This is a genomic window from Arthrobacter sp. 01N444 (assembly GCF_056399305.1).
Genome location: NZ_JBFTRB010000010.1, coordinates 1 through 56,278 on the forward strand (window position 1 = coordinate 1; position 56,278 = coordinate 56,278).

Here is a 56,278-nt window from a genome sequence, read left to right on the forward strand (position 1 = left end):
CGTCCCGGGTCCTCGGCGGAGAAGCTCGCCGGGCTCAAGACCGTGTTCCGGACCGGGAACGGCACCGTCACGGCCGGGAACGCGTCCCCGCTCTCCGACGGCGCGTCCGCGGCGTGGCTGGGCAGTGAAAAGGCCGCCGGGATCCTGGGCCTGGAGCCGTTGGCCCGGATCGCCGGGCGCGGCGCGCACGCCAACGACCCGCAGTACTTCGGCTACGCCCCGGTCGAGGCCGCGAACAAGGCCCTCGCGAAAGCGGGCATCGGCTGGGACCAGGTCGGCGCCGTCGAACTGAACGAGGCGTTCGCCGCGCAGTCCCTGGCCTGCATCAACGCCTGGGGCATCGATGCGGGAATCGTGAACCGGCACGGCGGCGCGATCGCCATGGGCCACCCGCTCGGCGCCTCCGGCGGGCGGATCCTGGGCACCCTGGCCCGGTCCCTGCAGGCCTCCGGGCAGCGCTGGGGCGTCGCCGCGATCTGCATCGGCGTCGGCCAGGGCCTCGCCGTCGTGCTCGAAAACGTCACCACCGCGCAGGCTTAACCCGTGGCATAACCCGTCGGCACAACCAGTAGCGGGCTGAGGGAATGCAGCACTGGCGGTCGGACACCGGGAGGTCCAAGCTTTAATCATTCGACGCGGGCCAAGTGTGGGCGTCCCGGCCTCCCTGGACTGCACGGCGAGGGTGACGGCACGGCGGGTGCGAGGAGAGTGACGATGGTTGACACGGCAGCGCAGACTCTTCGGGCCGGTGCGCGGAACGACCTTGTGACGCAACTGCTGGGCATCTGGCTCCTCCTGGCTGTGTTCCTCGACGGCTGGGCCCACCTGCACGTTCCCGGGCTTGAAACCTTCTTCACCCCCTGGCACGCGGCACTCTATTCGGGCCTCGTGGCCACCGCCGCGTGGACGGCAAGTGTGATCTGGTGGAACCGCCAGCCCGGGCGGCCATTGACGCGGTCGGTGCCGGCCGGCTACCGGGGCACGGTCATCGGACTGGTCCTGTTCGCCGTCGCGGGTGTCCTGGATCTGGCCTGGCACGAGATCCTGGGCATCGAAGTCTCCCTCGATGCGCTGGTGAGCCCCACCCACTTGCTGCTGGGGTTCAGCCTCTTCCTCATCCTCGGCACTGGTATCCGCAGTGCACGGGCCGCCGGCGGTGCAGAAGCCTTCTCATGGACGCCGGCTGCATTGTTGTCTCTCGCCCTGATGACCGGATTGGGAGCCTTCTTCCTCATTTACTGCTCGGCGTTCGTCCGGACCCCGCCGGCCGTCCCCTATCTGCAGACGCCGATCGGGAGCCCCGGGCACACCCAGGCGGAGCTGCCCCCGGCCCTCGGACTGGCCAGCTATTTGGTGACCACAGCGCTGATTATCGCCCCCTTCCTCTACACCTTCTCCGGAGCCCGAAGGCCGCCTTTCGGTATTGCCACCATCCTGGTCGCCGTGGTGGCGTGGCTGCCGCTGGCCATGTCGGGGCTGCGCCCGGTCGCGGTCGCCGGTGCGGCCGGAGCCACGATCATCGCGGCAGCGGCGGATCTGCTGCTTGCCCGACAGCGGGGCCTGTGGCTAAGGCGCAGGTTGCCGGCGGTCACCGCCGTGCTGGCGGCACTCATCTGGACCGGCCAACTGGCTGGGATCGCCCTGGCGGCATCGATTCAATGGCCAGTGTCGATGTGGCTGGGAGCCGTCGTGCTGAGTGCCGGACTGGCAGCGGCCCTCGCCTTCTTCAGCTCGTTGAACACCAGGAGCGTCCCGGGGCCGGCAGCGCCACAATGACCGTCAAATCCCCACTGTTCCCGGCGCCCGGAGTGGGCTAATTTGGGGATAAGGGGAGTGCCCAGTGCCCGATTCGTTGACGGCGTCCGGCCTCGCCATCGAGTAAGGAACCCACCGTGGCCTACAACGTGGCCCAAAAGCTCATCACATCCCATCTGGTGGCCGGGGAGATGATTCCCGGCCGTGAGATTGGCCTGCGTATCGATCAGACCCTCACCCAGGACGCGACCGGGACGCTGGTCATGCTCGAGCTGGAGGCCATCGGGCTCGATCGGGCACAAACTGAAGTATCCGTGCAGTACGTGGACCACAACTTGTTGCAGGCCGACAGCAGGAACGCTGAAGACCATGATTTTCTCCGCTCGGCCTGCCGCCGGTTTGGTCTGTGGTTCTCGAAGGCCGGAAACGGGGTGTCCCATCCGACCCACATGCAGCGGTTTGGCCGTCCGGGCACGACCATGGTCGGTTCCGACAGTCACACCCCGGCCGCTGGGTCGCTGGGGATGCTGGCAATCGGGGTCGGCGGCACCGAGGTAGCCCTGGCCATCGCGGGCGAGCCGCTCTACCTGAAGATGCCGGAGATCTGGGGCGTGCGGCTTACCGGCAAGCTGCCAGCGTGGACCAGTGCCAAGGACGTCATCCTCGAAATGCTTCGCCGGCACGGCGTGAAGGGCGGCAAGGACCGGATCATCGAGTACTACGGTCCCGGCCTCGCCACACTGAGCGCGATGGACCGGCACGTGATTGCCAATATGGGGGCCGAACTCGGTGCGACGAGCACGGTCTTCCCGGCCGACGACCAGGTGCGGGCCTTCCTGCGCTCCGAACAGCGCGAGGACGATTTCACCGAACTCCTCGCCGATTCCGGTGCCACCTACGACGTGACCGACGAGATCGACCTGGCCACGATCGAGCCGCTCATCGCCCTGCCCAGCTCGCCCGGCAACGTCGTTCCGGTGCGGGAGGTCACTGGCAGGCCGGTGGCGCAGGTCGTGATTGGGTCCTCAGCGAACCCGGGCCTGCGCGACTTCGCAATGGTCGCCGCCATCACGAAGGGACGGCAGTGCCACCCTGGACTGTCTTTCGACGTCAACCCGAGTTCCCGGCAGATCCTGCAAGACCTCACCAGGATGGGGGCCACGTTTGATCTGATCAGCGCCGGAGCCCGACTGCATCAGACCGGATGCATGGGCTGTATCGGGATGGGACAGGCCCCCGCGAACGGAAGCAACAGCCTGCGCACGATGCCCCGCAACTTTCCCGGCCGTTCGGGCACGAAGGAGGACTCGGTCTACCTGTGCTCGCCGGAGACGGCTGCGGCTGCTGCGCTCACCGGAATTATCACCGACCCGCGGGACCTGACGGAGCTTTTCGACCTTGAGTATCCCGAGATCGAACTTCCCGCGGTGTCGAGCGTGAACGTGGCAATGCTGGAGGAGCCGTTGGCGCCGGAGGAAGCCGGCAAAGTAGCGCTGGTCAAGGGCGAAAACATCTCCTCGCTTCCGGTCTTCGGCCCACTCGCCGACCGCATCGAGGCACCAGTGGCCTTGGTGGTGGGCAACGATGTCTCGACGGACGAGATTCTGCCAGCCGGTGCGCGCGTTCTGCCCTACCGCAGCAACATCCCCAAACTCGCCGAATTCACCTTCGACCAGCTCGACCCCACCTACGCCGCCCGCGCCGCCCAAACCCGCGACTCCACCGGGCACATCCTGGTCGGCGGCACGAACTACGGCCAGGGATCCTCACGGGAACACGCAGCTATCACCCCGCGCTTCCTCGGGCTGCGCGCAGTGGTGGCCGTCTCGTTCGCGCGGATCCACTGGCAGAACCTGGCCAATTTCGGCGTCCTCGCAGTCGAGTTCACAAATGCGGCCGATCATGACCGCATCGAACAGGACGATGTGCTCGCGCTGACAGGAATACACGACGCCCTGCTCACAGGCAAGGAGATCCTCGTGGAGAACCGGACCCGAGACGAGGTCTACCCTGTGCGGCACAGTCTCTCCAGCCGTCAGGTGGACATGCTCCTGGCAGGTGGCCTCATCCCTTGGCTGCGCGAACGGAGAGCGCGGGAATGAACTACCGATCACCGCTGAAGAGGATGGGTGTGCCGCGGTGAGCGGATGGCCGCGGCCGGACGAGCCCTCCGGCGAAATCAGCCTCGTACTCGACCAGCGCAGCACCCTGGATCCGAAGGCTGACCTGCGCGACGGGTTGTCCGCGGTCGCCCGGCAGGGTTCCCACCTTTGGGTCGCCAATGACGAGACGACCAGCCTCGAACGGCTCACCCTGGAGGCCGGCGACCAGGCCCGCACCCACCGCAGCTTCGATCTCACCCACCTCCTTGAGCTGCCCGGGGACAGGGGTGAGATGGACATCGAGGGCCTCGATGTCGAGGATGAAACGTTGTGGCTGCTTGGATCGCACAGCTCGGCCCGCAAACAGGTCAAGAACAACGTCACGCCCGCAGAAGCGCAGGATTCCCTGGCGACAGTGGAGGTCAGCCAGCGCCGTCGGGTGTTGGCCCGGCTTTCGACTAAGGACCTCCTCGATCCGGGCGGCGGCCGGACGGGACAGCAGCAGCGCCCCGCCGTGCTGGGCCTCGGCCGGGGCACGGACCTGGTGGATCTGCTGGCCGATGACCCACATCTTGGTAGCTTCATCCAGTCCTCGACGACCGGTCGCCCGATCCCGGGCAAGGACAACGGCATTGACTGCGAGGGCCTCGCCGTAGCGGGCGACCGGGTGTTCATCGGTCTGCGCGGGCCGGTGCTGCGTGGGTGGGCGATGATCATAGAGCTCCAGGTTGGTGGCGGGCCCGGCTTGGAGCCGCAGCCGATCGGTCCCGGGAATCGTCGCTACCGCAAGCACTTCCTTCGCCTGCATGGTTTGGGCGTGCGGGATCTGTGCCGTCACGGAAATGACCTGCTCGTCCTGGCGGGACCCACCATGGAACTCGACGGGCGTGCGGCCGTGTTTCGCTGGCGGGGCGCGCTGACGTCGCAGGCCGAGGCCGTCCTGCCGAAAGACGACTTGCATTGCGAATTTGACGCGCCGTTCGGTGAGGACGAGGACCATGCCGAGGGGATCACCGTTCTCGACGATGACCGGTCGGCCTTGGTGTTGTATGGGACGCCGTCGGGGAAGCGCAAGACCGGACGCCACGCGATCAAAGCCGACGTTTTCCGCCTCAGCACATAGGAACCGGCGCCGCGACAGTCCCGGGGAGATGTTCCTATTGCTGCCGGCCCACTTTTCCCAGCCAGGCCTGCAGGAGAGGAACGACGACGTCGCTGTGCATCGCGCCCAGGTGATCGAGTGCGGGGAGTACTTGGGAATAGCCGTAGTTCACTTCGGAACGCCCTGGCGCCATGGCGGCCCGATGTCCCTGCTCTGGCGCACACCGGCGCAGGGGGCGAGAATGGGGTCGTGCTCGCCCTGATCGAACCCCACGGGAAGGACTTTCATGACGCTGTATCAGCCTGAACCGGTCGAAATCTCAACGAGGATGCGGCCGGGGGAGTGGACCGAGGAAAGCCTGGAGATGCTCGTCGCGTCATATCGCGAGCAGCTGTCGCGCATGGGGGCGGCCGCCTCCGAGATCGACGTCGTGATCGACCGCGACGACGGAGGCGGAGTCAGCGTGGTGGCGTCCTGGCTCAAGCCTGACGTGGCGCAGGAACTGACAGAGGTGAAGGACGACGCCGGGCTCGTGGCGATGGATCCCGACGCCGGGTCAGTGCGGCCGGCGCACGACGATTCCGCGCCCCGATAGAACTTCTGGGCCCGCCATGCCCTCCGGTAGGGTGATGTTTCCCGAAGCAACCCTTCGATCAGAGTGGAGCATTCATGGCACCGCAGATTTCCGGAAAAATCGATAAGAAATTGTTCGGGCTCTACCTCTCGGACCACCTCGCGGGAGCCACAGCGGGGCAGGGCCGCATAGAGCGCATGGCGCGCGACTTCACGGACACCCCCTTCCACGCCGAACTTGCAGCACTTGCCACCCAAATCAGGCAGGAGCGGGAGTACCTGCGCGGACTAGTGGGGGATTTTGGCCTGCCACGGCGAACTCCGCGGCGGGTGGCGGCGTGGGTTGCGGAGCGTGCCGGCCGACTCAAGCTCAACGGGCGGGTGGTGAGCCGCTCGCCGATGACGCTGGTGCTGGAGTCCGAGGTCATGCGGTCGGCGGTGATGGGAAAACTAGGGCTGTGGCAGACGCTGCAGGATCTCTCCGGCGATCTGGGACTGGACGGTTCCAGGTTCGACGGACTGGCCACCAAGGCACGCGACCAGATCGCCACCCTGGACCGGGTCCATGAGTACGCCCGCCGGCGGTCGTTCTACACGAACCAGGGCAGCTGAGCAGACCGGGCATCGTCGGCTCGACCGTTCGCGTCCTGCCCTGCGCCTGGTGTGCACTGGCGCGTGCCGGCAGCGGAGACGAGAATGGGCTCGTGCTCCCTCCTCGCCCTGGCGGGGACGGCGACGCGATGAACGCCGCCGCCCGAAAGATTCAGCGCATCTATTTGACGTTGACGCTGGGCAATACCCTTGCGGCCTCGTTCATCTGGGGGATCAACACCCTTTTCCTGCTCGACGCCGGTCTCAGCAACTTCGAGGCGTTTGCCGCGAATGCCTTCTTCACGGCCGGCATGGTGCTGTTCGAGGTGCCCACCGGGGTGGTTGCCGACGGGTGGGGCCGGCGCGTCTCGTTCCTGCTCGGAACCGTGACCCTCGCCGTCTCGACCTACTTCTACTACCTGCTCTGGCAGTTCTCCGCCCCGTTCTGGTGGTGGGCGGTGGTGTCGGTCCTGCTCGGCCTGGGCTTCACCTTCTTCTCCGGAGCGGTGGAGGCCTGGCTCGTCGATGCACTGCGCTTCTCGGGGTTCGAGGGCGGGATGGAAGCGGTGCTCGGGCGGGGCCAGATGGTCGCCGGAGTCGCGATGCTCGCCGGCTCTGTTGCCGGCGGCGTGATCGCGCAGGCCACCAACCTGGGCGTGCCGTTCCTGATGCGCGTGGGCGTGCTGCTGGCCATGTTCGCGGTGGCCTTTGGGCTCATGCGCGACGTCGGGTTCACCCCCGAACGTTCGACCCATCCCCTCCAGGCGACCCGGGCTGTACTTGCCGCCTCGATCGAGAACGGCTTGAAGAATCCGCCCGTACGTTACGTGATGCTGGCCGCGCCGTTCACTTTCGGCGTCGGGATCTATGTGTTTTACGCCCTGCAGCCATACCTGCTCGAGCTCTATGGGGACCCCCGCGCGTATTCCGTCGCGGGCCTGGCGGCGGCCATCGTGGCCGCGGCGCAGGTGCTCGGCGGCTGGATGGCTCCCCGCATCCGGCACCTTGTCCGTCGGCGCACCACCGTGTTGATCCTGAGCAGCGTCGTGGACACGGTGATCCTGGTGGTGCTCGGGTTCACCCACGTGTTCTGGGTGGCCTTGGTGCTGTTGGCGCTCTGGGCAGTGGTGTCCTCGGCGGGCATACCGGTGCGGCAGGCGTACTTGAATGACATGATCGCCTCGAAGCAGCGCGCCACAGTGCTCAGCTTCGATTCACTGATGGGCTCAAGCGGTGGCGTGGTGGTCCAGCCGCTGCTCGGACGGGCGGCAGATGTGTACGGCTACGCGGCGTCGCTGGCGATCGGCGGCCTGATCGAGTTGATCGCGGTGCCGTTCCTGCTGGCGAGCCGCCGGCAACGCCACCAGGCCGATCAGTCCAGCGCCCCGAACAGCACCAACACCGGAAGCCAGCCGGAATAACACTTCGGCCATGCTCCTTACTTGGCGGGGCCTTCGGGGCCTACAGTGGGCGTGTAGAACCGTCGACAGGAGCGCCCCAGTGATTACCCTGCAGATCGAACACCAGGTCCGGGATTTTGACATGTGGCGGAGGGCTTTCGACAGCGATCCGCTGGACCGCGCTGCGTCGGGCGTGCGGTCATTCCGGATCTCGCGCCCGCTTGACCAGCAGGATTACGTGATGCTGGAGATGGACTTCGATACGCAGGCGGCGGCGGTGGACTTCCTGGGCCGGCTGCAGAACGATACGTGGAAAACGGGTGTGACGGCGCCGGCGCTGGTTGGTGAGCCATCGACCAGAATCATCGAAACGGTCGCCGTCGAGAACGTGGCAGCCGCTGACCGCGACCTTCGGTAGAACGTCTGCGCCGACGCGGGGATCACAAGAAACTCGCGTCATGCGTTTCGCTGTTGCCCCTGCTGTCCCTGGACGGGGTCGTGCGCGCTCCGCGGAGACACCGTGAGGGTGGCGACGCGTTCCAGCCTCGGATGCAGGTGGTCGCCGTCGTCCACCACCCCGGTCTGCCACCACAATTTCAGCCCTTCCGGTACCACCTCCAGATAGGCCACGTTGTTTTGGAACCAGGGCCCCCGGATGCCGGACCAGTGGAATGGCGGGTCCGGCACCTTGGCGGAGCGCGCGACCAAGGCGCCCACCGGGGTGGCCAGGCCGTAGGACATGATGGCCGCGAAGGACCTCATCAGGCGGGGCAACGGGTTGCGGATGGGGGAGCAGACGGCCTGCAGGATCCGGCTGCCCGAGGCACGCTCCACCTCCGCAACGTAGGAGTAGTGGACGTCCCCGGAGAGGAAGGTGATTGTTTCCGGTGCCGGGCCGCGTTTGCCGTCGGCGACTTCGCTGGCCATGGCCGCCAGTTCCCGGAAGCTGTTTTGGAATGCGCCCCAGTGTTCCAGGTCCAGCGCCTGGCGCAGCTTCTCGCCGGCCCAGGCGGCACGGTTACCCCACGCGCCCTCAGAGACGGCCTCATTCCACGACTCGACGTAGTGCAGGCCCATCGGCAACAGGAAAGGCAGGGACGTCGCCACGAGCAGGTGGCGGAAGCCGCCTTGCATCCGGTCGTCCAGCCACGCCATTTCCACCGCATCGACCAGCGCCCGGTCGTCCGGCGTCAGGTCCCGGGCTGCGCGGGAGTCGACCACGATCAGCCGGGTGTCGCCGAAGTCGCGGCAGTAGCTCCACCGGTAGGATTTGGGGTCCCGATCAGCCCGCTCCGCGAAGCTGTCCAGCTCGGCGCCCACATCGAGCTCATCCCCGCCTGTGTGCCCGATGATCCGCTGCCACACGGCATCCTCAGCCCGTTCCTGCGGTGACAGGTTCCCCAGATGCTGGTAGACCCAGTACGAGGCCAGTCCCGCGACGATCCGCCCACGCCACCACGAGGTCGCCTCCATCTTCTTCTTCCAGCTCAGCGACGTATTCCAGTCGTCGCGGATGTCGTGGTCATCGAAGATCATGGCGCTGGGCAGGGTCGACAGCAGCCATCGGTTCGCGGGGTCTGACCAGGCCAGAAAGTACAGGTGGGCGTATTCCTCGTAGTCCTTGAGCTCTTCGCCGGGGGGTGCCTTGATGTCGCGCCGGCCGCGGATGAACTCCTGCATTTGTTCACTGGTCAGGTCGGCGTACACCTGGTCTCCGAGGAAGGCCAGCAGATCCGGCCACGGCAGGTCTCCGCCGGAGGCCATCTTCAGCGCATAGGCGCGCAGTGAGTCGACGCCATGGGACCGGTTGCCGGATGCATCGTGCGGGACGCTGGTCCTGCAGGAGCCGAAGGCCATCCGCAGCGGCTTGCCGGTGGCCAGTGTGGCGATCATGGACGGCGGAAACCCGGATGAGGGGTCGGGCCAGGCCTGCGTTCCGTTGATATCGAGGGCGTACGGCGTCACCGTGCCGGACTCCAGCCCGTCCAATTCCACCAGCGCGTAGTGGTGGCCGTGAACTGCGAATGTGCGGGCCTCCCAGCCCCGGCCGCCGGCACGGATGGAAACCCGGGCAGCGGTTTGGGTCTCCACCCAGACACTCGCCGACGTCTCATCCACGTACCGCACCATAGGGCCGAGCACCAGGGAAGGGGTGGTCATGAATCAGTTGTACCTGCTCCGGCCGGCTGCGGCCATGGCGTCAGGAAAGTCCAAGCGTACGCAGGCAGCGTCAATGCCCCTGAGGCGGTTCCTTGGGTGTCCCTCCGAGGGCCGGGGTACTGCCGGAATCGCCCGGTCCCTGGGCCAGCTGGTCATGGAGCCTGCTGATCTGGGCCACGAGGCGGGCACGTTCTTCGCTGCCGATGCCTTCGTCCGACCGCCTCCGCAGATTGGTTGCTGCCGTCACACTTTCAACTAGCCAGGAGGACACCACCGCCGTGACCATGCTCAGGACTGCAAACCCGCCGACCATCAGCGTGGCCGCAGCCCACCGGCCCGGAACGGTTACGGGGTAGTAGTCGCCATAGCCGATCGTTGTGATGGTGACAATTGCCCACCACAACGAGTCGCCCATCGAGGTGATATTCGCGTTCGGTGCGCCCTTTTCGAAATTGAAGACGCTCAAGGCGACCGTGTAGAGCAGGAGGACCGCGGAGACAATGACGTAGGCCAGGACGCGGGTCCTGATGGCGGTGCCCGGGGCCCGTTCCATGACCCGGCGCAAGGTGAACGGACGCAGGAGCCGCAACGGCCGCGCAACGGGGAGCACCACCATGAGCAGGTCCAAGGGGTGGCGGACGAACCACCGGCCCCGTTGGGGCGCCAGGAGCAACTTCACAATGTAGTCGGCGCCGAAGGCGACCCACGTTGACCCCACGACGATTCCGAGAAGGTCGGCGTAGGGCTGCGGCGGTTCTGCAATGACGAGGATGGAGTAGGCCGCCAGAAAAACAAAAGCCGCACCGACGAGGGGCCACTCGGAATACTTTTGCCAGGTTTCTTGCCTCATGGCTGAATGCTAGGACTTTGTCCCTCGGATGTCCTTACGAAATTGCCACACTGACCCTAAGCGAGCCACCCGCTGGCAGCGAGCCACCCGCGGAGCGCTGACAACTGTCGCCGTCAGCGGTACATTGGCCTTCTGAGGTGGCAGACCGAGGCTGGGCACGGCAGACCACATGGCCAGAACCTGCGGAGGCGGACAGCCATGGCGGCAAATCAGGACAAAGACGGCGCTCGCCGGGACCACGCGCATCACGACGTCATACCCAACATACTTGAAATAGTGGAGCAAAGCGTCCTGCAGCGTATTGAGGACTTTAATGATCCGCGCCAGGAATGGCGGCGCCTGTTCTCGGAGTTATACGGCACGTTCCTGCTCGTGGTCGTCGCGGCCGGCGGCGGCATGATGGGCCAGGCGTTCCCCGGCGTCATCAGCCGCACGGCGGCAGTGGTGGCTCCGGGTCTGATGGTCATGGGCATCATCTTGTTCATGGGCAAGATCTCGGGCGCGCATCTGAACCCTGCGGTCAGCATTGCGTTCGCGCTCCGCGGTGACTTCCCGTGGCGCCGGGTGCCGGCCTACATCGTCGTTCAGCTCCTTGGCGCGACGCTCGCCTGTCTGCTGCTGCAGGGCGTGATCGGCGTGTCCGCCACCTACGGTTCAAACTATCCGGCGGCGGGCTATACGGCCGGCGCCGCGTTCCTGATGGAGGCACTGCTGACGATGGTGTTGGTCAGCGTCATCCTGGGAACCGCCTCCGGGGCCCAGAACGTCGGACTGTTTGGGGCGTTCGGGGTCGGCGCGTACATTGCCTTGGCAGGCCTGTGGGGCAGCCCCATCTCCGGCACTTCGATGAATCCGGCACGAACGTTCGGGCCGGATCTCGCCAGCGGAAACTTCAGCGACTACTGGGTATATGTCGCCGGGCCGCTGGTCGGCGCGGCGGCCGCCGTCGGTATCGCATTCATCCTGCGCGGAGCGGGCGGCGGGAGGTCGGGCTCGGGAGCCGCGCAGGGTGCCCTCTTCACCGAGGCCGCCGAGGAAGATAAGCCGTAGCGGGCCGTGAACGTGACCCGCAGAAGGAGAGCGCCGTGAGAAGGGCCGCACCGTCTCATCCGCTGGATCCGCTGGGCGAGGACGAGTTCCGTGCAGCTGCGTCCTTGCTCGCCAGCGCACAGGGCGTCACGTTTCCGGCGTGGCGGCTTGCCGCAATCGAGCTGATCGAACCGGAAAAGGCTGCCGTCGCCGCCTTCGAAGCCGCTGCCGGCGCGCCGGCTCCGGAACGGATCGTCGGCGTGAACTGCTTCGAACGGTCCTCCAACAAGACCTACCAGGCGCGGTTATCGCTGACCCACGGGGTTGTCCTCTCCTTCACCCATATCCCTGGCGTTCAGGCGAACATGACCGTCGACGAGTGGGAAGAAGCTGACGCAGCGCTGCGCAGCCACCCGCAGGTGATCGCTGCGCTTGCCATGCGCGGCATCACTGATCTGTCCTTGGTCTTCATGGACGTGTGGACCTATGGCCTGTCAATGATCCCGGAGAAGCACCAGGGGCGCCGGATCGGCTGGTCCGACACGTGGGTCCGTGCCGGTGCGGGCGCCAACCCGTATGCGGGGCCGGTCAACGGGTTCCACTGCGTCATTGACCTGGCTTCCATGGAGCTGCTGGACATCGAGGACACTTTTGCGGTGGACCGTCCCGAGATCATGGGCGAATATGTCCCGGCGCTGATCCCGGACCGGCTCCGCGACGCAAGCACCCGCGAACCGCTCAAGCCGCTGGACATTGTCCAGCCCGAAGGCGTTTCCTTTCAGATGGACGGCAACAGGATCAGCTGGCAGAACTGGTCCCTGCGCGTCGGGTTCAACTACCGCGAAGGTCTGACGCTGCACCGGGTCAGCTATCGCGACGGCGGCCGCGAACGGCCGATCGCGAACCGCCTGTCCTTCGCCGAAATGGCCGTTCCCTACCGGGATCCCAGCGATGACCACTACCGGCGCACCGCGTTCGACGTCGGCGAATGGGGTCTGGGATTCATGACGACGTCGCTGGAACTGGGCTGCGACTGCCTCGGGGAAATCCGGTATTTGGATGCGGTCATGCACAATTCTGCGGGGGAGCCCTACACCATCAGGAACGCCATCTGCATCCACGAAGAGGACGGGGCGGTGTTGTGGAAGCACATCGACCACGACGGCGGCATGGAAGTGCGCCGGATACGTCGACTGGTGATTTCTTTCCATGTCACCGTCGCCAACTATGAATACCTGGTGTACTGGCGCTTCTATCAGGACGGGAACATTGAGTGCGAGGTGAGGGCCACCGGCATCATGGTGGTCAGCCATTTCGGCGAGGGCCAGCAGCATCCGAGCGGAACGCTGGTGGACAACCGGACCTACGCACCCTTCCACCAGCATTTCCTTGTGGCCCGGCTCGACCTGGACATCGACGGCACCGCAAATACCGTTTACCGTTCGGAAACCGCGATGGTCCCGATGGGTCCGGACAATCCGTACGGGCTCGCCCTGCATCAGAACAAGACCCCCATCACGACCGAGGGGCACGACGACTACTCCTGGGAGACCCAGCGGGCCTGGACGGTGACGAACGACAACTCGGTCAACGGGCTCGGGACCCCGGTGTCGTACAAGCTGGTGCCCGGCGCAGCTTTCCCGTCGTTCTTTGACCCGGCATCTCCGGTTTTCCAGCGTGCGGAGGTCATTGGGCACACAGTATGGGTGACGCCCAACGATGCCGCGGAGCGCTGGCCGGCCGGCGAGTTCGTGAACCAGGGCACAGGGGGGCTGGGAATGCCCGAATGGGTGCGGCAGGGGCGGTCCGTGGAAAACACCGACGTCGTCCTTTGGTACGTTTTCGGCATTCACCACATCCCACGGCCGGAGGAGTGGCCGGTCATGCCGGTGGACACAGTCGCGTTCTGGCTCAAGCCGGCCGGCTTCTTCGACCGGAACCCGGCGCTGGACGTCTAGGCGGCCCGGGCCAGGGCGTGCCGCCAGAGGCACGTCACTCCAGTAGGCACGTCAGTCCAGTAGATTTGTCGGAGTCGAGGCAGAATTTTGGGACCGAAGAACAGGGGATACGTGTGAGCAGGCTGAGCGGAAGATCGGACGGAACCGATGCGGACTTCGCGGCAACGCCCCTCACGGCGCCGGCGTATCCGCAACTGCGGCTCAACAGCGCTTCCCTCGAGAACAACATCCGGGTCATGGCGGCGTGGTGCCGGGAGCGGGGCGTGGATCTCGCGCCGCACGTCAAGACAACGATGTCGGCACCAATCATCGAGCGGCAGTTGGCGGCCGGCGCCGTCGGTGTCACCGTCGCCACCGTGGATCAAGTCGCCTCGGCACTGCGCTGGGGTCATCAGCGCGTCCTCGTCGCCAACGAGATCGTCGACAGGTCCGGGCTAACGCGTGTCCGTGCCTGGCTGGAGGAAGATCCCGCCCGGGAAATCCGCTGCTTCGTCGATTCGGCAGCAGGGGTGAAGGTGGCTGCCGAGATCTTCGACGGCGCGGCGGCCGACCTGGAGGTGCTGATCGACGTCGGAACTCCCGGCGGGCGCACCGGCATCCGCAGCCTGTCCGAGGGTCTGCGGCTGGCCGGGCTGGTCCGTGCCACGCCGGGACTGAGGCTGGTGGGTGTTGCCGGGTATGAAGGCGTCGTGCCCAACAGCAGGGCCGAGGATAACGTCACAGCGGTTGACCGGCACTGCCGGCTGGTGCGGGACGTCTATCTGGAAGCGGCGGAGTTCTTTGAGACCGCCACTCCCATCTACTCTATGGGTGGGTCGGCCTTCCCGGACCGCGTGGTCGAGTTCCTTCCCGACCGCGGCCAGGTGCCCGGAACGCGAATTCTTCTCCGATCGGGCTGCTACGTCACCCACGACCACGGCACCTATGCCGCCGTCAGCCCCGTTCCGGGACTGATTCCGGCGCTGTCGGTTCGCGCGATCGTCCTGTCCACGCCCGAAGCCGGGTTGGCCGTCGTCGGTGCCGGCAAGCGGGACCTTCCCTACGACGCCGGACTGCCCAGCGTCCTCTCGGTCCGGACCGCGGACGGAGCCCTCAAGCCCGGCGCAACCGCAGCGGTGCGCAATCTCTTCGACCATCACACGGTGCTCTCCGGGGTGTCCGGAGTGGATGTCACCGACACGCTGGATTTCGGGATTTCCCATCCTTGTTCCGCGTTTGACCGCTGGCCCGACTACGTCCTCACCGACGCCGACGGGCAGGACATGGATGTGTGGCAGACCGACTTCCGCCGGTCGTCCCTGGCCCCTGGCTACGCCCCGTCCTGACGATCAGTCCTTGAGCTGCCTGGTCAGCACTTCGAATTCCTCCACGCCCAGGATCTGCATGTGCTGCTCGGCGCTGGTTTCGGTGCGGATTTTGGCTGCGGCCTCCTGGCTGCCGGCGAGGGCCTGCTCGTCCGCCCACAGCGTGATTGACAGTGATTTGCTGTCCTTCCCCAGCAGGTAGTAGATGCCCAGGCATCCCGGCAGCTGGAGCACCCGGTTCACGGTGTCCTCCGACGGTGCCCCGGAGCTGTCCGGGCCGGGCTGATACGTGCTGACGCGAGCGAACATGTCCATCCTCCTAGATCCAGGTTCGACGGTTGGAGCGCCTGCCGCCCCAACCGTTGAACCGGGAGCTGGATCCTTGCGATGTCGCACCCTGGTGGCGGGCGGCCTGGTCTCCTCCCACCAGTAAGGACCCGCGGGCACAGAAGCACAAGGCTCCTGTGCCGGTCTATCCGCCCTAGTCCGCCGGCCGCTACTCAGCCGCCGGCCGCTACTCAGCCGCCGGCCGCTACTCAGCCGCCGGCGCCGATGGCCGCACGGGCGTTCCTCTTGAGCTCGGCGAGTTCCTTGCGCGCCACAAGGGCCTCGTCCAGGCTGATTGCCACGAACCTGGTGGATGTGCCGGGGGCGGCCCGGGCCACCAGATCCATGTCGGCGCTGATGACCGTGCCCACCATGGCGTAACCGCCGCCGGAGACGGCATCGCGGTGCAGGATGATCGGTTGGGTGCCGCCGGGAATCTGGATGGAGCCGACAGCGTATCCGGCATCAACAATGTTGGACGGGTCGGAACCGGCGCCGAATGGCTGCTCCCGCTCCTTCCACTGCACCCCGGGACCTGAGTACCTCAGCCCCATCCGGTCAGCCACCGGGGTCACCTTCCACTCGCTGTGGAGGAGATTGTCCAGTCCTTCGTCGGTGAGCCGGTGGTCGTAAAGGCCCAGGACGATCCGGACGGCCTGTTCCTTGGCGAATAGGGGACGGAATTCCTCCGGAACTGTATCGGCGTCGGGCAGGGCTCCGGCGTTGAGCGGGGCGCCCACCGGAATCTGGTCACCGGCCTCCAGCTTGCGGCCCTGGAACCCGCCGATCGCGCCCAGGCTGTAGGTGGACCGGCTGCCGAGCACCTCAGGAACATCGATGCCGCCCTGGACGGCGATGTAGTAGCGCGTGCCGCCCTGGATGACCCCGAAGCTGAGTTCGTCGCCAGCCTTCAGCTTCAGCCGGGTCCACTGGGGCCGGGCTTCGCCGTTGACCTTGACTTCAACCGGTGCCCCGGTGACGGCGATGAGGGCATCCTGGTCGGTGGACAGTACCGGGCCCAGGTAAGTGCATTCCAGGACCGCTTCCTTGGCGGTGTTGCCCACCAGGGCATTGCCGAGTTCGGCCGAGTATTGGTCCAGGGAACCGCTCTGCGGGATGCCCACGTTGTAGTGGCCGGTGCGTCCCTGGTCCTGGACTGTGGTGGCCAGGCCGGGGTTCTTGATGTCAAACGCCATTGAGGGCCTCCATGAGTTCCTGGTTGTAGCCCGCGGGATTCGCCAGCGCCCTGGACAGATCAAATGTCACGGGCACCTGCCGGTAGCGGAACGTTCCGGCGGAGATCTCAGACTGGATGGTGTTGTATTCGGCCTCGGTGACGGGCCTGAACTTCACGATGTCGCCCGGCTTGAAGAACACCATGAAGTCCTTGAAATCGGCCAGGGACTGGGCAGGATCGAAGATGGGCGCGGCAGCGACCCCGAACATCTGGTAGCCGCCGGCACCGCGCACGGAGTAAATGCAGCCGAAGCAGCCGCCGTGGCCCACGGTCAGTTTGGGGGTGTCGGTGCGCGGACTCAGATACTTGGGTACTTCGAGTTGCTTTTCCTGCTCCACCAGCTGGAAGAGGAACGGGAGGCCTGCGACGAAGCCAACCATGGAGACAAGCCATGGTTGCTCATGGTGACGCTGAATGAATTCGGCGGCGTCCTTGAGGTTGTTGACCTTGGCTGCGTAGTCAATGTCGGTGCCGCCGGGCTCCTGATGGAATCCTTCGCGGAATCGCTCGGCCACTTCCGCCGTGAACGGGTCTTCGTACCAGACCGGGACCTCGACGATCCGGGTTTCCAGCGAATGGTCGTGATGGTGCGCCAGATCCCCTTCAATGGTCCGGACGGTCTCTTCAAGGGTCGACGGCGGCAGGACATCGGGATCGAACCGCACCAGCAGCGAGGCGTTGGCGGGACAGATGTCCACGATGCCGGGCAGCTGCATGGCCGAAAGCTTCGCTGCTATGGACATCACCCTGAAGTTGGCGGCCAAACTCATGGACTCCGCGACCTCAACGAACAGGAATTCGTCTCCGCCCCAGGTGTAGCGGGCCTCCAACACGGCGGGTTCCGGGCTGCTCATTGTGCCTCCATCAGATCGGGGACGGTTTCAAGGAATTTCGAGTGGTGGGTGACGGCCGCAAATTCGGGCCGGCTCAGCAGTTTCTTGTGCACCGGGATGGTGGTTTTGACGCCTTCGATGCGGGTCTCATCCAGGGCCGTCAGCATCGCCTCAATGGCCGCTTCGCGGGTGTCCGCATGCACAATCAGCTTGGCCATCAGGGAGTCGTAGTACGGAGTGACCGTGGAACCGGTCTCCACCCCGGTGTCCACCCTGACGCCTGCGCCGGCGGGCCAGTCCATGGCCGTGATGAGGCCAGGGCTGGGGAAGAAGTGGTGGTCGGGGTCCTCGGCATTTATACGGCATTCGATGGAGTGGCCATTGAATGCGATGTCGTCCTGGCGGAGGGACATCGCCCCGGTGAACGCGATCTGCAGCTGTTCGCGGATCAGATCGACGCCCGTGATTTGCTCGGTGATCGGGTGCTCAACCTGGATACGGGTGTTCATTTCGATGAACGCCGCTTCATGGTTGACCGGGTCATAGAGGAATTCGACCGTTCCGGCGCCGCTGTAGCCGCACTCGCGGGCGAGTTCCACGGAGGAATCCCGGATCCTCTGGCGGACGTGGTCCGGGAGGTCCGGCGCCGGTGCTTCTTCAATGACCTTCTGGGAGCGCCGTTGCATGGAGCAGTCGCGGTCACCGAGATGGATGAAGTTTGTTCCATCGCCGAGGACCTGTACCTCCACGTGACGGGCATGCTGGACAAAGCGTTCCAGGTAAACGGTGGGATCGCCGAAGACAGCAGCCGCTTCGCCGCGTGTCTGCTCAATGGATTCCAGAAGCTTGCCTTCGCTGTGCACAAAGCGGATGCCCCGGCCGCCGCCGCCGGCGGAAGCCTTGATCACGAGCGGGTAGCCGATGCCGCGGGCGATTTCTACGGCGTCGGCCGCAGGATCGAGGGGGCCGTCCGAGCCACGGAGCACGGGGACACCAGCCTTCCGGGCCGATTCCCTCGCCAAGGACTTATTGCCCATCATGGCGATGGCGTCCGCACGCGGCCCCACCCAGATCAGGCCCGCATCAGCGACCTTCCGGGCGAAGTCCGCATTCTCGGAGAGGAACCCGTAGCCCGGGTGGACGGCATCGCAGCCGTTGTCCACGGCCGCGGCGACGATGGCGTCCTGGTTTAGGTAGCTGGCGGTGGCAGGCGCCGGACCCACCACGACGACGTGGTCAGCGGACCGGGCAGCCAAGGATTCGACGTCGGCTTCGCTGGCCACCACGAATGTTTCGATGCCCATTTCACGGGCGGTCCGGGCGATGCGAACGGCAATCTCGCCGCGGTTGGCGATGAGCAGTTTCTTCATGGCTATCCTTCCCGGACGACGACGATTGCGTCGCCTGGGTTGACCATGTCGCCCTCATTGACCTCAAACGACTCCAGGGTGCCGGCCACATCGGACTGGATTTCGGTGAACTGCTTCATGATTTCGATAATGCCGAGGGTCTGTCCGACCTCGATGGCGTCGCCTTCATTGGCGAAAGGCGGCTTGCCAGGGCCGGGCTTGCGGTAAAAGACGCCGGGGAGCGGGGAAACGATGGTTGCCACGGGATGCTCTCTTTCAGATGGTTTGGATAGATCGGTTCAGCCCAGGACCGCACGCACTGCGGTGGCCACTGCGACAGAATTGGGTGCGTCGGAGTGGACGCAGATGCTTTGGAACTGGATGTCCAGTTCGGTGCCGTCAACGGCGAGGACGGGCTTGCCGGCCAGCGCCCTGCTGACACGCTCGGCGGCGGCGTCGGGATCGGTGGGCGCCGGGCGGCGCTGGATCAGCAGCTCACCGGCCGGGCCGTAGTTGAGGTCAACATAGAGTTCGGGCACGAAATCCACCCCCATGGACCGGCACACGCTTTCGTGGGCGGTACCCGCGAGCCCGAAAAACGGAACGCCGAACTGCAAGGCTGTGCCGGCGGCGGCCTGCATCAGTTCCTCGTCGCCGGCCAGCATGCCGTAGAGGGAACCGTGGGGTTTGATGTGGTTCAGTTCCAGCCGGTGCTTTGCGAGGAACGCCGTCAGGGCGCCGGTCTGATACAAGATGATCGATTCGACCTCGGCCGGGGTGAGAACCATTCGGCGGCGTCCGAACCCCACAATGTCCGGCAGGCCGGGGTGCGCTCCGACCGCCACGCCATGCTCAGCAGCCAACGCCACGGTCCGTTCCATGACGTCGGGATCGCCGGCGTGATACCCACAGGCCACGTTGGCGACGTCGATGATGCGCATGAGTTCTTCGTCGTTGCCGAACTCGTGGAGGCCAAGGCCTTCGCCCATATCGGAGTTCAAGAGCACCCTCCGTTGTGCGGGGGGAGCGCTGAAAGGAGAGGCGGGGGGAGCGCTGAAGGGAGAGGCGTGGGCTGAGGTGCCTGAAGAAGTGTCGGGAGTCACATTGGGTTGCATGGGTGCAACGCTACTCAGCAATTCACGTGCCCGATATTGTGCAGGTCGCTGAATCTGCGGGCATCAATTATGGTTATTGCACTGTCCGGTGGGGGACGCCCGCCGTAGTGGGAGGGCCCCGTGCGAATTTCTGATTTAGCAGACAACGCCGATCTCAACATCCGGCTTCGGGTTGCGGGCGGCGAGGGCCGACTGGCCCGGCCCATCACCTGGTGCGCTCCCACCGAACACATGGACCCCACGCCCTTCCTCAGCGTGAACGCCCTGGTGCTGACCAACGGCATGGGCTTGAACGTCAAGGACTTCAGGACCTGGGACGCCTACGTGGAACGGCTGGTTTCCGTCCCCGTCTCAGGGCTGGCGTTCGGCTTGGGCGCGGCGCACAGCGAGCTGCCGGCCGGGCTGCTCCGTGCCTGCGAGGTGCACGGCCTGCCGCTGCTGGAGCTCGCGCCGCAGGTGCCCTTTGTGTTGGTCATGCGGCACGTGGAGCGGGTCATCGCTGCCGAGCGCTATGAGGAGTTGCGGAAGGGCTGGGAACTGGCGGACCAATGCACCCGGTTGGCGGCCGACGGGCATTCCCTGGCGGAGGTCCTGGAGAGGGTGGCGGATGCCATCGATGCGAGGGTGGCCGTGATCGACCAGAACGCCTTCGAGCTTGTTTCCGCGGGAGCGGCTCACGGCGGGACCGCGCGGACCGCGTTGCGCCTTCCCAGCGGCGAGTCCGAGCAGTTTAGGCTTGCCATTGAGGGGATCGGGAGCAACATTGTGCTGCAGCCCATTCTGGGCCCGGTGGCCGCCGTCATCGCTATGCAGCTTAGCTATACCCTCGGGTCCCATTCGCCCTTACATTCCCGGGAAGCCGCACGCTTCATGGAGGCCCTTTATGAGGACCGCGGCGAGCCGTCCACGCCGCTGCGCCGCTACGCCCTCGAGTCCGGCTTCGATCCTGACAGCGACTGGGGTGCGGTGCTGATCGGCAGCTCAGAAGAGGTGGCCCCCGCAAAGCTGCGCGCCATCGCATGGCGCGCCCGGGTGGGTCTACAGGCCGGTTTCGGCACTGTGCGGTTCATGGAAGAGGCCGGACTCACGACTCTCCTGTTGCAGCACCGGCACTCGGCGGCCGACTTACTGGATGCTGCGCGCGGATTCTTTACGGACGCCCCGGAACTGTCCGTCATCGTCTCGGAATCCGCGGGCCTCAGCGAACTGCCGCTGGCGCTTCAGCTTGCCCGCCGTCATGTGGGACGGCCCGGGGTGCACCAGGCGCCGCTGGCAGATCTCGCCGGCATTGTGCAGGGACTGCCCAGTCCGGGTCTGGTTGCGATGTGCCAACGGCTGCTGGCGCCCCTGGCCTCCGACGGCGGCAGCTCGCTGCGGGAGACTTTCGGCGCGTACCTGCGCCACAGCGGGAACTCCGCGAAGATCTGCGATGAACTCTTCATCCACCGGAATACGCTCAGCTACCGGCTGCGGAAAATCGAGGAGCTGCTGAAACTGGACCTGTCCGATGGCGAAGTCCGCGCCACGTGCATGCTCGCCCTCGGCATCGTTGCGGCCGCCCGCTAACGGGACTGGGCAGTTTGCACTAAAAGTCGCTCCAATCTTGGGCGAACCTCCGATAGGACGCTGTGACCCGGGTCACTACTCTCAAGTCATGGGCTCCTCAACTCATGGGCGTGGAGCCTGCACGGTTGGGCTATGGATTGACGGACGGCGCGTGCCCGCATGGCCTCCCGATTCCACTCACTGATTCGACTGACTGGAGGATTCCCGTGCCGTGTCACACCGCGATGCCGAAGCCGCTGCTTTCCCGCACGCACAGGACCGGCTCCAGCCTGACCGATTCGACCTTCCGGCCGTCCAGGACGCCTTTGAGGAGCTGCACCGCAGTCCGCCCGATATCCAGCATGGGCGAGCGGACCGAAGAGAGTGGGATGGGAAGTTCCGCGGCCAGAGAGGTGTCATTGAACCCCACCACGGCCACGTCGCGGCCGACGCCGAGTCCATGGGACCGCAGGGCTCCCATTGCGCCTATGGCCGCGAAGTCGTTGACGGCGAACAGTGCAGTCGGGCGGGGGTTGCAGTGAGCCAGAATGGTCTCGGCCGCTTCCCGTCCGCCGGCGGTATCAAAACGGGACCACACCACGGCATTCCGGGGTATGTTCCCGCCCAGCGCACGCCAGCGGTCCACGAAGCCGGCCGTCCGGTCGACGGCCGTGCTGGCATAGGGCTCGCCGGCGATCACGGCGACGTTACGGTGCCCCGTGCTCCACAGGTGGTCGGCCACAAGCTCGCCGCCAAGGACGTCGTCGCAGGTGGCCGACGGGAAGTCCGGGGCGCGGCGGTTCATGAGCACGAACGGCACCTTCCGGGCGGCCAGCTCCCGCAGCAGGCCGTTGTCCAGGTGTGCGTCGCCGATGATCAGCCCGTCCACGCGTCGGGCCAGCATGGAGTCCGTCTTGCGGCGCTGTTCCTCCGGATCGTCGCGGGAGTTCATGACAAACGTGGAGTAGCCGAGTTCCGCCGCTGCCTCGTCAATGCCCTCGTACATGATCGCCAGAACGAGGTCCGAAAGCCGGGGCACGATCACGCCCATGAGGTGCGTGCGCCGCGTCCGCAGCCCGGCGGCCTGCGGGTCGGGGGAGTAGCCGCGCTTCCGCGCCAGCTCGCGCACGCGTTCGGCGGTAGCTACAGAGGCTGCCCCGCGCGCCACTTCGGAGCCCGAGTGCAGGATCCTGGATACGGTCGAGGGGTGGATTCCGAGCTCGCTCGCGAGATCCTTCAGCGTGATGGTGCGGCCATCGGCCGTGCTCTCTTCCATTCAGTCCCCTGCCTCAGCTCAAAAGGTCGTCATCACCAAGAGTGCCTGATAATGCCCGGATCTCTGGTCCAGGCACTCTTGACGTGTCCCACCTCACATTCTATAGTCAATCAAACGGCGTACCCAATCGATTGGGTAGACGGAATCCCGGGAGCCGGCGGCGAAGTATTTACCCCCCTGAAACTTCCGGGAGCATCTGCAGGAAACATGGCAGGAATAACTTTTAACCACCAACCCAATCGATTGGGTAAGCGTGCGGAAACAGTTACAGAACAAACGGAGTGGACATGACCGTCACAGATTTAGTTGGCCCCCACGTGGTCCTGCTGGCCACGGGAGGAACGATTTCTTCACGTGCGTCCGAGGCCGGCGGAGCCGCGGTGGCGTCCGACACGGGGGAGCAGGTGTTTGCCAGCATGGGCGTGCCAGCGGCCCATCCGGTCCGCGTGTTCGACGTTGTCCGGAAGGGCTCGTACCTGCTGACAGTCGAGGACATGATCGCCATCTGCGCCACGATCCGGGAAGCATTGGCCGATCCGCAGGTTCTGGGCGTCGTGGTCACCCACGGGACGGACACGATGGAGGAAACGGCCTATCTCGTTGACCTCACCCACGATGATCCCCGCCCGGTCGTATTCACCGGAGCGCAGCAGGCTGCCGACGCCGACTCCCCGGACGGTCCTGGCAATCTGTCCCGCGCGATCGCCGTCGCCGGTTCTCCGCGGGCACGCGGAACCGGTGTGTTGTTGGCCTTTGCCGGGACCATCTTCCCTGCGGCCGGAGTGCGCAAGCGCCACACAACCAGCCTCGAGGCCTTCGCCAACCCGGACTTCGGAACCGTCGGATCGGTGTCCGACTCCGGCGAGGTCGAGATCCAGCCGGTACGACCAGGCCTTCCCCCGTTGCCCCTGCCGGGCGCGGACGCCGGTTCGCCGCGCGTGGACCTCATTGCTGCCTACCCCGGAGCCGACGCCACCCTCCTGCGGGCTGCCCTCCAGGCCGGGGCGGCAGGGATCGTGCTTCAGGGGACGGGAACGGGCAACGCTAACCGCGTGCTGTGCCAGGAAGTCGCGCGCGCCACCGCTGCCGGCGTCGTGGTGGTGACGAGCACCCGCGTGGAAGCCGGTGCTGTAGTGCCCCGCTACGGCGACGGCGGCGGCGAGGACCTGCGCGCTGCCGGTGCCATCCCCGCCGGGCTGCTCAAGCCATCCCAATCGCTTGTCCTGCTGAGCCTTCTGCTCAGGCTCGGCACTCCCGCCGCCGGGATCGCTGAGGCCTTCGCCCGGAGGGGCACGCTTCCTGACTAGTTGCCGCCCAACATCCGAGCCTCACCAACAAACCTCAGCCCAAAGACAAACCTCAACAAGAAGCCAAACCTCAACAAAAGCGCAGTGAAAGGTTGATCTCATGACTAAGGACATCCAAGTCGCGTTCGGCGTGGACGTGGACGCAGTTGCCGGAATGCTCGGCTCCTACGGGGGCGAGGACTCGCCCTGCGATATCTCCCGCGGCTTGTTCAGCGGCGAGGTCGGCGGCCCTCGGCTCATCCGGCTTTTCGAGAAGTACAGCCTGCCCGCCACCTGGTTCGTGCCGGGCCACTCGATCGAGACCTTCCCGGACCTGACGCGGATGATCGTCGACGCCGGGCACGAAATCGGCGTGCACGGGTACTCGCATGAAAACCCCATCGCCATGACCCGCGAGCAGGAGACGGCCATCCTGGACCGGTCGATCGAACTCATCGAGAAAGTCTCCGGCCGTCGGCCCACGGGCTACGTTGCTCCCTGGTGGGAATTTTCCCCGGTCACCAACGAGATCCTGCTCGAACGCGGGATCAAATACGACCACTCCCTGATGCACAAGGACTTCGAGCCCTACTACGTCCGGGTCGGCGACAGCTGGAAGAAGATCGACTACACCAAGGCCGCGGAAACCTGGATGGAGCCGCTGGTCAGGGGCACCGAAACCGACCTCGTCGAGATCCCGGCCAACTGGTACCTGGACGACCTGCCTCCCATGATGTTCATCAAGGCGGCCCCGAACTCCCACGGATTCGTCAGTCCCCGGGACGTCGAACAAATGTGGCGCGACCAGTTCGACTGGGTGTACCGGGAAATGGATCAGGCCGTCTTCACCATGACCATCCATCCGGATGTCTCGGGCCGCCCCCAAGTGCTGCTCATGCTCGAGCGCCTCATCGAACACATCAATTCCCACGAAGGCGTCAGCTGGCTGAAGTTCGACCAGATCGCGGACTCCTTCCTCGCCCGCAGCCCCCGAAAGGAAAACCAGTAATGACCATCCAGCAGCCCGCCGTCGATCTGACGCAACCCGGACCGGACGAAAAACGCCGCTTCCCGGTATTCTCTAAGCACCACACAACCGTCGCCACCGTCCTGGCGCTCTGTGCCTGGACGGTCGCCGTGTTCGACTTCGGACTTTTCGGCACCCTCCTGCCGGCCATGCAGCAGGAGTTCGGCTGGACCGCGACCGAAGCGTACGCAATCAACACCTGGATCGCCGTCGGCACCGCGATCGTCTGCTTCGGAATCGGCCCGGTCATTGACCGGCTCGGCCGCCGCAAGGGCATGATGACCACTATCGGCGGGACCGCCATTGTCTCGGGCCTGACGGCCCTGATTCCGACCGGGATCCCGTTCCTCAGCAACGGCCTGCTGGTGCTGGTCCGTTCCTTCGGCGGGCTCGGGTTCTCGGAGCAGGCCGTCAACGCCACCTACATGAACGAGGTCTACCAGGTCACCGAAGTCGCGGATAAGCGCAAGCGCCCCGGCTTCCACTACTCCTTCATCCAGGGTGGCTGGCCGCTGGGCTTCCTGCTTGCGAGCGCCCTCGCCCTCGTCTTCCTCCCGTCCCTCGGCTGGCGCGCCCTGTACCTGATGGCGACCGTTCCGGCCGCGATCATCGTGTGGGTCATCGCAAAGAAACTGAAGGAGACGCCGCAGTTCGAACTGCACCACAAGCTGACCCAACTCGAGAAGAGCGGCAAGACCGAGGAAGCCCATTCCCTGGCCCACGCCTTCGGCGTCGAGCACTCCTCCGCGGCCCCGCTCAAGCGCATCTGGGAGCCGCACCTGCGCCGGAATACGATCGTCTTGTCGCTGGCCTGGATCTTCAACTTCTTCGGCATCCTTATTTTCAGCATTCTCGGCAGTTCTGTCCTGAAGAACGCCAAGGGTGTGGAACTTTCTGACGCCTTCTGGATGCTGATCGTCATCAACGGGCTGGCGTACTTCGGCTATGTCTTCCACGGGTGGCTCGGTGACAAGATCGGCCGCAAGCGGACCATCATCGGAGGCTGGATTATCTCCGGCATCTCCTTCGCCATCATGCTCAGCCCCCTTGCCACGGACCCCTTCATGATCATCGTCACCTACGGCGCCGGACTGTTCTTCCTGGTCGGACCGTACGCCGCGATCCAGTACTTCATGGCGGAGTGCTACCCCGTCAGCTGCCGTGCCACCGGCACAGCCTTTATCGGCGCAATGAGCCAGCCCGGCACCATTCTCGGTGGTTTCCTGTTCACGCTAGCGGCCGCCAGCGTAGGAACCGGTGCTGCAGCCTTGTGGGTCGGCGCGGCCGGAACCCTTTTCTCCGGCCTGCTGATGATCGCCGCGAAGCCGCCGGTCGAAGCCCTGCTCGAGGACCACCCCCATGACGCCTGAGAACAGGGTGGCCGTGATCACCGGAGCGGCCAGCGGCATTGGACGGGCCCTCGCGGTCCACTACGCCCACCGCGGCGTGCATTCTGTCATCGGAACCTTTCCCGGCGACCCGCACGACCCGGAGGAAACCCTTCGCCTCGTGAAGGACGCGGGCGGCCAGGGGGTCATCCACGAAGTGGACGTCCGCAGTACCGCGTCAGTCGATGCCTTCGCCGACCGCGCCATACAGGAATACGGCCGCCTGGACTACGCCGTGGCCAACGCCGGAATCCTGCGCAACTCGCCCCTGGCGGAGATGACCGACCAGCGCTGGCACGACATGCTCGACGTCGACCTCACCGGCGTGATGCGGACCCTGCGCGCCGGTTCCGCGAAGATGACCGACGGCGGATCGCTGGTTGCCGTATCCTCCATTGCCGGCGGCGTCTACGGCTGGGAGGAACATGCCCACTACGCAGCCGCCAAGGCCGGCGTGCTCGGCCTGATCCGCAGTGTGGCCGCCGAGTTGGGGCCGCGCGGCATCCGCGCCAACGCCGTTATCCCCGGACTGATCGAAACTCCCCAGTCCCTGGATCCGGTGAATTCCCTCGGGCCCGAGGGCCTGCAGCGCGCCGGTCTGGAAATCCCCTGGGGCCGCGTCGGACGGCCCCAGGAAGTTGCCAGCGTGATCGGCTTCCTGACCTCCGATGACGCTGTCTACGTCACGGGCCAGTCCCTGATTGTTGACGGCGGCCTCACCATCAAGATGCGTGCCTGAAAAGCCTCGGAAGGACAAACATGAACAACCCTGACGCCTCCCGAACCACGGAGGGCCGCGCCGTTGTGGTCACGGGCGGAGCCAGCGGCATCGGCAAGGCCATCGCCGAGGCCTTCACCGCCAACGGCGACAGAGTCGCCATCCTGGACCGGTCGGGCGCGGCGGGAAGCATCGCCGTCGACGTCTCAGACGAGGCGAGCGTGAAGGCGGCCTTTGCCGCAGCACGGTCCCGGCTCGGCAGCATCGACATTCTTGTGAACAGTGCCGGCCTGCTGACGGAATCGCCGCTGGAAGACATGACACTTGCCATGTGGAACGAGACGATTGCCGTTGACCTGACCGGTGTCTTCCTCTGCTGCCGGGAGGTGGTGGGGGAGATGCGGCAGCAGAAGTGGGGCCGGATCATCAACATCGCCTCCCAGCTGGCCATCAAGGGCGGCACCGGGCTCAGCCACTACAGTGCCGCCAAAGCCGGAGTCGTGGGGCTGACCAAGGCGCTGGCCCTGGAAACTGCCGCCGACAACGTGCTGGTCAACAACATTGCCCCGGGACCCATCGAAACGCCCCTGGTTGACGGCATCTCGGAGGAGTGGAAAGCGGCGAAGCGTGCCGGGCTGCCGCTGCTGCGCTTCGGGCTGGCGGCCGAAGTTGCCCCGACGGCGCTGCTCCTGGCCAGCGATCCCGGCGGCAACCTGTATGTCGGGCAGACACTCGGGCCCAATTCCGGCGACGTCATGCCCTAGGAGGGACGCTCACATGTGCGGTGCGTGCGGACGAAGTGTGGTGAGCGATCCCGTCCTGGGCCCGACCAGGACGCTGCGGCAGCACCTGATCGTCGCCCAAACGATCAACGAGGCCTGCCAATCGTGGCCGGGAGCCCCGAAAGTGGCCGCGACCAGCAGCGGCTGGCTGGTCGCGGGACCGAAGGGAGCCGCGGAAGCCGTGTCGACCGTGCAGGCGCTGTGGTCCGTTGTCCTGCTGGGCAGGCCGGGGCTGCAGCGGCAGGACCTGCGTGCCGCCGGGATCCCGGGAGCGGGTGAACTGGGCATGGGGGCGCTGGGCGCCGGGGAACCGGACCCGGGAGAGTTGGCGCGCCGGGTGATGAACCTCGGCCACGAGATGGCACAGGATTCCGCTACGGAAACGGACACGTGACACGCCACAGGTCAGGCGCTACGGGGATCCCCCTAGCGCCTGACCTTTTCCGCGGCGCCGGCCCGAATTCGTAGCGAAAACCTAGCGAAACGGCCGGGCCGGGGCATTGAGAGTGTGCTCCGGCAGCCCCCGGCCGGCCCAGGCCCAGGTGCCGGGGTCAGCCATCAGCCATCAGGATGCAGGCGTAGTCGGGGGCCCGGCCGGGGAGTCGGAGTGCGGGCAGCGAATCTGCTCGCGGCCCTCACGTGCGTTCTCGACGTCCGCGGCGCTTGCCAGGTCACCGCGGGCCCGCAGCCCGGCCACCACACCGTCAACATCGGCGTCGGGCCGGTTCTGGCTGAGTTTGTGCTTCGCCTCGATCCGCGTGATGAGAAGCTCGACGCCGACGATCGCGCGCAGCTGGCCGGCAATGTAGCGCTCCGGGGCATCCTCGACAGTCCAGGGCCGCTCGGAGCCGGCCTCGTTGTGGTTGCTCAGCCGCCTCACATGGCTGGCGAGCCAGGCGGGATCGTCGTGGATGACCAGGGTGCCGTACACGTGGGCCGTGGAGTAGTTCCAGGTGGGAACCACGCGTCCGTGCTCCGCCTTGGACGCGTACCACCGCGGCGAGATGTAGGCGTCCGCGCCCTGGATAATGGCGAGCGATTCGCCGAGGGCGGGTTCAGCCCATTGGGGGTTGTTGCGGGCCAGATGCGCGTGCAGGGCGCCGTGCTCACCGGCCGAGGGGTCGAAGACGAAGGGCAACAGCGTGGCAAGCATGCCCTTCGCGGTGGCGGTGACCAGGTTGGCCGCGGACGGGCGCGTGAGCAGATGCCGGACTGCATCGGGGCCGGCGGCGAAATGTGCGGGGATGTACACGGAACTTCCATTCGGATTGCGGATCGGTCTGGGGCTGGGCGGCTTCGGGGGCGGGGCAGGTGATCAGATCAGCCGGATTGTTTCACTGTCACAGCGTCCCTCGCGTTGTCCTTCGGGCTGTCCTTGGGGCTGTCCAGCACGTCCGCTTTGCTTCCCGCCGCCTTCGCCGCACTTGGCCGGGAGCGGACGGCCAGGCCGGCACAGAGGATGACCGCCGTGCCGCCGATGATGGTCGCCCAGGTCAAGTCTTCGCCCAGTATGAGCCCGGCCCAGCAGATGCTCAAGACCGGCTGGACGAGTTGGATCTGGCTGACCTGCGCCATGGGTCCGATGGCCAGGCCGCGGTACCAGGCGAAGAAGCCGAAAAACATGCTCACGACGCCCAAGTATGCGAAGGCCGCCCACTGCACGGGAGTAGCAGAGGGAGGCTGGCTGGCCATAGCGAACGCCGCGATGCCGGCCATGAGCGGCGAGGACAGAACGAGGGCCCAGGAGACGGTCTGCCACGAGCCGAGTTCGCGGGCCAGCAGTCCGCCTTCGGCGTAGCCGATTGCCGCCGAGAGGACGGCGCCGAACAGCAGCAGGTCGGCCAATTGCAGTTGCCCGATGCCGCCGGACTGCGCAGAGGCGAAACCAATCGCCGCCACTGCGCCCGCGCCGGTGATCACCCAGAAAGACCTGGGCGGCCGTTCATGGCCGCGGATGACCGCCATCGTTGCGGTCGCCGCGGGGAGTAGCGCAATAACAACCGCGCCGTGGCTGGCGGGAACCGAGGTGAGGGCGAAGGAGGTCAGCAGCGGGAATCCGACCACCACCCCGCCGGCGACCACCGCAATACGCGCCCACTGGGCGCCCCGGGGCAGGCGCTGCCGGGTCAAAGTGAGGGCGAACGCGGCGAGAACGGTCGCAACAACAGCCCGGCCCGATCCGATGAACAACGGAGACAACCCCGCAACCGCCACCCGGGTGAACGGCAGAGTGAAGGAGAATGCGGCGACGCCGACGAATCCCCACCACAGTCCGGCTGCCGGCCGGGACGATAACGGTTGATCGATTCCCTGAGTAGCGCTACTATTGTCTTTCATGTCTTACGATAGCACTTCGCGGATGGCGGCGCGGCTCCGGGAATGGATTGCGGCCGCCGCGCCGGGCGCGCGGCTGCCTTCCACGCGTTCCCTGGTCGCCGAGTACCAGGCCAGCCCCGTGACCGTGCAAAAGGTCCTGCGGACCCTCTCCGCGCAGGGCCTGATCGAGAGCCGCCCCGGCGTCGGGACGTTCGTGCGGGCCGTTCGAACAGCCCGGCCCGCGGACTACGGCTGGCAGACGACGGCGCTGGGATCGCCCCGGGCGCCGCTCCGCCCCGTCTCCACTGCGATGCGCAGCGCCCCAAATGATGTCATCGCCTTCCATTCAGGCTATCCGGACCGGGAACTGCTGCCCGAGCGGCTGGTCAGGGCGGCCCTGACCCGGGCTGCCCGGGGTGAGGCTGCCCTGTCACGTCCGCCTGCAGCGGGCCTGCCCGACCTGCAATCCTGGTTCGCGCACGAGCTCCGGGCTGCCACTGGGGCCGGCGTCGCCCCGCCAACGCCGCGCGACGTGATCGTACTCCCGGGGAGCCAGGGCGGGCTCAGTTCCGTGTTCCGGGCGCTGGTCGGCAGCGGGCAGCCGCTGCTGGTGGAATCCCCGACCTACTGGGGGGCGCTCCAGGCTGCGGCGCAGTCCGGTGTCCGGGTTGTTCCGGTACCCAGCGGTCCCGAAGGCCCGGACCCCGAGGACCTGGCCCGCGCCTTTGGCGAGACCGGCGCGCGGCTGTTCTACGCACAGCCGAACTATGCCAATCCCACTGGCGCGCAATGGCCTGCCCGCCTGCGCGAGCAGGTGCTCGACGTGGTGCGCGAACACGGTGCATTCCTGGTGGAGGATGACTGGGCCCATGACTTCGGCATCACCACGGATTCCGTGCCCGTCGCCAGCCTCGACGATTCCGGCCATGTTGTTTATCTCCGTTCGCTGACCAAGAGCGTGTCCCCGGCCCTACGCATTGCCGCGGTGATCGCCCGCGGCCCGGCACGTGATCGCATCCTGGCCGACCGGGGCGCCGAGTCCATGTATGTCAGCGGCGTTCTCCAGGCGGCCGCCCTCGACGTCGTGACGCAGCCGGGATGGCAGACGCACCTGCGCGGACTGCGGCTGCAGCTCCAGTCCCGCCGTGATCTCATGCTCAGCAGCCTGCGGGAACATGCCCCGCTGGCCCACGTGGAGCACGTGCCCACGGGCGGACTCAATCTCTGGGCCCGCCTTCCCGACGGGACCGACGTCGACCAGTTCGTCGGGGACTGCGAGGCCGCGGGGGTCATCATTGCGGCCGGTGCCGAGTGGTTCCCGGCCGAACCGGCCGGACCGTTCATCCGGCTGAACTTCGCCGGACCCAATCCGGGTGCTTTCCGGGAAGGCACGCGGATCCTCGGCCAGGTGCTCGAACGCACCGCCGGGCGGTAGCCGGCCGCCGCCCTACGCCGGCGTGAGCAGCGCCGCAGGTGCCGCGAGCGTCACGAGGCCCTGCACGGAGCGGGCGAGCCCGGCGTCGAGCGTCACAAAGGCGTCTGCCTGAAGCCGGGCCAGGGCCACGTATTCGGCGTCGATGGTGTCATCCCAGCCAAGTTCCTCGGCGAGGCTCCACGCGGTGCGTTGCAGGACGCGGTCGCCGAGGAGCCGGATGCGAAGGCCCCGGATGTAGTCGAGCTGACGATTGGCATCGGCCCGCGTCACGTCGCCGCGCCGGACTGACTGGTACAGGAGCGAGAGCACCTGCGAGCGGAGGAGCGTCGGGGCCACCAGCTGGTGATCGTCTGAAACCGCCGGCCTTTCGAGGGCAAGATGAAGGGCAACGTCCGGGCCAATCACGAATCGGGTCATGGTTACTGGATCCTTTCCTGGGGACAGCAGCGGTCATCCGGCCTCGCGGGGCGCGAACATGATGACGGCGACCCCGAACAGGCAGATCACCGAACCCAGGACGTCCCACCGGTCGGGCCGGAAGCCGTCGAAGATCATGCCCCAGGCCAGTGAACCGGCCACGAACACGCCGCCGTACGCGGCGAGAATACGCCCGAAGTGTGCGTCCGGCTGCAAGGTCGCGGCAAAGCCGTAGATGCCCAGCGCCACGACACCCAGCCCGGCCCACCACCAGGCCCGGCCCTCGCGGACGGACTGCCAGACGAGCCAGGCCCCACCTATTTCGGCAACGGCGGCGAGGACGAACAACAGGATGGTTTTCGGGATAGTCACGCCCTCATGATGGCACCGGCTGGTTGCCAATCCGGGCCGGTGCGCGCCGACGCGCCCGCCCGGCCGTCATGCGGGGTCATCGCTTGCATCACCTGCCACCCGGGCCTATAACTTTAAGGTTCAAGTAAACGTGGCCGGAAAGACCGTGTCGCTCGAAGCCGACTGGCATGACGGCTCCGCCCCGCCAACAGCAGCACCTGTGGCCCAATACCTGAGGACCCGAGATGACCCTTGCGCCAGAAACCACTGCAACGCCGAAGGCCGCAGCACCTTCGGCCGCCGTGCGCAGCCGCGTCTTCGTGCCGCTGCGCTTCCCGGACGGGTTCGAAGCCGTTGCCGAAGTGCTGACCTTTAGCGGGCTCGCCGACGGCAAGGAGCACCTGCTGCTGGCCCTCGGCGAGTGGGAGGAGGCGCTGCAGGGCGCGGCGCGAGGCGGTGCCGGACCGCTGGTGCGGCTGCACAGCGAGTGCCTCACCGGCGACGTATTCGGGAGCCAGCGGTGCGATTGTGGCCCGCAGCTGCGGGAGGCCGTGGAGCGGATTGCCGCCGAGGGGGGCTTCCTGCTCTACCTCCGCCAGGAAGGCCGCGGCATCGGCCTGTATTCGAAGCTTGACGCCTACGCACTGCAGGATGGCGGCCTGGACACCTACGCCGCGAATCTGGCCCTGGGCCACGGCGAAGACGAGCGGGACTACACGGCGGCGGCCCAGATGCTGGGGGCAATGGGTACCGGCACGCTGCGGCTGCTCAGCAACAACCCGGACAAGGCAGCCCAGCTGACCGGCCTCGGCCTCGAAGTGTCCGGGCAGGTCGCCACCGGCGTCCATGCCTCGGCGGCCAATCTTCGGTACCTGGCCGCAAAACGCGACCATACCGGCCACACGCTCGTGCTCCCGTCCGACGCCGGACCCGTCGCCGGTGCGCCCGGCGGTGCCCCTGGCGACGTCGGGGCTGCGTCCCGGGCCGGTGCCCGGGCGGCGGCGGCCGTCCCGAACCATGACGACATGCTCGCCCGGGTCCAGGGGCTCGTGCCCGGCCTGCGCGAGCGGGCCGCGGAAACCGAGGAGCTCCGGCGCATTCCGGACGCCACCATGGAGGAGCTGCACGCGGCCGAAATCTTCCACATGCTTTCCCCGAAGGGGGTCGGCGGATTCGGCATGGGCCTGGAAACCTATGTGGAGGTGGTGCGCCGGCTTGCCCGGGGGTGCGCCTCCACGGCGTGGAGTGCCGGCCATCTGATCGAACATGTCTGGATGCTCGCGCGGTGGCCGCGGGAGGCGCAGGACGAGGTCTTTGCGAACGGACCGGCTCCCTTGGCGGCCGCTACCGGGGCGCCGGCTGGAGTGGCCAGGAAAGTGCCGGGAGGCTATTCCATCTCGGGCCGGTGGACCTTTGCCTCCGGGGTCATGCATGCCCAGTGGGCGCTGCTCACCGCGCAGCACGGCGACGTGCGCCTCCAGTGCCTGGTGCCGCTGGCCGACGTCGAGCTCCTCGACGTGTGGCAGACGGCCGGCCTGAGGGGTACCGGGAGCAACGACATTCGGGCAGGGAACCTGTTCGTCCCGGAGCATCGAACTCTGGACTGGGAACTCCTGGGCGCGGAAACCAATCCGGGGAGCCTGCTCCACGCGGATCCGCTGATCCATACCCCCATGGGCGCGCTGCTGAACATGGTGGCCCCGGCCGCTGCCCTGGGGTCTGCCGAATACGCGCTCGACCTGTTCCGCGAGCTGGTTCTGGTCCGGAAGGTCAAGCACACCGTGGAGAGCCGCCAGGCGGACTCCCCGCTCGCGCAAGTCCGGTATGCGCACGCCTTCGGGCTGGTGGCCACCGCGCGGCTGCACTGGCAGGAGGCGGTCCGGGTGGTCTCTGCCGCCCATGCGCGCGGGCCTTCGACCATGACGGAGCCGGACCGCGGGCAGTATCGGCTGTCCCTCGCCCTGAGCGGCGAGGCGTCGGCCGAGGCGGTTCGGGTGATCATGCTGGGATCCGGCGGGAGCGTGCACCGGCTGTCGCATCCGCTCCAGCGGATCCAGCGCGACGTCAATGTCCTGATGAACCATGCGGCGCTGACGCGGGATCCGGTTCTCGAGCAGGCGGGCCGGGGCCTTCTGGGTCTGGGGTTCAGTGTGCCCTCGTTCTGACCGAAAGCTTGAAGCTTCAATCAAAATGGATTAGGATGATCCCATGACTCAGACCACTGACCGCCCCCCGGTTCTCTTCCTCAGCCATGGCGCACCGCCGCTGGCCGACGACTCCACGTGGACCCGCGAACTCCACGACTGGTCCGGCACCTTCGGCAAGCCCCGGGACATCCTCATGGTCTCCGCCCACTGGGAAAACGCCCCCGTGACGCTCAGTGCAACCGGGCGGGATCCGGGCCTGGTCTACGACTTCGGCGGTTTCCCGCAAAAGTACTACGAGGTGGCCTATGACGCCCCGCAGGCGCCCGAGCTGGCTGCCGAAGTCGAGAAGCTCGTCGCCGGCCACGGCCACCACGTGGAGCGCGATGAAAGCCGCGGGCTGGACCATGGCGCCTACGTTCCGCTGAAGGAGATGTACCCCGACGCCGACGTGCCGGTCGTGCAGATGTCCATGCCGACGCTTGATCCTCAGGGGTTGTTCGACCTCGGCATGTCGCTGGGGCCCTTGCGGGAGCGGGGCACGCTGATTGTCGGATCGGGATTCACGACGCACAACCTGCGCTGGTTCAATCCCGTCGGGGGACCGGACTCCGCCCCTCCCGCGGCCTCCAGTGAATTCGACCACTGGGCGGAGGAGGCCATGGCCCGCGGCGATGTCGACTCCATCCTCGACTTCCTGAACAAGGCACCCGCCGCCCGGGAAGCGCACCCCCGCAGCGAGCATTGGGCTCCGCTCTATGTTGCCCTCGGGGCTGCGTGCGGCTCGGGAGACATCCAGGCCAGGACAGCAATCGACGGGTTCTGGTTCGGGTTGTCCAAGCGGTCGTGGACCCTGACGTAGCGGTCGCACAACGTAACAAGGGGAATGAACCGGACCGGGGTCCGGTTATGCCCGCCAGCGCCGGATCGCCGGCGAACCAGAACGTGACGTGGCTTGACCACTGATGAGGAGCGCAACATGACGATTGCAGTAACGGGTGCGACAGGACAGCTGGGCAGGCTGGTCCTCGATGAACTGCTCACCAGCCAGGAACCGGATTCGCTGGTGGCCATCGTGCGCGACGCCGCGAAAGCCCGGGAGCTGGTTGCACGTGGCGTCCAGGTGCGCGTCGCGGACTATTCCGATCCCGCGGCTCTCGAGGCTGCGCTTACGGGCGTTGACAGGCTCCTGCTGGTTTCCGGAAGCGAGGTGGGCTCCCGGGTGGCGCAGCACGGCAACGTCATCGACGCTGCCAGGGCCGCCGGCGTCGGGTTCATCGCCTACACATCCGTCCTGGCCGCGGACACCACCGAACTGATCCTGGCGCCCGAGCACAAGGCAACAGAGGAGCTCATCCGCGCGTCGGGACTCGACAACACCATCCTGCGCAACGGCTGGTACACCGAGAACTACGCCCAGACCGTGGCGACGGCCAAGCAGACGGGCGCCGTCGTGGCCGCTGCCGGTGACGGCAGGGTGGCCAGCGCGACGCGGGCTGACTACGCGGCCGCGGCCGCGGCGGTGCTCAGCTCCGCCGGGCACGAGGGCCGCACGTACGAACTCTCCGGCGACTACGCCTGGAACTTCAAGGAACTGGCGACGGCGATCACCCGGATCACGGGCCGGGAAGTTGTCTACCAGCCCGTCTCCGCCCCGGAACTGGTTGAGGTCCTGACCGCGGCCGGCCTCGACGCGGGCACCGCGGGATTCCTCGCAGCCCTGGACGCGGACACCGAGGCGGGCCTGCTGGCCCCCGTCACGGGCGAGCTGTCCCGGCTGATCGGGCGGCCGACGACGCCGCTGTTGCAGGCTCTGACGTCCGCCGCCGCGAGCTAATCCGCACTCCCCAGGGAGGCCGCGAGACCGGAAGGCCGGGAGTGGGCATAATGAAGGCGTGGATTCCCGCTGCGCCCGCAAGGCATAGACATCCTGCGGGTGCGCGCCTCGACTGACAGGACCCATGGAAACTCCCGGTGATTTTCAGCAGGCCGGGGCCGGCGAATGGTCGGACGGCCCGCTGGTTGTCGGTGTGCCGTGGGAATTCGACGGGCGCCTGGTACGGGCCGCCGCCGGGCTCGCCGCGATCATGGGAGTGCACCTGATTTGCGCGTTCGTGGACCCGGCGAGCTACCTCACGGAGTGGGAGCCCGCCGGAGTCCTGGATGGCACCTCACTGGATCCCGCCCCGAATGTCGAAGCCGAATACCCGGCCTCACAGCTGCTCAGCTGCCTTGAGGGCATTCTCGGTCCTCCCGGCGGGGCATGGTCCTTCCGGGTGCTGAACGGCGAAGTTGCCCACGCCCTGGACCGGCTGGCGCAGAGCGCGGACGCGGCTGCGCTGATTGTCGGCGGGCAGCGGCCTGGGCGGATTGCCCAGATGGGCCGGCTCCTGGAGGGCTCGGTCAGCGTTTCCCTGACCCGTCTGCAGGGCCGGCCCGTACTGGTCGTTCCGCACGCGGGTCAGTGACGCACGCGCCGGCCGTGCGTTCCGTCCACCGAAGGCGGGCCAACAGCGGGCCAACAGCGCGCCAGCAGCGCGCCAACAAACCTGAGGCCGGCGGCGCGGGTTCATCCGTTCCGGGTGACGGCCCCGGGCCGCCGCGGCCATAGCGTTGGAGTACCGCCGGTGTGCGAGCGCCCGGGATGCGAAAGATTGCTGGAGCACGAGGGGCTGACGCTGACGGCGGAACTGCACGAGCAGTCAACGCCAGCGAATCGAAGTGAGTGATGGTAAACCCGAACAAGCCAGCAGCCGTCACGTCAGAGGCGCGGGCGCTCTTCGTCGGCAGCGCCGCCTTCCTCGTCCTGGGCGGCATCGCTTTTCTGCTGATCGGGCGGGAACCGGTCCCGTTGTCCGGACGGGGTTCAGTCGGTGACATTGCCTCGATCGGCACGGCAGTGGTGGGCGCCGGGGCGGTGGTGGCCGGTTGCCTGCAACGTCGTCCGGCTGTGGCACCGGAGGCCCGCGGGGGAGGCCGGATCCGCACGTCCATCGATATCGCCGCACTCGCGCTGGCGCACGCATGCATCTTCCTGCTCGGCTGGCTGGCGCTCTTTTCGCTGTTTCAGCAGGCATTCATCGGTGCGGTCGTCTACCCGTTCGCGGCCGCTGTCCTGGTCGGGACCACGGGAGCCATCAGCGCCTATATCGCCTACCTGTCCGCGCTCAGCATGACCGCCTACCGGCTCGCCGCCCTCCTCGCCGGCTTCCTGGTCACCGGCCTGCTCACGAGCATGCTCACCGCACAGGATCCACTGTGGTGGCAGGAGAACCTCAGTGCCCTCGGCATGAGCTCCGACGTCTCCGGAGTGGCGTTCAACTTCACCCTGATCGTCGCCGGCGTCGTCATCTCCACGCTGGCGGGATATGCGACGGCGACCCTCGCGGCGACCGCGAAGTCCCCGTCCGCGCTGCATCGGGTGAGGCTGCTCGAAGGCGGGATCGCCCTGATCGGCCTCTTCCTCGCCTGCGTGGGATTGTTCCCCGTCGATGAGCGCTTCGGGCTCCATACCCTGGTCGCGTCCGGCATGGTGGTGGTCTTCGCGTCCCTGATTGTCCGCATCCGCACGCTGGTTCCGTCCGTCTCGGCCACCTTCGCTGCGCTGGGGTGGCTCTTCCTGGCGGTCATCGTCGTCGCCGCGGTGCTGTGGTTCCCTGTCGGCTACTACAACCTGACCGCGGTGGAGCTGATCGCCGCGTCGCTGATCTTCGCCTGGCTCATCATCCTGATCCGTAACCTCGCAGCCGTTGATGCCGACCAGCTTGAGGCAAACCTGCCGGCCCGGCCGCTGCCATCGCCGGCTGAGCCTGCGAACCGGCCAGTTTCCGCAACAGACAGCGCAGTGCCCGACCCGTAAGTGCCGCGGGGCCTGCCGACGACGGAAGTGCCGACGCCGGGAGTGCCGTCGGGAAGGGCCGCTTCAAGGCTCGCCTAGGAGTGCGTCGGTTCTTCGACCAGCGCTGTGGCGATGCTGTCGGCGTCCTCGAGCGCGGACAGGAAGCGTTCGGCGTCCAAGGCCGCGGCGCAGCCGGTGCCGGCGGCGGTGATGGCCTGGCGGTAGCGGTGGTCCACGGCGTCGCCGCAGGCGAAGACGCCAGTCAGGTTGGTGACCGTCGTAGGGGAGTCGACCAGGATGTAGCCGTCCGCATCGAGGTCTATCTGGCCAGCCAAAAGCTCGGTCCGGGGCACGTGCCCGATCGCGACGAAGATGCCCGTGGCGGCCTGCTGCCGGGAGTCGCCGGTGCGGGTGTCGGTCAGGGTCACCCCGGTGACCTTGCCGTTGCCGTGGATCGCGGTGACGGCGGAGTTCCAGGCGAACCTGATCTTCGGGTTGTCCTTGGCCCGCTGGGCCATGATCCGGGAGGCGCGCAGTTCGCCCTTGCGGACCACCACGGTCACCGATTTGCCGAAGCGGGTCAGGAACGTGGCCTCCTCCATCGCCGAGTCGCCGCCGCCGACCACGATGATGTCCTGGTCGCGGAAGAAGAAGCCGTCGCAAGTGGCGCACCAGGACAGTCCGCGGCCGCTGAACTTCTTCTCCTCCGGCAGGCCCAGTTCCTTATACGCCGAGCCAGTGGCGAGGATGACGGCGGGCGCTTCATGTCTCTCCCCGGCGCCGGTGACCACACGCTTCAGGTGCCCGGCGAGCCGGACCTCGGTGACGTCGTCGAACACCACCTGCGCGCCAAACTTTTCGGCCTGCTGCTGCAGGCCGTCCATCAGTTCGGGGCCCTGGATGCCGCCCGGGAAACCGGGGAAGTTTTCCACCTCGGTGGTGTTCATCAGAGCGCCCCCGGCAGTGACCGCACCGGCGATGACGAGAGGCTTGAGCCCGGCCCGGGCGGCGTAGATCGCCGCGGTGTAGCCCGCGGGACCGGACCCGATGATGATCAGCTTCTCGGTTGTCTTGATGGCGGCGCTCACGGTCGGGCTCCTTCGGTGACGGTTGCCGGGCATGTGCTGATCATCCCGCCGTGTGGGGCGCTTATCAACGCCCCCGGGGTTGATCCGGAGTTTAGACACCCGGGGACGCTGCGCGGGAGCGTGCCCGGGCGGCTAGGCGGAGGCCAGCGTCTGAGTCAGGATGGTGCCGCCAACCCCGACCAGGACGGCGCCTGAACTCCCGACGACGATCCGGCTGGTCCGGGGCCGGGCGAGGACTCCGGTCACTTTCTTGAGCGCGCTGAGCAGCAGCACGTACCAGGCCAACGCGATCAGCAGGAAGATGCCCGCCATCAATGCGTGCTGGGCGAGGGGCGGCAACGGGGCGACAGTGAACTGCGGGAACAGCGACAAGTAGAAGACGGCGACTTTAGGGTTGAGCAAGTTGCTTACCATTCCTTGCACGAAAGGTGAGCTGCCGCCGCGTTGGCGTTCTGCTGCCGGTGCCGGGGGTTGGCTGGGTTTGGGTTTTCCGGCGAACGCCTCAGCGAAGGCGCGCAGGCCCAGGTAGAGCAGGTAGGCGGCCCCGGCAATTCTGATCCCGGTCCCGACAACTTCCGAGGCCCCCAGCAGCGCCGTGACACCGAGCACCGCCAGTACGGCAAGGATCGTGTTGCCAACCATGATGCCGGCGGCGGCTGTGGTTGCCGCCCGTGTGCCGCGGGGGGCATTCCTGAGGACAAGCGCAAAGTCGGGTCCGGGCACCACCACTACGACCAGGCAGGTCAGCACGAAGGCTGCCAGTTGTTCCAGCATCTGGGATTTCCTCCGGGCGTCAGTCTGTAGCGGTGGGTGGTGAATTTCGCCCGGGAACGAAACCCGGGCAGCCTTCTACGTTAGGCCATCGCGGGCACCACCGGAGCGCAGCCCCGCCTCGTTGCCGGCGGAAGGGGGCAGCAACCTCACCCGCTGGGCATGATTCGGTCAGGACGCCGGACCGCTAGCTTTGCATCAGCATCGCATTGCGGTGGGCGCTGGTGGGATGTGCCTGCAGGACCATGCTCATGCGTGAACTGCCCGGTCTGCTCCAGAGGAGGCGACATGTCCGGTTGTGTGGTGGACCCGAGCGAGCCATCGAGTGTGGGAGGCGGACCGCGATGAACTCTCCGAAGGACGCCGGGACCCCGCCGGTGCAGTTCAACCAAAGGCTGGCGCTGCTGCTGGCGATGGCGATGTTCGTGCTGGTTGTCGACACGTCGATCATGAACGTCTCGATCTCCGCGGTGGTGGACGACATAGGTGCGACCGTCAGCGGACTCCAGTCGACAATCGCCCTCGAGGCGCTGGTATCCGCGGCCTTTATCCTGATCGGCGGCAAGATCGGCGACCTGATCGGACGCAAGCGCGCCTACGTCATTGGGCTTTCCTGCTACGCCGTCGGCGCCGTGGCGATGACCCTGGCCCAGACCCTCCTCCCGGTGATCATCTGCTGGGCCCTGATCGGCGGCCTTGGCGCCTCGCTGCTCCTTCCCGCCATGCAGTCCCTCATCCACGGAAATTTCGAGGGAGATGCCCAGCACCGGGTCTACGCCCTGGTCGGCGCGTCGGCCGCGATCGCCGCCGCCGTCGGGCCTCTGCTCGGGGGCTTCCTCACCACGTTCCTGTCCTGGCGCGTCGCCTTCCTGCTCGAGGCCCTCATCATCGCGGTCGTCCTGTCCGGAATCAAGCTCGTCAAAGACGTGCCGTACACCGGGCCCCGGGAACTGGATCTCTTCGGATCACTTCTGTCCATCGTCGGCATGGGCGGCGTCGTGCTCGGAATCCTGGTCTGGCAGGAAGGCGGCGAGGCAGTGGGCGCACTCCTGGCCGTGGGTGCCGTCGGACTGGGCGGCCTGGTCTACTGGCTCCTTCAGCGCAAACGCCGCAACAAGCCGACGCTGCTGGATCCGGACCTGTTCCAGGCAAAAGCCTTCCGCTTTGGTGCCACGGGACAAATGCTCCAGCAGATCGCTCTGGGCGGCACCATGATCGTGCTGCCCATCTACCTTCAGATGGTGCTCGGATACAACGCGATGCAGTCAGGTCTGTCCATCGCCCCGCTCTCGCTGACCATGTTCGCTGTCGCCATGATCGTCGGGAAGAGGTCCGGGAGGCGGCGCCCGGCCAGCCTCATACGTTGGGGCTTTCTGTTTCTGATCGCGGGTTTGGTGGTGCTGGTCCCCATCGTGCCGCGAGCTGACTCCGGCTGGTGGCTGCTGATCCCGCTGATCATTTCAGGCTTTGGCCTGGGGCTGCTGGTATCCCAGCTCAACAACTACACCTTGTCCCCGATTTCGGACGAGCGGGTCAGCGAGGCCGCCAGCGTGAACTCGGCCGCGGGATCGTTCGGCTTGTCCTTCGGACTCGCGTTCGCCGGCGGCATCATGCTGGCATCGCTCTCGACCATCTTCATCGGCTTGTCGGATGCCAGCACGGTCCTCCCGCCCGACGACAAGCAGCAGGTCGCGACGGTACTGGAAGACGACGCCCAGGTGATGAGCGACGCGCAACTCCAGGAACAGATCGCCGGCCAGCCGGAGGACATCCAGAACGAAATCATCCGCATCAACACGGAGGCACGGCCCCTGGCCCTCCAGATTGCACTGTTCGTCCCGATCCTTGCCGGCCTCGCCGGGCTCGGCACCTCGTTCCGCATGATTCGGATCCCTGACCCCAAGCCCGCCGGCACCGGCGAGGGGAGCGTCCTGGGCTGAAGTTCACAGCGGCGAGCGTCCAGGCTGCACCCCCTTGACAGCGGAGTTCCCCGGGATCCGGCGGGGTGCGTGGTTTCGGGGTAGTCCGATTAGAGCTGGAGAAGGCTGTAGCCGACGAGGAAGATCCCGATCGTCAGCGTCGCGATCGCCGCAATCCTGCGGCCATTGCGCTGCAGCCAGTTGTATAGGGCGGTCAACGGCACTTGGGCCCGTTCGGGGGAGCGCAGCCACACAGCGACCGGAATGATGACGGCTGACTGGACCACGGCGGCGTAGGCGAGGACAAGCAGGCTGCTTGGCAGCGGCGGCAGTTCCTGGACACCGATCACGGCACCGGCGGTGACGGCCAGCAGGAGCGCCTTCGGACGAAGGTTAAAGCCCAGGCCCAGTACGACGAATTCCCAGGGCCGGGCGGAGCGGAACCGCGACTTCATCTTGCCAAGCATGGCGTTGTCCCGGCCGCCCTTGCTCACGAGGAGGTACACGGCGTACGCAACCAGAAGCGCACCGATCACAATGGCAATTTGTGCCACCCATTCGTCCCTACGCAGGCGCGGCGGCTTGACGGGCAGGAATTGCAGCCCGACCGCTGCCAGGCCCACGACCACGATCGAACCCGCGAGGCTGCCGATCAGGAAGGGAAGGGCGCCGCGGCGCGGAGTTGGCGAGAGCAGAATCATGATCGTCACGCTGACAGGCACTGTGCTGAGAGCCCCGGCCAGGGCAAAGAGAGCCAGGCTGCTGAGAGTGCTCAGCATGCTCCCCTCACCGTCCCCCGGCAGCACCCCGACGGCATGTCATGCCTTCGGCCCGCTTCCGGTGTCCGGACGGCCCGTCTTCAGTCGTCCGCGGCGGGCCCGGATCGCCTTGTCTTCTTCCTTGATGAGCAGTTCGAGGTCCTTCTTGTCGCCCGTCAACGGCCGCCACCATGCAAGTGTCGGGTCAGAATCGAGCAGGATGGTCCGGAACAAGAGCGTCAGGGGGACGGCGAGGACGGCGCCGACAGGACCCAGGACCACTGCCCAGAAGAGGACGGAGAAGAAGGTCAGCGTCTCACTCAGCGACACCGCGTTGCCCACATATTTCGGCTGGATGATCGACTGGATGATGCTGTTGATTCCGCCATAGATGATGATGACTGCCACGACGGTCGGCCAGCCCCCGGTGAGGTAGCCGAAGAACAAGGGCGGGATGATGGCGATGAAATACCCGATGTTGGGGATGAAGCTGCAGATGAAAGACAGCAGCCCCCAGAGCAGGGCGCCGGGGATCTGCAGGATGACCAGAACCAGCCAGTTGAACAACCCCTGCGCGATTCCGAGGACCGTGGTGGCGACCATGTAGCGGCGCACACCGGTTCCGAAGCCGTTGAGCGCTGAAACCAGTGCCGGCCGGTGATAGTTCAGATGAATCAGGAGCGCCGGCACGCGCGAGCCGTCAATCGCCATAAGAATGAGCATCGTCAGTATGATCACGAGGCTGGTCACCAGGCTCGCGACGTTTCCCAGGAGGCCGCCGAGGAACCCGATGATGCGGCCCGGCGTAAACCCGTTCAGGACTGCCTGGGCTTGCTCCGGGCCAAATCCAACAGATTCCAGCAGTGCGGAGATCCTGGCGCCGATCTCGGCCATTTGGGGGGCGTATTGCGGCAGCAGCGCGGAGAACTGGGCGAGCGAGGCAATCAGGACTGCGGCGAAGGCGGTCAGCAACCCGAAGACAGCCGCGATAGTGGTCCCGGTGGCGATGCCCCGGGAAATTCCCCGTGCCTGCATCCAGCGGCGCAGCGGATGGACACAAAGCGTCAGCACGAAGGCAAAAAAGACGGGGGTGACTATTCCCTGGATCGCGCCGAGGCCGAACGCTGCAATCGTCGCGCTGGCCAGGGCGAGCAGGATTATGAGGGTGCGGGGGAGGGCCGAACGTGGATTGGATTCCGATGGTTCCGGCTCCATGAGCCCTCCTTGGTTCAGCCTAGCCATATCTTAGAAGCCTCATGGCCTCATGAATAGCGAGTTGGCCAGGCCTGCTCCTCGCGCCTCAACCCGGAGTCAGACGACGATCTTGCTCTTGATCTGGGCAAACTCCTCCGCACTGATGGTTCCCGCGTCCATGAGTGCTTTGGCTTTGGCGATCTCCTCGGTGGGGCTGGCCGTGGCGACACTGCGGATGTAGGCATCGGTTTCCTGCTGGGACTTGCGGGCCCGCGCCATTGACCGCTCCGCCATGCCCTTGCCGCGGGCAATCATGTATGCCAGCACGGTCAGGAACGGAATGAAGACCAGAAGAACGATCCAGACGGCTTTCCACCAGCCGCTGAGCTCGTCGTCGCGGAAGAGGTCGCCGATCACCATGAACACTGCATACAGGAAGGCGATAATTGCATAGAAGATAAACAGCCACCAGAGAATATCCCAAAAGTTCTCGAAGAAATTCATTTTGGCTTCCCTACTTTCGCTTGGTGCGGCGTCGCCTACGAACGCAGCCTTGGATGGGAATGGGTTTCACCGCGGGCATTCCAGGAGGCCCGGACTAGCACTTGGCGTCATTTGAGAGATCGCTGATGGCGGCCTGCACGTTCGCGGCTTCGTCCTTGAGCGAGTTGGCCGCCTGCGTCAGGGTGGCGTCGTCGGGAACGGAGTTCACAGCGGAGGTGAACTTCTGTTGGGCAGCTTTGACGGCATCCACCCGATCTTTGGCCGCGTCGCTGGCCGCGTTGACCAGATCGTCGTAGCTCTTCCGAACTTGATCCCGGGCCGCCTGGATCTGGCCGATCGTGGCGCCTGGCTTGAGGGAGTCCTTGAAATTCGTCAGGGCTGTTGAAAAGTCAGTGGCGGCAGCGCAAACCGGTGAAACGCTCGCCGTCGGGCTCGCGCTGGGGCTGCTGCTGGGTCCCGAGGTGGCGCAGCCGGCGAGCAGCGCAACCGCCGCCCCGAGCGCAGACATTCGCGCGAGGACTGGTTTTGGTTTCGACATTGGACTCACCTCTCCATGGGCTTTCGCCTGGCAGCCCAATCACTGGCAGGTACCACCAGTGTTGGGTGAGGGGCCCGCTTGCGCGTCACCCGCCGCGGGTGATCCTTTCGCGCGGCTCTCCATGCCGGGCGCGCCGCTGACCAGCGGGGACGCGACGCCGGAACTATCGAACACGGGTGGGACCCCATTACCTCCCACCCCGCGGCCCGAATCACCCCGGGGTGATGATGTGCCCGCTCCGTCGCCGTGATGGACTGCTGTCCACAACTGAGGGAGGATGCCATGTGTCGTTGGCTAGCGTATTCGGGTTCGCCGGTGCAACTGGAGGAGCTGTTGTACAAACCCACCAACTCGCTCGTGATGCAAAGCAAGCACGCCCGAATGGGCGTTGAAACCACCAACGGGGACGGCTTCGGCGTGGGCTGGTACGGATCCGCGCCGTATCCCGGGTTGTTCCACAGCACGGAGCCCGCGTGGAATGACCGCAACCTCCGCGAGTTGTCGGCCCAGGCGTCGGCCGGCCGGGTCTTCGCGCATATTCGGGCCTCGACCGGATCGGCAGTCCAACAGACCAACTGCCATCCATTCCGCCACGGCAGCTGGCTATGGATGCACAACGGACTCATCCGGGAGTTCCCGACTGTGAAGCGCGACTTGGCCATAGCCGTTGAGCCATCGCTCTTTCCGCTGATCGAGGGAGCCACGGACTCAGAGCTCTTCTTCTTCCTCGCCCTGACCTTCGGGCTGGAGCAGGACCCGAGGGCGGCCGTAGCTGCCGCGGTTGGACTGATCGAAGACGTCGGCCGGCGCCACGGGATCGAGCAGCCAATCCAGATGACAGTCGCCACGACCGACGGCGAGACCACCTGGGCGTTCCGCTACTCGAGTGAACGGCAGTCCCGGTCGCTGTTCCACAGCACCGACGTTGCGACCCTTCGCGTCCAGTACCCGGACAACCCGTTGCTTCATGACCTGGCGGACAACGCGCGCCTGGTCGTCTCCGAACCGCTGGGGGATCTCCGCGGGGCGTGGCGGGAAGTACCTGAGGCTACCTGCGTGGTGGTGCACGGCGCCGGCGAGGACCTGTTCCCGTTCTCGCCGACCGCCCCCTAGCGTCGGCCTAGTGTCGGCGGCTGCGGCCCCCTTAGTGTCTGCGGCTAGTGCCGCTGCCGCGCAGCACAAGCTGGCGCGGCGCTAACTGGTGGTCCGGTCCCGCCGGTCCTTCACACGCCGGTTCCTCCGGCGTCGGGCGCCCGGGGGATGGGAATCGTGGGATACGTGTCATCGGGAGGGCCGCCCGCCGTGACCGACTCACCGCCTGGCACGCCGCCGGACTCGACACTGGACTCACCGCCGGGCTCGACGCCCGGCTCGCCGCCGGGTTCGGCGCCCGGCCCGCCGCCGGGTTCGGCGCCCAGCCCGCCGGCTACGGCCGGCCGGCACAGCAGTTCGACCACGAGAATGACCAGCACGGCCAGGACGGCCGTCCAGATGGCGACGGCCGCCGTCGGGTCCTGCCAAAAGATCAGCACCAGCACAGCGATGCCGACGACGGTGGCTTCGATGATCCGCCGGTACCGGGCCAACCAGAGCTGCCATGGCTTGGCCTGGCCACCGCCGATCTTGCCGGTGATGTAGTCGCCCGCCGTCGCCATCCCGTGCCGGACATACTCCGCGGGACGCGAGTGGCCGCCCAGAAAAGCTGCCAGGGCGATCAGCAGTCCGACGACGAAGACAAGGCGCAGGCTGGTGCGCAGCGGTACCAGGAGTGCCTCGACCAGGCTTTCGGCCGCCGCAGGGGAGACAGCACTCGATGGAATCGAGTTCAGGACGTAACTTCGCCCGATCACAAGGGACAGCGCCAGCACCGCCATCGACACCGCCACGGCCAACCCCACGCCGCTCGTCGTGCTCCGTCTCCGGCCCCGGGGGGCAACGGCAATGGCGCCCACGGCGCTGAGCACCGTCAGCCACGCCAGTATTGGGCCGAGCCGGTCCAGGGTCCGGATGGTTTCCGTGGCACGGACCAGTTCAGGAGACTGGAACAGGGCGATCTGCGCGTCAACTTCCGGGATCCTCGAGGCGATATCCACCCCTTGCTGGACAAGGAGAGTCTTGACCCGGGCGATGATCTCTTTCGTGGAAATCGACACCGTGCCATTCTCATCAATACTGACCGTGCCTCCCGTGCTTCCCGTGGCAAGGTTGACCAGCCCCTGGTGCGCCACCCGGTTCACCTGGATCCAAAGGTCCTGGAACTGCGGTGTCGCCACGAATCTGGCAACGGCGGTATGGATGAGCGTTTTGGTCTGCTCCGCAAGCATCGGGGCCAGCCCGGTAAGCACGGCCGCCACGCGGGGCGCCGTTTTAGCGAGCTCGTTCAGGGCATCGCGCGTGATGGTCTGGAAATCCACGGCGTCGTTGATCTGTTGAGTGACCTTGTCGGCGATTTCGGCCTGGATCGCAGGGTCCGAGGCCAACGGTGCGACGGTGGCGACGTAGCGATCGGTGTCGATGACTTCGCTGCGAAGGTAGAGGGCCGGAACTGTCGCGAAGGCCAACAGGCCAGTGATAACCACCAGCACGATTGCCACAATGCGCCGGGCCAGCCCCGGATGCCGCACGGCCGGCCTCGGCGGGGCCTTGCGGGCAGTGTCCCGTTCCTGCTGGAGACGGGCGACTTCGGCCCGTAACCGCAGAATTTCTTCCTGTTCCGGGCTAGCGGGGCCAGCGGGCTGATCGTTCAGCGACATGAGGGGATCCGCCTTAGCTTGTGTTCCGCGGCTGGGCATTTCACGGCTATTTTCATTGTTCACTCGGCGTGCCGGTCCAGCCCCACCCACACAGGGTGATCTGTCACGCCGGGGAAGGGCCCGCCACGGCCGTCCCTACGGGCTGGACGCCGCGCGTCGGACGTGCAAAGTGGCGCACCGAATCCCGGCCCTGCCCGCGAAATTTCAGCCGGCCGGCCTGCTGTCATCCGTTTTGGGTGATGACGGCGGCGGGTTCAGGATTCGCCGCCCAGCCGCCGCCCTGCCGCGAAGAATGCCACTTTTGCGATCAATAGGAGTGCACCTAAATCGGCAATCATTTGGACGGACACGACACCCCTCGCCAGCTGGCTTACCGGCGTAATATCCCCGAACCCGACGGTGGCAAACGTGGAAGTGGTGAAGTAAAGGGCATCGGTTCGGCTCAGGGGCTCGCTAAACGCCGCCGCAGATGTGATCGACATTGATGTGTAAAGCAGCGCGAAGAGACACAAAAACATCAACAGGGTTTCGGCGACAGCCGCGGCCGCCCGAACCCTCGGGATATGCGCCACGAGTATCAGCCGCAATTGAATTGCCAGGACTGCGAAAAAGACCAGCACGACACCCGCCAGGCGGATCCAGGCGGCCGCGGGATCGGCGTCATTGAATCCCCCGACGGGAATAAAGAAATACAGGGCGAGGACCACAACCGAAAATGCGATGAGACGTGCAATCGCGAAAATAATGACCCGCCTGCGGTCGGCCTTGTCGAGGTCATGAAGGAAAATCGGGTCTGTCGGGCTGCCGTGCTTCATAGGCATGACTGATGATACAGCCGGGCACCCAATTCGTGCCGTGCCGCAATCGGGTCGCCCTAATCGCCGTATTGTCGCACTAAGGAGCGGCGCACAAGGGGTCTTTGCGCCCTGTTGGTGCCCTTTTGCCCCCACCTAGCATGTGGAATGTGAGAGATAGGCTAGAAGCCGAATGGGTACCGGGCCCACAGTTCAAGATCCGCCCGCCTGTGCGCGGTCTCGGAGCGTTGGAGCGTCCACGTCTGGAAAGCGCCCTGTCCGCGGCCGCGGATTCGCACCGCCTGACCCTCGTCGCGGCCCCGGCCGGCTACGGCAAGTCAACTTTTCTGGGTGATTGGGTCCGCAAGTGCGCTCTGCCGTGCGCATGGCTGTCGCTGGACAGGTTCGACACGCAGCCCGCGCGGCTGTTTCACGGTGTTGTTGGGGCGATCCAGTCCGCGGCGGGCAAACTGCCGTTACCCGGAACCGACGCCCTCCTCGCCCTGGACCCGAGCCTTGCCCACGACCGGGCGGCCTCCTACGACCTTCTCCTCGGGGCACTCGAGCACCTCACTGAACCGATTGTCCTGGTGATCGATGACGTCCATTTGGCCGGGCCGGGGCTGGCGAACGGAATCGTCGGGGTGCTCGCCGCATCGGCACCCCCCTCACTGCGGCTGGTCCTCTCGGGACGCGGCCATACGTCCATTCAGCTCGAAAGATTCCGGTACGGCGAGGGACTGGGTGAACTTCGCGCCGCCGAACTGGCCTTCACGCGGGAGGAAGTTGCCCAGTTCGCCAGTGCGCTGGGACAAGATCAAACGTTCGACGCCGGGTCGCTCTGGAAGATGACTGCCGGCTGGCCTGTGGCAGTCCACGCCAGCCTGGTCTCCTTGGCGCAGGCCCGCAACGTGCCGCTTACAACGCCAGGCTCCGCGCCTACGCACGTCCCGCTCGCCGACTACGTCGCAGAAGAGATCCTCGACCAGATCGAACCGTCGCTGGCCGAATTCATTCTCAGGGCCACTGCCAGCGACTGGCTCGGACGCCGGCTCGCCGTCGAACTCGAAGGCCGTCCCCGCGGCGGCGTGCTGCTTGAGGAATGCCTCCGTAACGGGCTCTTCATCGAGGAGCACGAATACCGTGCGGGCGAATCGATGTTCCGGTGGCATTCCCTCTTCGCGGCGCAGTGCCGGCGCATCCTGCAGCGGCGTGACCCTTTGCTCGCCGAGCGTCTGCACCGCGTGGCGGCGAGGTACTACCAGGACGTCGACGTCGTCGAGGGCGTCGCCCAGGCGCTGCAAGGAAGCGCACCCCGGCAAGCCGTGATTTCCCTCGGCGCCCATTGGCTCGAATTCCTGCTCGGAAACGACGTGCAGACCCTTGAACGGCTGTGCCTGGATCTCCCCGCACCGTGGGGCGAGGATCCGGAGATCCTGATGATCCGATCGGTCTGCCGTGCCCTTTCCGGCGACGGCACCGCCGCGGCCGAGCTCACCGACCGGGCGCTGTCGCGGACCTTCGCGCTGGACGCAATTCGACGCCGGAGACTGGAGAGTTACCGGGCGCTCTACGAGCCGCTGCCTGCCGACGGCCGGCTGGACCCGCACACCGAGACGGACGACGGCCGGTCGACGACGGACATTTCAGGAGATGGCCGCTCCAGCTCCTTCTCGACAGGACTCTTCCTGCTGGCCCAGGCAGAGTTCCGGCTGCACCGCACCGGCGAACTTGGCACGGCGCTGCTCCAGGCAACGGCGGCCACAGGCAACCCTGAACAGCTGGAGGCCGTGGAAATCTGCGCCCAGGCCGAGCTCGCGTTGGCTCACGCCATCGCCGGTAACCTCGTGAGCGCCGACGAACTTGGCACGGCGGCGTTGGACCGGGGAGAGGCGCTGGGTTGGAATTCGCGGCAGCGGATGGCTCCGGCCTGGCTGGCCCGTGGCATCGCGTGCTACTGGAATGATGATCTGAAGGCTGCGCGGACCTGTCTTACCAAAGCGCAGCGATTGGGCAGCGAGCTGTTCCCGACCGGTCCGCTCAGCGCCATCTATCGGGTCCTGGTTGATTGCGCCGCCGGCGACCTGGTCCGCCTGGCCGACTCCGGTGCGGCGCTGGAGTCCTTTCACGGGCGGGGACGGTACGCCGTGTCATGGAATGCCCTGGAGACCATCGCGGTGGCGAAAATTGCCGAAGCCAGGGGCGACCGGGACGGAGCTTTGCGGACCGTCCAACCACTCGGGGCCGGGGGGCACGGCGCATTGGCGGATACGCTGCTGGCGGAGTTGCTGCGCCGCGAAGGTGACACCGCCGCTTCGCAACGCTGTGCCGAATCACTGGCCGAACGCCGCGGCAGCTCATATATCGACACCTGCCTGAGCCTGACCGAGGCGATCATGGCCCATGGAGCCGGAGATGCCGCGGCGGCACACGAGCGGATTGAACATGCTGTCCTTCGTGCCGAGCCTGAAACCGTCTTGCGTCCTTTCGCCGAACGGAGAGAGGAATTGGCGGATCTGCTCGTGGAGCACGCTGTGTGGGGCACCGCGCACGAGTCGTTCATCGCAGCGCTGATGGCACGCGAGGCACAGGGTGAGACCCGCCTTCGGGCACAGTCCTACTGGAACCTGACCGAGCGCGAACGCGAAGTCCTTTCCTACATGCGCTCGATCATGACCGCTGCTGAAATTGCCGAGGCGTTGTACATTTCCGTGAACACGGTCAAGACCCACGAACGGTCCATTTACCGCAAGCTCGGGGCGGTAAGCAGGCGCGACGCGCTCAAGACGGCCGCCAAGCGTGGCATCGTCTGAACCCCGCGGCGGCCTTGATGGGCTTCGCGGCGAGGCACCGGACCCGGATTGGGTCAGAGGCCCCTAGGCGCCGCAAACCGGCAGTGAAAGTCTGGAACCATGAAAAAAGTTGATCCCTTTGTGATCGTGATCGGATTTGACGGCTCGAAGCAATCCCACGAGGCCCTGGCGTGGGGTGTTGAAGAGGCCCGGTACCGCAGTGCGGAGCTCCGGGTCCTGACTGTCTGGAACAAGGCGCCAATGGCGTGGTATCCGGCGATGCTGGAAACCGCGGCAGGCGAAATCGTGGCGGAGGACTCCCCGGAGCAGCAGGCTGAAGCGCTGGGCGCCGAGGCGGCGAAATCCGCAGTGGGTGTCAATGTCGTGACCCGGTCCATCAAAAACGACTCAGCGGCGTCGGCAATACTTGAGGCCGCACGGGAAGCCGACCTGGTGATCGTCGGCTCCCGCGGCCACGGCGGTTTCGCCGGGCTGCACATCGGATCGGTCTCCGCCCAGGTGGCCAGCCACTCCCCGTGCCCTGTCCTGGTGATCCGGCCGAAGGCTTCCTGAGCGTCCGGCCCGCTGGCCACGGACGTCCGGGGCGATGCCGCGTGCCCACTCGACGGTGAGCACCCGATGCCAGCGAGCCGGGAGCGCTACCATCGGCGTATGACCGTCCTGGACTGGCTGATGGATTCAGATCCTTCCCTTCGATGGCAGGTGTTGCAGGATCTCAGCAACGCCGCGCCCGAGGTCGTTACCGCAGAGCGCGCGCGGGTAGCGACCGAAGGCTGGGGTGGCCGCCTGCTGGCATTGCGGGACGAGGACGGCCAATGGGCGCATGGCGCATATTTCCCCGCCCAGGGCGACCGCCCCGACGGCGGTCCCGAGGGCGGCGGTGCGGATGATGCCGGCGGTGACACAGGTTGGGACCGCGTCCCCCAGCCCTGGACCGCCACAACGTACAGCTTGCTCCTGCTGCGTGACTTCGGGATCGACCCGCGAAGTGAGCAGATGCGCCAGACCATAGCGCTGGTCAGGGACAACTGCCGCTGGGAGGAGGGCGGCCAGCCGTATTTCCAAGGCGAGGTGGAGCCGTGCATCAACGGAATGACAGTGGCGCTCGGCTCGTACTTCGATCAGGACGTCGACGGCGTCGTCTCCCGGCTTGTCAGCGGGCAACTGGACGACGGCGGGTGGAACTGTTGGGCGGAGTCCGGCGCCGTGGTGTCCTCGGCCGCCACGACGATCAACGTCCTCGAGGGCCTCCTGGCCCACGAACGGGTCACGGGCGGCTCGGCGCAGTCCGTGGACGCGCGGCGCCGGGGCGAGGAGTATCTGCTGGAGCGGGGCCTGTTCCGACGCAAGAGCACCGGCGCGGTCATAGACCCGGCTTGGCTGACGTTCTCCTTTCCGACCCGCTGGCACTACGACGTGCTCCGTGCCCTGGAGTACTTCCGTTCGACCGGAGAGCCCCCGGACCCGCGCCTGGCCGAAGCCGTGGAGGTGCTCCGGTCAAAGGAACAGCCGGACGGGACCTGGCTGCTCGAAAACACGCATCCCGGGATCGTCCATTTCCCGGTTGATGCCGGTGACGGCCGGTCCAGCCGGTGGAACACCCTTCGTGCGTTGCGCGTACTCGACTGGTACGGGCGCGATTGAAGTGGCTGTGTGGGTTACGTGCTGCTAGGGCAGAACCTTGTAGAGGTCGATCACCGTCTCGTCGGGCGGAGCGGCGAAGCCGCCCTCAATACCCGCCTGCATCCGGGGCAGGAGGATCGTGTCCCGGAATTTTTCCCAGCTTTCTTTCGATTCGTGGACTGCCAAGACCGTCCAGCCCCCCTCGGATGCCCCGCCGGCGTGGAAGATCTGCCCCTCGGGCAGGAGCCCCGCGCCTGGATGCACGGCTGCAAGCGACGCCTCGTATTGTTCCTTGGTGCCTCCCGGAAAGAAGTGCACGATTCCGTAGGGCGTGGTGGCCATAACAACTCCTAGGCTGGTGGATTGGACTGGACAAGGCCAGTCCTAGACGCCGCCACCGGGCGTGTCAAGGGCTCGCGGAAGCAGGCGGCGGTCCGGGGAGCCGGGCGCCCCGCAGGTTCAACATTATGACCCTTCATCCCGACGCCGCGCCGGCCTTTCCACTGGTTGGAAGGGCCGGCGGTGGGCAGCTCCGCGGTCAGCCGTCCGACAGGGTCCGGACGTCCTCGGCCAGGGCAGTCCGGAAGCCAAGGTTTCGTGAGACTGCCCTCGCGGTGGCCATCACCGCCGGAGCCAGAACATTGGGCGGGGTGGTCCCGTCCGGTACAACGATCGACAGTGCGGCCACCACTGTGCCCTGGGCATCAAAGACGGGCGCCGCCACGGAAACAGTCAGCGACGGCGCGGACCGGCGGATCATGGCTATCCCCGTCCGGTGGACGTCGGACAGGGTGCGCCGCAGCTGGCCTTCCGGCATGGGAGCCACGCCCGGTTCAGTTTCCGCGGGTTCCTTGAGTATCTTTTCCTGGAATGCCGCGTCCGCGCCGGCCATCAGGACCAGGCCGACGGCCGTGGAGCGCAGGGGGAGCCGGCCGCCCACCCGGTAGGCGACTTCCGTGGCCTGCTTGGAGGAAAGCCGTTCGATCAGGACGGCCTGGTCCTTATCCCGCACGGCCAGCAACACGTGATGGCGCGTCACCTCGAAGAGGTCCTCAAGGTAGGGCAACGCGATTTCGCGGATCCCGTGGCCCCTCGGGGAGAGGGACGCTATTTCCCACAGCCGGACGCCCACAACGTAGCGTCCGTCGTCGAGCCGTTCCAGAGCGCCCCAGGCGACCAGCCGGGCAATGAGGCGCAACGCCGTCGGGGCGGGCATCTGCGCATAACGGGCCATCTCTGACAGGGTCAGCGCCCGGCGGCGGTCCGTGAAGACAGCGAGGAGGCTCAGGGCCCGGTCGATCACCGGTTCGCCCTGCTTGGGCCGCTTGCCGCGCGCGGCGGGCGGGTTTTCAGCGGGGGAATGCGTATCCGCGGGTGCTGTCATTCGTCATCGTTCCTTCTTCGTCGCCAGTGACGTTCACCACAATAGTGTTCCAACCAATGAAATTCTCGTGTGACGTCATTGCGTCCGCCTACGACTCTTGATGGAGCCGGTCCACCCGACCGCATCTGGCGGAAGGGCCCGGAACGCACCGGTGCCGGACGGCCACCGTCCGGCCGGTCCGCTCCAGTCCCGACCACCACCAGATGCCGAAAACCCCCGTTGTTTTGGAACGAATGCGAAGGCGCACTACATGAAACTTCTGAACCCCACCGCCCGACGGAGCGCGGCCGTTCTGGCCGGCGTCCTGATGCTCAGCTCCGTGACCGCCTGCGGCGGCTCCGGCCAGGCGGCATCCACCGTGGATAAGACCACCCTGACAATCGGCGTCGAGAGTGACAGCGCGTCCTTCGGATTCGACCCGCTGCGGGTCTCCGACGCGCAGCGTCAGTTCTTCGAAGGCCTCTACGAGAACCTCATGACCCTGAAGGCGGACGGCTCCGTGGGGCCGGGGCTGGCCACCGGTTTCAGCTACAACGCCGATAACACGGTGCTGACCCTGACGCTCAAGCAGGGCGTGACGTTCACGGACGGGTCCACGCTGGACGCGGCACTGGTGAAGGCCAACTTTGACCGCCGCACGGATCCCGCCCTTTCGGCGTACTCAGCCATCGCCAAGGGCGGCGCCCAGGAACTGACATCCGTGGACGTCATCAGCCCCACCCAGGTGTCGCTGAAGTTCGCCAAGGCGCAGCCGGGCTTCGAGAAGAACCTGACCTCCACCCTCGGCATGATCGTTGGCAAGGCGGGGGCCGCGGACACGGCAAGCCTGGCCGCCAAGCCGGACGGCTCCGGTCCGTACACGCTGGACTCCGGAACCACGGTCAAGGGCAACAGGTACGTCCTGCAGAAGAACGACAAGAGCACCGACGCCGCGAAATACCCCTACAACAAGATCGTCTTCAGCGTCATCCAGGATCCGCAGGCCCGGGCCAACGCCCTCGTTTCCGGCCAGGTGGACGTCGCCCAGCTGACCTCACCGACCGTTGACTTCGTCAAGGCCAAGGGTGTCGGCGTCTCCCAGATCGGCGGCACGGTCCAGACCATGGTCGCCTTCGACAAGACGGGCAAGACGTCGCCGGCCTTCGCCAGCGAAAAGGTCCGCCAGGCGTTCCAGTACGCCATCAACCGGCAGGCCCTGGTCGATGCCCTGCACAAGGGTGACATCCCGGCGTGGAACGCCCTGCCCAAGGATTCGGCCGGCTTCACGGAGACACTGAACTCACAGTTCGCCTACGACCCCGCTAAGGCCAAGAGCCTGCTGGCGGAAGCCGGCTACGCCAACGGCTTTGAATTCACCATCGTCGCGAGCGCCACCACCCAGACCGACCTCCAGGCGGTCCAGAAGGACCTGGCCGCCGTCGGCATCACCATGCAGGTCAAGATGGCGACGTCGACAGATGAGGCGTTCGCCGCCGTCGCCACCACCCCGCTGGGCTACGCGCCGCTGGGCTGGGACAACCCGGTGGGCCTGATGTACGGCGCGATCCTCAACGGCTTCACCAACGTCCAGAAGGCCACGGACGACCAGCTCAGCGCCGCCACCGGCGAGGTCGCCGCCGCCAAGGACGATGCCGCCCGGAAAGCCGCGCTGACCAAGCTCAACACCCGGCTCGTCGAATCCGGCTGGATGATCCCGCTCTTCGAATCCCTCACCAACCAGGGCTACAACACCAAGAAGGTCAAGCCGGTCGAGTTCGCCGGCAGCAACGTCTACCCGCTGCTCTCGTCCTACGCCCCGGCCAACTGACCCCCCACCCTGCCGGGCGGCCTTCACCCCTGAGGCGAAGGCCGTCCGGCAGGACCTGACCAATGGAGGTCATCATGGCGATTTACGTCGCAAAGCGCCTGCTCATGGCGCTGGCCACCGTTCT

Annotated in this window: 54 protein-coding genes (1 of these 54 cut by a window edge); 31 read left to right on the forward strand and 23 right to left on the reverse strand. The window is 66.3% G+C overall.

Annotation, left to right across the window (positions count from 1 at the left end; all coding sequences use genetic code 11):
* From AC1DKN_RS12680 to AC1DKN_RS12715, 8 genes are all read left to right on the forward strand, one after another.
* Window positions 1–540: thiolase family protein (locus AC1DKN_RS12680; RefSeq protein ID WP_476871456.1), on the forward strand; the 540-nt coding region annotated here is incomplete at its 5' end.
* Window positions 541–714: 174 nt separating this feature from the next.
* The gene (locus AC1DKN_RS12685) at window positions 715–1,776 is read left to right on the forward strand and encodes a hypothetical protein (protein WP_476871457.1); all 1,062 of its coding nucleotides are present in this window, start codon (window positions 715–717) and stop codon (window positions 1,774–1,776) included.
* Between the two features lie 116 nt (window positions 1,777–1,892).
* Window positions 1,893–3,857: an aconitate hydratase gene (locus AC1DKN_RS12690; protein ID WP_476871458.1), complete on the forward strand. Its 1,965-nt coding sequence runs from the start codon at window positions 1,893–1,895 to the stop codon at window positions 3,855–3,857.
* A gap of 37 nt (window positions 3,858–3,894) precedes the next feature.
* Window positions 3,895–4,980 (forward strand): DUF3616 domain-containing protein, encoded by a 1,086-nt coding sequence (locus AC1DKN_RS12695; protein ID WP_476871459.1) that lies wholly within the window; start codon window positions 3,895–3,897, stop codon window positions 4,978–4,980.
* Window positions 4,981–5,245: 265 nt separating this feature from the next.
* Window positions 5,246–5,554: a hypothetical protein gene (locus AC1DKN_RS12700; protein WP_230008448.1), complete on the forward strand. Its 309-nt coding sequence runs from the start codon at window positions 5,246–5,248 to the stop codon at window positions 5,552–5,554.
* Between the two features lie 74 nt (window positions 5,555–5,628).
* Window positions 5,629–6,144 (forward strand): hypothetical protein, encoded by a 516-nt coding sequence (locus tag AC1DKN_RS12705; protein ID WP_476849503.1) that lies wholly within the window; start codon window positions 5,629–5,631, stop codon window positions 6,142–6,144.
* Between the two features lie 128 nt (window positions 6,145–6,272).
* Window positions 6,273–7,544: an MFS transporter gene (locus AC1DKN_RS12710; RefSeq protein ID WP_476871538.1), complete on the forward strand. Its 1,272-nt coding sequence runs from the start codon at window positions 6,273–6,275 to the stop codon at window positions 7,542–7,544.
* Between the two features lie 79 nt (window positions 7,545–7,623).
* Window positions 7,624–7,941: a hypothetical protein gene (locus tag AC1DKN_RS12715; protein WP_476856032.1), complete on the forward strand. Its 318-nt coding sequence runs from the start codon at window positions 7,624–7,626 to the stop codon at window positions 7,939–7,941.
* 38 nt (window positions 7,942–7,979) lie between these two features.
* Here the strand turns inward: AC1DKN_RS12715 and AC1DKN_RS12720 are convergent, their stop codons facing one another.
* Together AC1DKN_RS12720 and AC1DKN_RS12725 are read right to left on the reverse strand one after the other, a co-directional pair.
* Entirely contained in the window at window positions 7,980–9,683 is a 1,704-nt protein-coding gene (locus AC1DKN_RS12720) for an alkaline phosphatase D family protein (protein WP_476871460.1), read from the reverse strand.
* A 70-nt stretch (window positions 9,684–9,753) separates the two neighbouring features.
* Window positions 9,754–10,533, reverse strand: coding sequence for a potassium channel family protein (locus tag AC1DKN_RS12725; protein ID WP_476871461.1), 780 nt, complete (start codon window positions 10,531–10,533; stop codon window positions 9,754–9,756).
* A gap of 198 nt (window positions 10,534–10,731) precedes the next feature.
* On the opposite strand from AC1DKN_RS12725, the gene AC1DKN_RS12730 reads away from it, so the two are divergent.
* The 3 genes from AC1DKN_RS12730 to AC1DKN_RS12740 all read left to right on the forward strand — a co-directional run bounded on the left by AC1DKN_RS12730 (window position 10,732) and on the right by AC1DKN_RS12740 (window position 14,845).
* On the forward strand, window positions 10,732–11,583 hold the full coding sequence (locus AC1DKN_RS12730) for an MIP/aquaporin family protein (RefSeq protein ID WP_476871462.1): 852 nt from the start codon (window positions 10,732–10,734) through the stop codon (window positions 11,581–11,583).
* Window positions 11,584–11,618: 35 nt separating this feature from the next.
* On the forward strand, window positions 11,619–13,520 hold the full coding sequence (locus AC1DKN_RS12735) for a primary-amine oxidase (RefSeq protein ID WP_476871463.1): 1,902 nt from the start codon (window positions 11,619–11,621) through the stop codon (window positions 13,518–13,520).
* A gap of 113 nt (window positions 13,521–13,633) precedes the next feature.
* Window positions 13,634–14,845 carry an alanine racemase gene (locus AC1DKN_RS12740; RefSeq protein ID WP_476871464.1) on the forward strand — a complete coding sequence of 404 codons (1,212 nt, stop codon included), beginning with the start codon at window positions 13,634–13,636 and terminating at the stop codon, window positions 14,843–14,845.
* Between the two features lie 3 nt (window positions 14,846–14,848).
* On the opposite strand, the gene AC1DKN_RS12745 is transcribed toward AC1DKN_RS12740, so the two are convergent.
* The 6 genes from AC1DKN_RS12745 to pxpA form a co-directional block, all read right to left on the reverse strand.
* Window positions 14,849–15,133, reverse strand: coding sequence for a hypothetical protein (locus AC1DKN_RS12745; RefSeq protein WP_476856026.1), 285 nt, complete (start codon window positions 15,131–15,133; stop codon window positions 14,849–14,851).
* A gap of 227 nt (window positions 15,134–15,360) precedes the next feature.
* Window positions 15,361–16,347, reverse strand: a complete 987-nt coding sequence (locus tag AC1DKN_RS12750; RefSeq protein WP_476871465.1) for a 5-oxoprolinase subunit C family protein — start codon at window positions 16,345–16,347, stop codon at window positions 15,361–15,363.
* Window positions 16,337–17,242 carry a 5-oxoprolinase subunit B family protein gene (locus AC1DKN_RS12755; RefSeq protein WP_476871466.1) on the reverse strand — a complete coding sequence of 302 codons (906 nt, stop codon included), beginning with the start codon at window positions 17,240–17,242 and terminating at the stop codon, window positions 16,337–16,339. Before AC1DKN_RS12755 ends, AC1DKN_RS12750 begins: the two co-directional genes overlap by 11 nt.
* Window positions 17,239–18,591, reverse strand: a complete 1,353-nt coding sequence (locus tag AC1DKN_RS12760; protein ID WP_476871467.1) for an acetyl-CoA carboxylase biotin carboxylase subunit — start codon at window positions 18,589–18,591, stop codon at window positions 17,239–17,241. The genes AC1DKN_RS12755 and AC1DKN_RS12760 overlap by 4 nt, the downstream gene beginning before the upstream one ends.
* A gap of 2 nt (window positions 18,592–18,593) precedes the next feature.
* Complete coding sequence (locus AC1DKN_RS12765; RefSeq protein ID WP_028276237.1) at window positions 18,594–18,833, reverse strand: acetyl-CoA carboxylase; 240 nt, start codon at window positions 18,831–18,833, stop codon at window positions 18,594–18,596.
* 36 nt (window positions 18,834–18,869) lie between these two features.
* Window positions 18,870–19,577: a 5-oxoprolinase subunit PxpA gene (pxpA, locus tag AC1DKN_RS12770; RefSeq protein WP_476871468.1), complete on the reverse strand. Its 708-nt coding sequence runs from the start codon at window positions 19,575–19,577 to the stop codon at window positions 18,870–18,872.
* 228 nt (window positions 19,578–19,805) lie between these two features.
* Between pxpA and AC1DKN_RS12775 the strand changes: the two genes are divergently transcribed.
* Complete coding sequence (locus AC1DKN_RS12775; RefSeq protein WP_476849515.1) at window positions 19,806–21,251, forward strand: PucR family transcriptional regulator; 1,446 nt, start codon at window positions 19,806–19,808, stop codon at window positions 21,249–21,251.
* Between the two features lie 214 nt (window positions 21,252–21,465).
* On the opposite strand, the gene AC1DKN_RS12780 is transcribed toward AC1DKN_RS12775, so the two are convergent.
* Entirely contained in the window at window positions 21,466–22,506 is a 1,041-nt protein-coding gene (locus AC1DKN_RS12780; protein WP_476871469.1) for a LacI family DNA-binding transcriptional regulator, read from the reverse strand.
* Between the two features lie 287 nt (window positions 22,507–22,793).
* On the opposite strand from AC1DKN_RS12780, the gene AC1DKN_RS12785 reads away from it, so the two are divergent.
* From AC1DKN_RS12785 to AC1DKN_RS12810, 6 genes are all read left to right on the forward strand, one after another.
* On the forward strand, window positions 22,794–23,813 hold the full coding sequence (locus AC1DKN_RS12785) for an asparaginase (protein WP_476871470.1): 1,020 nt from the start codon (window positions 22,794–22,796) through the stop codon (window positions 23,811–23,813).
* A 100-nt stretch (window positions 23,814–23,913) separates the two neighbouring features.
* The gene (locus tag AC1DKN_RS12790) at window positions 23,914–24,801 is read left to right on the forward strand and encodes a polysaccharide deacetylase family protein (protein WP_476849518.1); all 888 of its coding nucleotides are present in this window, start codon (window positions 23,914–23,916) and stop codon (window positions 24,799–24,801) included.
* On the forward strand, window positions 24,801–26,189 hold the full coding sequence (locus tag AC1DKN_RS12795) for an MFS transporter (RefSeq protein WP_243177850.1): 1,389 nt from the start codon (window positions 24,801–24,803) through the stop codon (window positions 26,187–26,189). Before AC1DKN_RS12790 ends, AC1DKN_RS12795 begins: the two co-directional genes overlap by 1 nt.
* Complete coding sequence (locus tag AC1DKN_RS12800) at window positions 26,179–26,946, forward strand: SDR family NAD(P)-dependent oxidoreductase (protein WP_476856019.1); 768 nt, start codon at window positions 26,179–26,181, stop codon at window positions 26,944–26,946. Before AC1DKN_RS12795 ends, AC1DKN_RS12800 begins: the two co-directional genes overlap by 11 nt.
* Window positions 26,947–26,966: 20 nt before the next feature.
* Window positions 26,967–27,689, forward strand: coding sequence for an SDR family NAD(P)-dependent oxidoreductase (locus AC1DKN_RS12805; RefSeq protein WP_476871471.1), 723 nt, complete (start codon window positions 26,967–26,969; stop codon window positions 27,687–27,689).
* Window positions 27,690–27,729: 40 nt separating this feature from the next.
* On the forward strand, window positions 27,730–28,101 hold the full coding sequence (locus tag AC1DKN_RS12810; RefSeq protein WP_476871472.1) for a hypothetical protein: 372 nt from the start codon (window positions 27,730–27,732) through the stop codon (window positions 28,099–28,101).
* A 171-nt stretch (window positions 28,102–28,272) separates the two neighbouring features.
* Here the strand turns inward: AC1DKN_RS12810 and AC1DKN_RS12815 are convergent, their stop codons facing one another.
* On the reverse strand, window positions 28,273–28,959 hold the full coding sequence (locus AC1DKN_RS12815) for an FMN-binding negative transcriptional regulator (protein WP_476871473.1): 687 nt from the start codon (window positions 28,957–28,959) through the stop codon (window positions 28,273–28,275).
* A 68-nt stretch (window positions 28,960–29,027) separates the two neighbouring features.
* Window positions 29,028–30,044 carry a DMT family transporter gene (locus AC1DKN_RS12820; protein WP_476871474.1) on the reverse strand — a complete coding sequence of 339 codons (1,017 nt, stop codon included), beginning with the start codon at window positions 30,042–30,044 and terminating at the stop codon, window positions 29,028–29,030.
* Between AC1DKN_RS12820 and AC1DKN_RS12825 the strand changes: the two genes are divergently transcribed.
* A complete protein-coding gene (locus AC1DKN_RS12825; protein WP_476871475.1) occupies window positions 30,043–31,458 on the forward strand; it encodes an aminotransferase-like domain-containing protein in 1,416 nt (471 codons plus the stop codon). The genes AC1DKN_RS12820 and AC1DKN_RS12825 overlap by 2 nt on opposite strands.
* 12 nt (window positions 31,459–31,470) lie before the next feature.
* On the opposite strand, the gene AC1DKN_RS12830 is transcribed toward AC1DKN_RS12825, so the two are convergent.
* Both AC1DKN_RS12830 and AC1DKN_RS12835 read right to left on the reverse strand, forming a co-directional pair.
* The gene (locus tag AC1DKN_RS12830) at window positions 31,471–31,875 is read right to left on the reverse strand and encodes a type II toxin-antitoxin system VapC family toxin (RefSeq protein ID WP_476871476.1); all 405 of its coding nucleotides are present in this window, start codon (window positions 31,873–31,875) and stop codon (window positions 31,471–31,473) included.
* A 33-nt stretch (window positions 31,876–31,908) separates the two neighbouring features.
* On the reverse strand, window positions 31,909–32,247 hold the full coding sequence (locus AC1DKN_RS12835; RefSeq protein ID WP_028276742.1) for a YnfA family protein: 339 nt from the start codon (window positions 32,245–32,247) through the stop codon (window positions 31,909–31,911).
* Between the two features lie 224 nt (window positions 32,248–32,471).
* Between AC1DKN_RS12835 and ribA the strand changes: the two genes are divergently transcribed.
* The 5 genes from ribA (at window position 32,472) to AC1DKN_RS12860 (ending at window position 38,229) form a co-directional block, all read left to right on the forward strand.
* Window positions 32,472–34,391 (forward strand): GTP cyclohydrolase II RibA, encoded by a 1,920-nt coding sequence (gene ribA, locus AC1DKN_RS12840; protein WP_476871477.1) that lies wholly within the window; start codon window positions 32,472–32,474, stop codon window positions 34,389–34,391.
* Window positions 34,392–34,434: 43 nt separating this feature from the next.
* Entirely contained in the window at window positions 34,435–35,232 is a 798-nt protein-coding gene (locus AC1DKN_RS12845; RefSeq protein ID WP_476871478.1) for a dioxygenase family protein, read from the forward strand.
* A 117-nt stretch (window positions 35,233–35,349) separates the two neighbouring features.
* Window positions 35,350–36,207: an SDR family oxidoreductase gene (locus AC1DKN_RS12850; RefSeq protein WP_476871479.1), complete on the forward strand. Its 858-nt coding sequence runs from the start codon at window positions 35,350–35,352 to the stop codon at window positions 36,205–36,207.
* Window positions 36,208–36,331: 124 nt separating this feature from the next.
* A complete protein-coding gene (locus tag AC1DKN_RS12855) occupies window positions 36,332–36,838 on the forward strand; it encodes a universal stress protein (RefSeq protein ID WP_223916985.1) in 507 nt (168 codons plus the stop codon).
* 260 nt (window positions 36,839–37,098) lie between these two features.
* Complete coding sequence (locus tag AC1DKN_RS12860) at window positions 37,099–38,229, forward strand: hypothetical protein (RefSeq protein WP_476871480.1); 1,131 nt, start codon at window positions 37,099–37,101, stop codon at window positions 38,227–38,229.
* Between the two features lie 74 nt (window positions 38,230–38,303).
* Here the strand turns inward: AC1DKN_RS12860 and trxB are convergent, their stop codons facing one another.
* Together trxB and AC1DKN_RS12870 are read right to left on the reverse strand one after the other, a co-directional pair.
* Window positions 38,304–39,329 (reverse strand): thioredoxin-disulfide reductase, encoded by a 1,026-nt coding sequence (gene trxB / locus AC1DKN_RS12865; protein WP_476871481.1) that lies wholly within the window; start codon window positions 39,327–39,329, stop codon window positions 38,304–38,306.
* A 99-nt stretch (window positions 39,330–39,428) separates the two neighbouring features.
* On the reverse strand, window positions 39,429–40,070 hold the full coding sequence (locus AC1DKN_RS12870) for a LysE family translocator (RefSeq protein ID WP_476871482.1): 642 nt from the start codon (window positions 40,068–40,070) through the stop codon (window positions 39,429–39,431).
* A 341-nt stretch (window positions 40,071–40,411) separates the two neighbouring features.
* Between AC1DKN_RS12870 and AC1DKN_RS12875 the strand changes: the two genes are divergently transcribed.
* Window positions 40,412–42,007 (forward strand): MFS transporter, encoded by a 1,596-nt coding sequence (locus tag AC1DKN_RS12875; protein ID WP_476858670.1) that lies wholly within the window; start codon window positions 40,412–40,414, stop codon window positions 42,005–42,007.
* A gap of 89 nt (window positions 42,008–42,096) precedes the next feature.
* Here AC1DKN_RS12875 and AC1DKN_RS12880 read toward each other — a convergent pair whose 3' ends face one another.
* The 4 genes from AC1DKN_RS12880 to AC1DKN_RS12895 form a co-directional block, all read right to left on the reverse strand.
* Window positions 42,097–42,765: a GAP family protein gene (locus AC1DKN_RS12880; protein WP_476858669.1), complete on the reverse strand. Its 669-nt coding sequence runs from the start codon at window positions 42,763–42,765 to the stop codon at window positions 42,097–42,099.
* Between the two features lie 39 nt (window positions 42,766–42,804).
* A complete protein-coding gene (locus AC1DKN_RS12885; RefSeq protein WP_476858668.1) occupies window positions 42,805–43,959 on the reverse strand; it encodes an AI-2E family transporter in 1,155 nt (384 codons plus the stop codon).
* A 96-nt stretch (window positions 43,960–44,055) separates the two neighbouring features.
* Window positions 44,056–44,442: an SHOCT domain-containing protein gene (locus AC1DKN_RS12890; RefSeq protein ID WP_230010772.1), complete on the reverse strand. Its 387-nt coding sequence runs from the start codon at window positions 44,440–44,442 to the stop codon at window positions 44,056–44,058.
* 94 nt (window positions 44,443–44,536) lie between these two features.
* Window positions 44,537–44,980 carry a hypothetical protein gene (locus AC1DKN_RS12895; RefSeq protein ID WP_476858667.1) on the reverse strand — a complete coding sequence of 148 codons (444 nt, stop codon included), beginning with the start codon at window positions 44,978–44,980 and terminating at the stop codon, window positions 44,537–44,539.
* 282 nt (window positions 44,981–45,262) lie between these two features.
* Here AC1DKN_RS12895 and AC1DKN_RS12900 point away from each other — a divergent pair, with 282 nt between their 5' ends.
* On the forward strand, window positions 45,263–46,093 hold the full coding sequence (locus AC1DKN_RS12900; RefSeq protein ID WP_476858666.1) for a class II glutamine amidotransferase: 831 nt from the start codon (window positions 45,263–45,265) through the stop codon (window positions 46,091–46,093).
* Between the two features lie 110 nt (window positions 46,094–46,203).
* Here AC1DKN_RS12900 and AC1DKN_RS12905 read toward each other — a convergent pair whose 3' ends face one another.
* Complete coding sequence (locus AC1DKN_RS12905; RefSeq protein WP_476871483.1) at window positions 46,204–47,733, reverse strand: hypothetical protein; 1,530 nt, start codon at window positions 47,731–47,733, stop codon at window positions 46,204–46,206.
* 254 nt (window positions 47,734–47,987) lie between these two features.
* Window positions 47,988–48,548, reverse strand: a complete 561-nt coding sequence (locus tag AC1DKN_RS12910) for a potassium channel family protein (RefSeq protein WP_243177831.1) — start codon at window positions 48,546–48,548, stop codon at window positions 47,988–47,990.
* A 227-nt stretch (window positions 48,549–48,775) separates the two neighbouring features.
* Between AC1DKN_RS12910 and AC1DKN_RS12915 the strand changes: the two genes are divergently transcribed.
* From AC1DKN_RS12915 to AC1DKN_RS12925, 3 genes are all read left to right on the forward strand, one after another.
* Window positions 48,776–51,340 carry a helix-turn-helix transcriptional regulator gene (locus AC1DKN_RS12915; RefSeq protein ID WP_476871484.1) on the forward strand — a complete coding sequence of 855 codons (2,565 nt, stop codon included), beginning with the start codon at window positions 48,776–48,778 and terminating at the stop codon, window positions 51,338–51,340.
* Between the two features lie 99 nt (window positions 51,341–51,439).
* Window positions 51,440–51,892, forward strand: coding sequence for a universal stress protein (locus AC1DKN_RS12920; RefSeq protein ID WP_476849536.1), 453 nt, complete (start codon window positions 51,440–51,442; stop codon window positions 51,890–51,892).
* A 99-nt stretch (window positions 51,893–51,991) separates the two neighbouring features.
* A complete protein-coding gene (locus AC1DKN_RS12925) occupies window positions 51,992–52,984 on the forward strand; it encodes a hypothetical protein (RefSeq protein WP_476871485.1) in 993 nt (330 codons plus the stop codon).
* 24 nt (window positions 52,985–53,008) lie between these two features.
* Here the strand turns inward: AC1DKN_RS12925 and AC1DKN_RS12930 are convergent, their stop codons facing one another.
* Window positions 53,009–53,305, reverse strand: a complete 297-nt coding sequence (locus AC1DKN_RS12930) for a hypothetical protein (protein WP_476849538.1) — start codon at window positions 53,303–53,305, stop codon at window positions 53,009–53,011.
* Window positions 53,306–53,501: 196 nt separating this feature from the next.
* Window positions 53,502–54,347, reverse strand: a complete 846-nt coding sequence (locus AC1DKN_RS12935) for an IclR family transcriptional regulator (RefSeq protein ID WP_476871486.1) — start codon at window positions 54,345–54,347, stop codon at window positions 53,502–53,504.
* Window positions 54,348–54,597: 250 nt separating this feature from the next.
* Here AC1DKN_RS12935 and AC1DKN_RS12940 point away from each other — a divergent pair, with 250 nt between their 5' ends.
* Window positions 54,598–56,154: an ABC transporter substrate-binding protein gene (locus AC1DKN_RS12940; RefSeq protein WP_476871487.1), complete on the forward strand. Its 1,557-nt coding sequence runs from the start codon at window positions 54,598–54,600 to the stop codon at window positions 56,152–56,154.
* Window positions 56,155–56,216: 62 nt separating this feature from the next.
* On the forward strand, window positions 56,217–56,278 hold the beginning of the coding sequence (locus AC1DKN_RS12945) for an ABC transporter permease (RefSeq protein ID WP_476858662.1). It continues 892 nt past the right edge of the window; only the first 62 of its 954 coding nucleotides appear in the window; it begins with the start codon at window positions 56,217–56,219; its stop codon lies off the right edge, out of view.

What these genes read in the sequence shown, in the direction of transcription:
- AC1DKN_RS12685 (WP_476871457.1), top strand. Translation starts at nt 715, where the DNA reads ATGGTTGACACGGCAGCGCAGACTCTTCGGGCCGGTGCGCGGAACGAC.
- AC1DKN_RS12700 (WP_230008448.1), top strand. Translation starts at nt 5,246, where the DNA reads ATGACGCTGTATCAGCCTGAACCGGTCGAAATCTCAACGAGGATGCGG.
- AC1DKN_RS12705 (WP_476849503.1), top strand. Translation starts at nt 5,629, where the DNA reads ATGGCACCGCAGATTTCCGGAAAAATCGATAAGAAATTGTTCGGGCTC.
- AC1DKN_RS12710 (WP_476871538.1), top strand. Translation starts at nt 6,273, where the DNA reads ATGAACGCCGCCGCCCGAAAGATTCAGCGCATCTATTTGACGTTGACG.
- AC1DKN_RS12720 (WP_476871460.1), bottom strand. Translation starts at nt 9,683, where the DNA reads ATGACCACCCCTTCCCTGGTGCTCGGCCCTATGGTGCGGTACGTGGAT.
- AC1DKN_RS12725 (WP_476871461.1), bottom strand. Translation starts at nt 10,533, where the DNA reads ATGAGGCAAGAAACCTGGCAAAAGTATTCCGAGTGGCCCCTCGTCGGT.
- AC1DKN_RS12730 (WP_476871462.1), top strand. Translation starts at nt 10,732, where the DNA reads ATGGCGGCAAATCAGGACAAAGACGGCGCTCGCCGGGACCACGCGCAT.
- AC1DKN_RS12745 (WP_476856026.1), bottom strand. Translation starts at nt 15,133, where the DNA reads ATGTTCGCTCGCGTCAGCACGTATCAGCCCGGCCCGGACAGCTCCGGG.
- AC1DKN_RS12750 (WP_476871465.1), bottom strand. Translation starts at nt 16,347, where the DNA reads ATGGCGTTTGACATCAAGAACCCCGGCCTGGCCACCACAGTCCAGGAC.
- AC1DKN_RS12755 (WP_476871466.1), bottom strand. Translation starts at nt 17,242, where the DNA reads ATGAGCAGCCCGGAACCCGCCGTGTTGGAGGCCCGCTACACCTGGGGC.
- AC1DKN_RS12760 (WP_476871467.1), bottom strand. Translation starts at nt 18,591, where the DNA reads ATGAAGAAACTGCTCATCGCCAACCGCGGCGAGATTGCCGTTCGCATC.
- AC1DKN_RS12780 (WP_476871469.1), bottom strand. Translation starts at nt 22,506, where the DNA reads ATGGAAGAGAGCACGGCCGATGGCCGCACCATCACGCTGAAGGATCTC.
- AC1DKN_RS12785 (WP_476871470.1), top strand. Translation starts at nt 22,794, where the DNA reads ATGACCGTCACAGATTTAGTTGGCCCCCACGTGGTCCTGCTGGCCACG.
- AC1DKN_RS12790 (WP_476849518.1), top strand. Translation starts at nt 23,914, where the DNA reads ATGACTAAGGACATCCAAGTCGCGTTCGGCGTGGACGTGGACGCAGTT.
- AC1DKN_RS12795 (WP_243177850.1), top strand. Translation starts at nt 24,801, where the DNA reads ATGACCATCCAGCAGCCCGCCGTCGATCTGACGCAACCCGGACCGGAC.
- AC1DKN_RS12800 (WP_476856019.1), top strand. Translation starts at nt 26,179, where the DNA reads ATGACGCCTGAGAACAGGGTGGCCGTGATCACCGGAGCGGCCAGCGGC.
- AC1DKN_RS12805 (WP_476871471.1), top strand. Translation starts at nt 26,967, where the DNA reads ATGAACAACCCTGACGCCTCCCGAACCACGGAGGGCCGCGCCGTTGTG.
- AC1DKN_RS12825 (WP_476871475.1), top strand. Translation starts at nt 30,043, where the DNA reads ATGTCTTACGATAGCACTTCGCGGATGGCGGCGCGGCTCCGGGAATGG.
- AC1DKN_RS12820 (WP_476871474.1), bottom strand. Translation starts at nt 30,044, where the DNA reads ATGAAAGACAATAGTAGCGCTACTCAGGGAATCGATCAACCGTTATCG.
- AC1DKN_RS12830 (WP_476871476.1), bottom strand. Translation starts at nt 31,875, where the DNA reads ATGACCCGATTCGTGATTGGCCCGGACGTTGCCCTTCATCTTGCCCTC.
- ribA (WP_476871477.1), top strand. Translation starts at nt 32,472, where the DNA reads ATGACCCTTGCGCCAGAAACCACTGCAACGCCGAAGGCCGCAGCACCT.
- AC1DKN_RS12845 (WP_476871478.1), top strand. Translation starts at nt 34,435, where the DNA reads ATGACTCAGACCACTGACCGCCCCCCGGTTCTCTTCCTCAGCCATGGC.
- AC1DKN_RS12850 (WP_476871479.1), top strand. Translation starts at nt 35,350, where the DNA reads ATGACGATTGCAGTAACGGGTGCGACAGGACAGCTGGGCAGGCTGGTC.
- AC1DKN_RS12855 (WP_223916985.1), top strand. Translation starts at nt 36,332, where the DNA reads ATGGAAACTCCCGGTGATTTTCAGCAGGCCGGGGCCGGCGAATGGTCG.
- AC1DKN_RS12860 (WP_476871480.1), top strand. Translation starts at nt 37,099, where the DNA reads ATGGTAAACCCGAACAAGCCAGCAGCCGTCACGTCAGAGGCGCGGGCG.
- trxB (WP_476871481.1), bottom strand. Translation starts at nt 39,329, where the DNA reads ATGCCCGGCAACCGTCACCGAAGGAGCCCGACCGTGAGCGCCGCCATC.
- AC1DKN_RS12870 (WP_476871482.1), bottom strand. Translation starts at nt 40,070, where the DNA reads ATGCTGGAACAACTGGCAGCCTTCGTGCTGACCTGCCTGGTCGTAGTG.
- AC1DKN_RS12875 (WP_476858670.1), top strand. Translation starts at nt 40,412, where the DNA reads ATGAACTCTCCGAAGGACGCCGGGACCCCGCCGGTGCAGTTCAACCAA.
- AC1DKN_RS12880 (WP_476858669.1), bottom strand. Translation starts at nt 42,765, where the DNA reads ATGCTGAGCACTCTCAGCAGCCTGGCTCTCTTTGCCCTGGCCGGGGCT.
- AC1DKN_RS12885 (WP_476858668.1), bottom strand. Translation starts at nt 43,959, where the DNA reads ATGGAGCCGGAACCATCGGAATCCAATCCACGTTCGGCCCTCCCCCGC.
- AC1DKN_RS12890 (WP_230010772.1), bottom strand. Translation starts at nt 44,442, where the DNA reads ATGAATTTCTTCGAGAACTTTTGGGATATTCTCTGGTGGCTGTTTATC.
- AC1DKN_RS12895 (WP_476858667.1), bottom strand. Translation starts at nt 44,980, where the DNA reads ATGTCGAAACCAAAACCAGTCCTCGCGCGAATGTCTGCGCTCGGGGCG.
- AC1DKN_RS12900 (WP_476858666.1), top strand. Translation starts at nt 45,263, where the DNA reads ATGTGTCGTTGGCTAGCGTATTCGGGTTCGCCGGTGCAACTGGAGGAG.
- AC1DKN_RS12905 (WP_476871483.1), bottom strand. Translation starts at nt 47,733, where the DNA reads ATGTCGCTGAACGATCAGCCCGCTGGCCCCGCTAGCCCGGAACAGGAA.
- AC1DKN_RS12910 (WP_243177831.1), bottom strand. Translation starts at nt 48,548, where the DNA reads ATGAAGCACGGCAGCCCGACAGACCCGATTTTCCTTCATGACCTCGAC.
- AC1DKN_RS12920 (WP_476849536.1), top strand. Translation starts at nt 51,440, where the DNA reads ATGAAAAAAGTTGATCCCTTTGTGATCGTGATCGGATTTGACGGCTCG.
- AC1DKN_RS12925 (WP_476871485.1), top strand. Translation starts at nt 51,992, where the DNA reads ATGACCGTCCTGGACTGGCTGATGGATTCAGATCCTTCCCTTCGATGG.
- AC1DKN_RS12930 (WP_476849538.1), bottom strand. Translation starts at nt 53,305, where the DNA reads ATGGCCACCACGCCCTACGGAATCGTGCACTTCTTTCCGGGAGGCACC.
- AC1DKN_RS12935 (WP_476871486.1), bottom strand. Translation starts at nt 54,347, where the DNA reads ATGACAGCACCCGCGGATACGCATTCCCCCGCTGAAAACCCGCCCGCC.
- AC1DKN_RS12940 (WP_476871487.1), top strand. Translation starts at nt 54,598, where the DNA reads ATGAAACTTCTGAACCCCACCGCCCGACGGAGCGCGGCCGTTCTGGCC.